Below are 57,239 nucleotides of genomic sequence, written 5' to 3' on the forward strand. Positions count from 1 at the left end.
GGCTGTAGCGCACACGATTGCCGGCGGCTGCGGCGAGGCGGTTTTCCAGCTCGGCGGCCAGGGTCTCGGGGGTCCAGAGGTCGTTGAAGCGGATGTTGAAGGTCGCCCGCGCCTCGGCCGGGATCACGTTGGTCGCCGGGTTGCCGACATCCATCGTGGTGAATTCGAGGTTCGAGGCGTCGAAATGAAGCGTTCCGGCGTCGAGCGGCTCGGCGAGCAGCCCCTGCGCCAGGCGCAGCAGGCCGGGGATCGGGTTCTCGGCCCGGTGCGGATAGGCGACGTGGCCCTGGACGCCGTGCACGACGAGGTCGCCGGTGAGCGAGCCGCGCCGGCCGATCTTGATCATCTCGCCGAGGGTATCGGGGTTCGTGGGCTCGCCGAGCAGGCAATGGCTGAACCGTTCGCCCTTCGCCCGGGCCCAGTCGAGGAGCTTGACGGTGCCGTTCACCGCCGGGCCCTCCTCGTCGCCGGTGATCAGGAAGGCGATGGCGCCGCCGAAATCCGGCCCGCGCCGGTCGAGGAAGGCCAGGACCGCCGCCAGCATGCAGGCGATGCCGCCCTTCATGTCGACGGCGCCGCGGCCGAACAGCTCCCCGCCCTCGATCACGGCGCCGAACGGGTCGTGGCGCCAGGCCACGGCATCGCCCGGCGGCACCACGTCGGTATGGCCGGCAAACAGCAGGCACGGCCCCTCGCCGATGCGGGCGTACAGGTTCTCGATGTCCGGCGTGCCGGTGTCCGAGAAGACCGGACGCTCCACCGCGAAGCCGGCCGCCGTCAGAATCCCGGCGAGATAGGCGAGCGCCCCGCCCTCGTGGGGCGTCACGGAGGGACAGCGGATCAGCCCCTGGGCCAGGCTGAGGGGGGAATGGGAATCGGTCACGGGCAGCCGGTGGTTCGAGGGCCTACGCAGTACCGGGAGCCCTAGCGCCGAACGCCGCGGATGAGAACCGCCGCCGTCGAGGGCCTTCCCCGCGCACCGCCGCTCGCTTAAATCGTCCCGGATGAGCGCACTCAGCCCCGACGAGATCGAACGCTACGCCCGCCACATCGTGCTGCGGGAGGTCGGCGGCCCCGGCCAGGTCCGCCTCAAGGCGGCCCGCGTGCTGGTGATCGGCGCCGGCGGTCTCGGGGCGCCGCTGATCCAGTACCTGGCGGCGGCTGGAATCGGCACGATCGGCATCGTCGACGACGACACGGTCTCGCTCTCGAACCTCCAGCGCCAGGTGATCCACGGCACGCCCGACATCGGACGATTGAAGGTCGAGAGCGCGGCGCAAGCCGTCGCCCGGCTCAACCCGCACGTCCGGATCGAGACCCACGCGACCCGGCTGACGCCGGACAACGCCGAAGACCTGATCGGGACTTATGACCTCGTCGCCGACGGCTCGGACAACTTTGCCACCCGCTACGCCGTCTCGGATGCCTGCTACCGCGCCCGCCGGCCGCTGGTGACAGCGGCGCTCGGCCAGTTCGACGGCTCGCTCACCACGATCCGCGCCCACGAGACCGGGGCGGACGGCACGCCGAACCCGACCTATCGCTGCCTGTTTCCGAGCCCGCCGCCGGCCGGCTCGGTCCCGACCTGCGCCGAGGCCGGCGTGCTCGGGGCGCTCGCCGGCCTGATGGGCTCGCTGATGGCGCTGGAGGTGATCCGCGCGATTGCGGCATTCGGCGAGCCGCTGGTCGGCCGCCTGCTGATGGTCGATTCGCGCTCCTTGCGCTTCGAGACCCTGTCCTATGCCTGGGATTCGGGGAACCCGCTGAGCGGGACGGACCGGTAAGGCCCGCCCCGGGACAAGTCAGGCCGCCCGGATCTCGCCCAGGAAGCCGTCGACCTCCCGCTTGACGGTGAGGGATTGCGTCGCCAGGTCGGCGGCGGCCGACAGCACCTGCGCGGCAGCGCCGCCGGTCTCGTCCGCCAGCGAGCGTACGCGGGCGACGCTGGCCGAGACGTCCTGGGTGCCGCGGGCGGCTTGCGTGGCGTTGCGGGAGATCTCCGCCGTCGCGGCGGTCTGCTCCACCACCGTGGCGGCGATGGCGCCGCTGATTTCGTTGAGCGCCGCGATCGTGCCGCCGATCTGCCGGATGGCGGTGCTGGCCCGGTCGGTGGCGGACTGGATCGCCGTGATCTGCCCGCCGATCTCCTCGGTCGCCCGCGCCGTCTGGCCGGCGAGCTCCTTCACCTCGGCGGCCACCACCGCGAAGCCCCGTCCCGCCGCCCCGGCGCGGGCCGCCTCGATCGTGGCGTTGAGCGCGAGCAGGTTGGTCTGGCTGGCGATGGCCGAGATCGTGGTGACGGCGGCCCCGATCTGGGTCGCGGCGGTGCCGAGGCTCGCCATGGCGGCGTTGGTGGCCTCGGCCTCGGTCGCGGCGTGACCGGCGACCTCCCGCGAATGGACCACCTGGCGCTCGATCTCGCGCAAAGAGGCCACCATCTCCTCGGCCGCCGCCGCGACGGTCTGGACGTTGGCCGAGGTCTCCTCCGCGGCGGCGCTGGAGGCGACCGCCTGGGCGTTGGTGCCGTCGGCGACCTGGGTCATCGAGCGGGCGGTGGCGTCGAGTTCGGAAGCGGCCGAGGTGACGATCTCGAGCGAGCCGGCGACCCGCTGCTGGAAGGCGGTGATCAGGGTATCGACCCGGTCGGCGCGGCGCTGGCGGGCGGAAGCCTGCGCGGCCTGATCGGCCTCGAGCGCGATGCGCGCGACCGCGTTCCGGCGGAAGACCTCCACGGCGCGGGCCATCTCCCCCATCTCGTCGGTAGCGTCCCGCGACGGGACCGCGACGTCGGTCTCACCCGCGGCCAGGCGGCTCATCGCCCGGGTCATGCCGGCGATCGGACGGGTGATGCTGCGCCCGATCAGGAAGGCCAGGGCGGCGCTGATCGCCAGGATGAGGGTCAGGAGAACGACCTGCCCCTGCTTCGTCGAGGCCATCGTGGCGCTGCTGCGGCCGGCCATGTCCTGGAGCGCCGCATCGAGCTTGCCGCGCACCTCCGCGCCCGAGGCGGCGAGCCCCTCCGCCTTGGTCTTCAGGCTCTGCTCGTACAGGGCCTCGCTCTCGAGCATCGCCGAGGCGGCCGCCGTGATGTGGCGATTGAGGCGGTGCAGGCCCTCCTCGACGGTGCCGAGGTCCCGCCGCTGCGCCGGCGTGAGGTTCAGCGCCTTCAGCGTCGCGATCGTCGCCTCGGCCCGGGTGAAGTTCGCCGCCGAGAGGGTGCGGGTCTTCGGGTCGGTGGTCGCCAGGAAGCGCCAGTTCATGACCCGGAACAGCAGCAGCGTCCGCTCGATCTCCACCGCCTGGGCCAGGATCGCGTCGTCGTCGCCGCCGGACCGCAGCTGGGTGACGAGTGCGCCGGAGGCCTTGGTCAGGTCGTCGCCCGAGGTGTAGACGCCGGCCTTGTTCTCGCGGATCTCGGTGCCGAGCGCGATCAGCTTCGGCAGGTCCGCGGCGAGACGGTTCGCCTGGTCGCGCAGGCCGGCATAGAGTGCGCGCCGCTCCTCCGACAGGGCCCGCTGCATCAGGCCGTCGGCGAGCTGCATGACGTCCGACAGGCTGGACTGCATCCCGGTCGCCGCCTCCGGCGTCGGCGTCGTCCGGTACTTCAGGCTCTGGGCCAGGAAGCGGTCGGTCATGCCGTTCAACGTGTAGAGCTCGCGGGCGGCCCGCTCGAGCTGGGCCTTGGTCCGGAACGCGTCGTCGAGGCTGTCGGTCTGCCGATAGGCGAACCCGCCCATCACGGCTGCCAGGAGCGCCAGGAGCGTGAAGCCGCCGAACAAGCGTGCACGCAGGGGGAGTCGCATGGATTGGTTGCCCGCCCAGGGAATATTAGAAGCGTACGTTGCGTCATATTGTAAAAAATTCCGTAAATATTTCCGATTTTGTCGCAATAATTGACCTTATTCCCGTCAAAGAACTTACGTCATGATGCGGCGAAACCGACAATATCGCGAACCGACGACGCGTCCGCGCCATGGTAAATTTTCATATCGCATGATTCTTCATCAAACAACTCGAAGCATAATCGCCTCATTTTTCAGCTTTTCGCGCACCGGAGCGGCACACCCGGATACGGGATACGATCGGCGCGCGGCGCCTCGCGCGGTCCCGAAAGTCCGGCACCGCCGCATCGCGGACCCGTGGGACGATTGTCCGGACGATCCGTTCCGACGGCCGCATGAGAGCCCGTCCTGTCGCCGCGCGGCCACAGGACGGCCCGTTTCATTTTCGCCTTCGTATCGTGGCCGTTCGAAAGCTTGACCGGGCTGCCCCCGCCCTGCCCCATGGCGTCACCGCAGGTGCAACAAGAACGCCGCGGGCGTTGTGGGGGAACGACGATGGGCAAGGGTTTCGGGCGCCTGCGCCGGGTGGGATGGGCGGCTGCGTGGCTCGCCGGCACGGCGATCGCGGGCGTGCAGGGCGCCGCGGCACAAGGGGTGGCAGGGTTCGGCATGGCGGGACCCGGCGTGACCGGGCTCACGGTCTTCGGCGACAGCTACGCCGATACCGGCAACATCGTACGCCTCACCGGCCGCCCCCTCCCCGCCCCTTACGTGAACGGCCGCTACTCCAACGGCGCCAACTTCGTCGACGGACTCCAGGCGATCTACGGCCTGCCGAGCGGTGCGGTGACCAACTACGCCGTCGGCGGCGCCCAGACCGGCACCGGCAATGTCAGCTCGCCCCTGCTGCCGGGCCTGACCCAGGAAGTGGCGGCGTTCCTGGCGAGCGGCCAGCGCCTCGGCCCCGGCAACCTCGTCGCCGTCAATATCGGCGGCAATGACGGCATCGCGGCGACGCTTTCGGGGCTCACCCCGGCGCAGGCCCCGTTCCTCGGCCGGGCCTCGGCGGCGAATGCCGTCGGCAGCGTCGGCCAACTCGTCGGCGCCGGCGCGCAGACGATCGTGTTCAACGGCTTCACCACCCTGAACGGCCTGCCGCGGGTGGCCGCCTCCGGCAACGCCGCCGCGGGCGACCTCTTCGCGCGCAGCTACTTCGACGGGTTGCAGGCCGGCCTCGCGCCGTACGCGTCCGCCGGCACCCGGATCTTCCTCCTCGACAACGGCCAGATCTTCCAGCGCATCATCACCGATCCGGGCCGCTACGGCTTCACCAACGCCACGGCTCCCTGCGCCCTCGCCGCCGCCTGCATCACGGCGCCGAAGGCGGTGCAGAACACCTTCCTCTCCCTCGACGGCGTGCACCTGACCGAGGGCGGCTACCTCGTCCTGTCGCGCTACATGGCGAATGCCGTGGCGGCGCCGAACGGCATCGCCGCGCAGGCCGAACTCGGCCAGATCGGCACGACGAGCTTCGCCGGCGCCCTGCTCCAGCGCCTCGACGCCTACCGGCTCTTCGCGCCCGGTCCCGGCGAGGCGACGGGCGCACTCGCTGCCACCGGCGTCGCACCGCTCGGCGCCCCGGAAAGCCCGCTCATCATCTGGGGCCAGGGGGGCTATGCCGGCGGCGGCAGGGCCACCCGGGGCTTCGCCACCGGCTACGATTACGACAGCCCGAGCGGCACGATCGGGATCGAGGCCACGCCGACCCCGGGCGTGCGCTTCGGCTTCGCCTTCAACTACGCCAACCCGCACGCCAATTTGCGCGGCGGCGCCGGCTCGATCGACGTCGACAGCTACGGCTTTGCCGCCTACGGCTCGTTCACGGGTCGGAACCTCTTCGCCGACGCGGTCCTGGCCTATGGCCGCCACGACTATTCCGTGACCCGCCCGGGCGTGATCGACCCGCTGACCGGCGCCACCGGCGGCGACAGCGTCGCGGTGGCGGCGAAGGCCGGCTACCTGTTCGACACCGTCGGCCCGGTCCGCCTCGGCCCGATCGTCGGCCTGACCTACGCCACCACCCGGGTCGGCGCCTATACCGAGCGCGGCGACCCGGTGCTGACGCAATCGGTCGGCACCACCGGCCTCGACTCGCTCGTCGGCCGCGCCGGCCTGCAGGTCCGCGCCGCGCCGTTCAGCCTGGTCGGCCTGCCGGTGCGCGCCTTCGTCAACGTCACCGCCGAGCACGAATTTTTGGACGGCGGCCGCACGCTGGTGACCTCGCTGACCTCGACCCCGCTCCTGCCGATCCTGACCCCGCTCGGCCGTGGGACGCGGAGCACCTACGGTCTCGTCGAGGCGGGCCTCGCCGCCGACGTGACGCCGGGGGTGAGCCTGACCTTGACCGGCGGCACCACCTTCGCCCGGACGGGCGGGGATGGGTATGCGGTGAATGGCGGGTTGACGTTGCGGTTCTGAGCGGGCCGCCCGCGAACCGTGTTTCGGGCCCGAAAAGGGCTGGCCTCGATCTGACTCCGCGCGGCCCGGCCCCGGGCCGCAGGCCAAGGGCGCTGTGGCCGCCGCCCTCCCCTTCCTTGCCTTCTCGGCCCGCATCCCATAGCCGTCGCGGCATCACCCCCCCGCCCCGTGAGCAGGAGCCCCGACGATGATCCCCCGCTACAGCCGGCCCGAGATGACGGCGATCTGGTCGCCGGAGACGCGTTTCCGGATCTGGTTCGAGATCGAGGCCCATGCCACGACCGCGCTCGCCGAACTCGGCGTGGTGCCGAAGGAGGCCGCCGCCACGGTGTGGGAGAAGGGCCGCGACGCGGTGTTCGACGTCGCCCGCATCGACGAGATCGAGCGCGTCACCAAGCACGACGTGATCGCGTTCCTGACCCATCTCGCCGAGATCGTCGGGCCCGAGGCGCGCTTCGTCCACCAGGGCATGACCTCGTCGGACGTGCTCGATACCTGCCTCAACGTGCAGCTCGCCCGCGCCGCGGATCTCCTCATCGCCGATATCGACGGGCTGCTGGCCGCGCTCAAGCGCCGGGCCTTCGAGCACAAGCTGACCCCGACCATCGGCCGCTCGCACGGCATCCATGCCGAGCCGGTGACCTTCGGGCTCAAGCTCGCCCAGGCCTATGCCGAGTTCGAGCGCGCCCGCGCCCGCCTCGTCGCCGCGAAGGCCGAGGTCGCGACCTGCGCCATCTCGGGGGCGGTCGGCACCTTCGCCAATATCGACCCGCGGGTGGAAGAGTACGTCGCCGCGCAGATGGGCCTGACGGTCGAGCCGGTCTCGACCCAGGTCATCCCGCGCGACCGCCATGCGATGTTCTTCGCGGTGCTCGGCGTCGTTGCCTCGTCGATCGAGCGGCTGGCGATCGAGGTGCGCCACCTCCAGCGCACCGAGGTGCTGGAAGCCGAAGAATACTTCTCCGAGGGCCAGAAGGGCTCCTCGGCGATGCCGCACAAGCGCAACCCGGTGCTCACCGAGAACCTGACCGGCCTCGCCCGCATGGTCCGCGCCTATGCTCTCCCGGCGATGGAGAACGTGGCGCTCTGGCACGAGCGCGACATCTCGCATTCCTCGGTCGAGCGGATGATCGGCCCGGACGCCACCGTCACCCTCGATTTCGCGCTCGCCCGCCTCACCGGCGTGGTCGACAAGCTGCTCGTCTATCCCGAGCAGATGCAGCGCAACCTCGACCGGCTCGGCGGCCTCGTCCACTCGCAGCGGGTGCTCCTGGCGCTCACGCAAGCCGGCGTGTCGCGGGAGGACGCCTATCGGCTGGTGCAGCGCAACGCGATGCCGGTCTGGCGCGGCGAGGGCGACTTCCTCACCCTGCTCCAGGCCGACAAGGACGTGACCGCGGCGCTCAAGCCCGAGGCGATCGCCGAGTGCTTCGACCTCGGCTACCACCTCAAGCATGTCGACACGATCTTCCGGCGGGTGTTCGGCGAGGCGTAAGATGAAGGCCGGGCGCCGAGCGGCGGCGCCCGGCCACAGGGCCGACCTGCGAAAGGTGCAGGTCGGGCCGGACGGAAGACGCCGATCCGGCGACCTTGACGCCGCGATGCCGCGAGACAAGCTCTTACACCGAGGGAGCATCGGCGTGTCTCGCGAGGTGGCGGCGTGGTCCTCGATCATCTGCTGGAGACGGCGTTCTGCGTCAGCGGCCTGAGCGGCACCCTGACGGTGGCGACGGCGGGCGGGCGCCGCTTCAGGGCTGGCGACGGCGACGGCCCCGCGGCGGCGATCCGGTTCACGGATGCGGCCGCCGCGCGCGAGTTGCTCCTCGATCCCGAGCTGAAATTCGGCGAGCTCTACACCGACGGGCGCCTGGTGCTCGAATCCGGCAGCCTGCCGGAGCTGATGACGGTGCTGCTCGGGCGCAACCGCGGCGAGCCGGCCCTGCGGCAGGTGCGTGCGCTCGCCGCCCTGCGCCGCCTCGGTCGCCGCATCGCCGGCCGCAACACCTTGTTGCGCGCCCGCCGCAACGTCGAACGCCATTACGACCTCGACGATCGGCTCTACGCCCTCTTCCTCGATGCCGACCGTCTCTATTCCTGCGCCTATTACGCGAGGCCCGGGATGAGCCTGGAGGAGGCGCAAACCGCCAAGATGCGCCACATCGCGGCGAAGCTCCTGACCGGTCCCGGCCAGCGGGTGCTCGATATCGGCTGCGGCTGGGGCGCGCTCGCCCTCTACCTCGCGGGGGTGGCGGGATGCGCGTCGGTGCGCGGCATCACCCTCTCGGCCGAGCAGCACAGGGTGGCGCAGGCCCGGGCCGCGGAGCGGGGCCTGTCCGCCCGCGTGCGCTTCGCCCTCGAGGATTACCGGAGGCTCCACGGCACCTTCGACCGCATCGTCTCGGTCGGCATGTTCGAGCATGTCGGCCCGGCCCACTATGACGCCTTCTTCCGCACCGCGCATGACCGCCTCGCCGAGGACGGGGTGATGCTCCTGCACACGATCGGCCGCACCGGCGTGCCCTGGCCGACCAATCCGTGGATCACCCGCTACATCTTCCCCGGCGGCCACCTGCCGACCCTGTCGGAGATGATGCCGGCGATCGAGCGCGCCGGGCTGATGCTTGCCGACGCCGAAGTGTTGCGGCTGCACTACGCCGAGACCCTGAGCGCCTGGCGGAGTCGCTTCCTCGCCCATCGGGCGGAAGCCGCTGCGCTCTACGACGAGCGATTCTGCCGGATGTGGGAATGGTACCTGGCGAGCGCCGAGGCCGCCTTCCGCTACGAGGACGCGGTCGTGTTCCAGCTCCAGCTCACCCGCCGCAACGACGTGGTGCCGCTGACGCGGGACTACATCGCGGATGCCGAGGCGCGGCTGCGGCGGGCGGAGGAGACGACGGGAGAGACTGCACGGGAGGCAGGATGGGAGGCAAAGCCGACGCGCGCGACGGGGTGAAACGGCCCCGGACAGTCGCTCGCGCGGAGCCGCTCTCCCCCCTATTCCGGCTTGAGCCCCGAGCGCGCCTCGAGTTCCTGCAGGGTCCGGCGGGCCACGGTGGCGCCGGGCAGGCGGCGCTCGCGCTCGAAGCGGGCGATCGCCGCGCGGGTGCTCGGGCCGGCGATGCCGTCGACGGAGAGCGGGCCGTAGCCGAGCTTGACCAGGGCGCGCTGCGCGTAGGCGACCGCCTTGTCGGGCTTCGCCCCGGGGGCCGGTGCGGTGTGGAGCGCCGACGCCTTGACGGCCTCCTCCGCCCGCGCCTCCCGGACCGGCGCAGGAGGACTCTTCCCGGCAGCGACCTTCGTCGCCGTCTCCCTGGCAGGCTTCTCCTTCGCGGGGGCATCCCTGACGGACGCCTCCTTCGCCGGGGCCGGCTTGGCGGCTTTCGCGGATGCCGCCTTCGGACTGACCGAGGCGGTGGCGTGGTCCTCGCTCCGGATCAGTGCGCCGATCCCGTCCGGCTTTCCGGCCCGCGGGGCGGCTTCGCCCGAGGCGCGCGGCCCCGTCTCGTCCGGAGCGCGCGCCGCATCGCTCGCGGCGCGCGGGGCGTCGGCCCGGGCCGTGGCGGTGGGGGAAGCCTTGTCGGCAGGCACGGGGGACGGCGCCTTGGCGAAGAGCGGCGCCGGATGGCGCCCGGTCTGGAAGCTCAGCGCGTTCGCCGCCACCGCCGCCACCGCCCCGAGGGCGAGGAGCCCGCCGACGATGCCGGCCGGGTGGCGCATGAGCCGGTCGGCCCGGACCCGCAGGCGGTCCAGGGGACCGGCGGGGCGCGGGGCGCTGCGGGGCGCACGCGGCGCCCGGGGAGCCGGCCGCGCGCGCGGCGCCGGGCGCGACTCCGCCGTCAGCGCCAGGTCGGGATCGTGTCGCCGGGCTGTCGCCTCGACGGGTTTCCGGGCCGGCGCCTCGGACATCGCCTCTCCTTCCGGCTTCGATTGGTCCGCCTTGATGCCGTCTGCCTTGATACCGTCTGCTCTCGGACCATCCGTTCCGGAACGGTCCGCCTTCGTTCGATCCGCCATCGATCGCCCCCCCTTGGCGCGGACCAGGGAAGGAAGGGCCGGAGGTGAATCGGACACGTCAGCCCGTCAGCCGCAGGGTGGGGGGCATCTCGTCGACGACGCTGCGCACGAGGGCGCCGGTCCGGATCGGCACCGGTGCGCCCGGGACGGCACGGCCGCCGCGGCAATCGAGCGGCAGAGTGACGACGACCCGCGTGCCGCAAGCCGGGCTGCTCTCGACGGCAAGCTCGCCGTGATGCAGGCCGACGAGGCCGCGCACCACCGAGAGCCCCAGGCCCGTGCCCTCGTGCGGGCGGCCATAGGCCGCGCCGGCCCCGAGCCCGGCCTGGAAGAACGGGTCGCCGAGGCGCGGCAGGTCGGCCTCGGCGATGCCGATGCCCGTATCGACCACCGCCATCTCGACCCGGTCGAACACCCGGCGCACCGAGAGCACCACCTCGCCGCCGCGCGGCGTGAACTTCACGGCGTTCGACAGGAGGTTGATCAGCATCTGCCGGCAGGCGCGGGCATCGGCCGTGACCTCCGGCAGGTCGGCGGCGACCTCGCGCCGCAGGCGCACGCCGCCCTGGTCGGCGCGGATCTGCATCAGGTCGCAGACGCCGCGGGCGAGGCCGCCGAGGTCGAACGGCTCGGGCGCGTAGTCGAAGTTGCCGCTCTGGATCCGCGACATGTCGAGGAGTCCGTTCACCACCTCGAGCAGGTGCTGGCCGGAGGAATGGATGATGCCGGCATATTCCCGCCGCCGCTCGGGCCCGAGCGCCAGGGTCGATTCGGCCTCCAGCATCTCCGAGAAGCCGATGATGGCGTTGAGCGGTGTGCGCAGCTCGTGGCTCACGGTGGCGAGGAAGCGGCTCTTGACCTCGTCGGCGCGCTCGGCCGCGGCCCGGGCCTGGTCGAGCTCCTCCGCCCGGCGCCTGTGATCCGAGACGTCGCGGGTCACCGCGACCACGGCGGCCTCGCCGGCGGCCGGCCGCATCGCGCCCGGTACCCGGTGGGCCCGCATCTCGGCCCAGATCACCCGGCCGGCCTCCCCCGCCTCGCCGGCGGCGTGCAGGCGGAACTGCACCGTCACCGGCTGGGCCTGGCCGGCGGCGTCGCTGAGCGCGGTCAGGAAGGCCGGCCGGTCGGAGACGTGGACGCGGTTGAACAGGCCGCGGCCTTCCAGCGCATCCGGCACCGTCCCGGCGAGCGACCGGGCGGCCGGGCTCGCCTGCAGCACGCTGCCGTTGCGGTCGTGCCAGGTCACGAGGTCGTCGATGGCGTCGAGGAGCAGCGCGTCGCGCAGGGAGGCGGCGTTCAGCCGGTCGCTCCAGCGCCCCTCGCGGCGGACATGCTCGACGGAGAGCGCCAGCACGTGGCAGATCGCCGTGATGGCGAAGACCGGCATCGCGAGCGCCGCGGACCAGGCGAAGACGCCGACGCCCGGGGCGGGTTCGATCACCGCCACGGCCAAAGCCCCCAAAGCCGCGAAGACGGCCGCCACCACGGCGGCGCGGTGCGAGCCGGCGAGCAAAGCCTCGACCGGGATCATCACCAGCCAGATCGCAGCCGCGGAGGTCGGCCCGCCGGTGAGGCTCGCCAGGCAGACCACGAGCCCGGTGAGCGCCGCCGAGGACAGGCCGTGGGCGAGCGTGAGGTTGCCGGTGCGCGCCAGCAGCAGGGCTGCGACCACCGGAAGCACCAGGCAGGAAGCCGCCGCCGCCTCGACCAGCGTCGGGACGCCGCGCCAGAGGAGATAGGGCGGCAGCATCGCCATCAGCACGGCGCCGGTGGCGAGCCGGGAGATCAGGAACCGCTCGTGGCGGGCCCGCTCGGCCGGGTCGCCCGCGACCGAGTCGTGGACGAGGCCCGTCAGACGGGCATCGATCAGGGACGCAAAGGCACTGTTGATACGCACACCGCCACGCCAGCGCGGGAGACCTCGCGGCCCCGGCGCCCCTACACTGCGAACTGTCCAAACCCTCGCAGAGCCGGCTTAAACGAACGTTAGAGCGCGCCGATGCCGGGATTCTTGTCCACCGGTGGCGTCGCCCCGGTCGCATCTGCGCGGGTGCGACCTCAGCCCCTACCCGGTCATGGCTTCCGTCTCGTACCCGGCGCGGCCCAACGCCTGGGCCACGTCGAGGGCCTGGGCGTCGGTGACGATCGCGACCCGGCCGGCCTCCAGGTCCACGCTCACCCGCGCCGCCGGGTCGAGGCGCTGGACCGCCTTCGTCACCGCCGCGACGCAGCCCTGGCAGGTCATGCCCTCGACCTTCATCAACAGCTCCATCCGCTCGCCGGACCGATCCGTCATCGTGACTCTCCCTTCCGCTGCGGCGCACCAGGGCCGCGCAAGCCATCTCGGGTAGAGCGGCATTCCGGACAAGGGTCCCGCGAAAACCGTGGGCAGCCCGAGGCGGAGTCTTGCGAGTATTCGGCACCTCGGCGACAACCGGGGCAGGCTGGATTTCGCGGAACCCGGCCTGTCCTCGGCGCGTAAGAGGAATCGCGATGGCCCTCATCACCGGCCGGCGCGCCGGCGGGTCGTCGGTGGGCCGGATTGCCCTCAGCCTCTCCGTCCTCCTGGCGAGCGGGATCTGCCTCGCGGTCGCCTTCCTGTCCGCGCCCCTCCTCGGGGCCGTGGCCGGAGCGGCTTTGGCGGCGGCCGCCCTCGGCGGGATGGCCACCGCGCTGGCCTGGCGCCGCGCCGGCCGCCTCGCCCGCCAGGTCGAGACGCTGTCGGGCGAGATCGACGGATTGTCGCGCCGCCTGCTGACCCTGGAGCAGCGGGAGGCGCCGGCCGCGCCGGTGGCGAACCTGGAGAGCGGCCTGTCCGAGGTCACGGCCGAGATCGGCCTGCTCGGCGGCATCGTGCGCGAACTCGCCATGGCGGTGGCCACCCAGGACGAGGATCTGAGCCTCCTCAAGGCCAGGCCGTCCGCCGGGGCTCCGCCCGCTGCGGCAGCCCCCGTCCAGGCTCCGCTGCCGATGCAGGCGGCCCCGGTTCAGGCCGCCTCGGTTCCGTATCCGTCGGCGCCACCCTATGGGGCGGCGACGATGCCGGCGGCGGCATCACCGCACTCCTATGGCGCGGCCCCCGCCTTCGCGCCCGCGCCGTCGGCCCCCCAACCCGTGCAGGCCGCCCCGTCCCGGCCAACCGAGTCCGCCACCCCGCCGCCGGCTGCCGCCTCGGTGCCTTCGTCAGCGTCTTCGTCGGCCCCCTGGGCCTCCGACCCGATCCTGCCGCGGGAGGCCGTCCCGGCACCGCGCCGGCCCTTCGTGCCCGAGCCCGCGATCGAGGCCCGGCCGGAGGCCGAGATCCTCGCCGCCCTGAACGACGGCCTCGAGATCCACCTGCAGCCGATCGTCAGCCTGCCGCAGCGCAAGGTCGCGTTCTACGAGGCGCTGGCGCGCCTGCGCGTCGGCGATGCCCTCCTGTCCCCGGCGGAATTCGTGCGGGTGCTGGAGCGGCATGGGCGCACCACCGAGCTCGACCGGCTGATGCTCGCCCGCGTGACGGCGATCGGCCAGCACCTCGCCTCCCGCGGCAGCGAGACGCCGGTGGCCTACGCCCTGTCGCCGGGCTCGTTGTTCGAGCCGGGCTTCCTGCGGGCGGTCGGCCGCCTGATCGACCTGCACCCTGAACTGGCCGGCCGGCTGATCCTGGCGCTGCCGCAGCGCAGCTGGCGCAGCCTCGACGCCGAGCAGGCGAGCGCGTTGCGCTCCTTACGCGAGCGGATCGGGCTGGCGGTCGACCGGGTGACGGATCCGCGCCTCGACGCCGCGGCTTTGGCCTCCTGCGGGGCGAGCTACGCCAAGATCGGCGTCGACATGCTGCTGAGCGAGCACGGCGCGGCGATGGCCCTCGGGCTCGCCCGGTCCGGGATCCGGCTGGTGGCGGAGGGCGTCGAGCGCGAGACCGACGTGCCTGACCTGATCGATCTCGACCTGCCGCTGGCGCAGGGCACCGTGTTCTCGCCCCCCCGCATCGTGCGGCCCGAGGTGCTCTCGCCCCCCGCCCCGCCGGCCCCCGAGCCCGAGCCGACCCCGCCGGCCGACGACCCGCAGCCCCCGGTGCGCCGCGCCTTCCGGGACGTGCTGCGAAGAGCGGTGTGACGGCTGACGAAGCGGTAGCGGCGCATCCGCGTTGGGCCTAGCATCGGGGACCCTCGCAGCAGACAAGGCCCCCGATGTCGGACCCCATCGCCCGCCGGATCGCCCAAGGCGCGGGCCGCGAGCCCGCCGATCTGGTGATCCGCGGCGCCCGCCTCCTCGACCTCGTCACCGGCGATCTGGTGGAGACCGACATCGCGGTCTGCGGCGATACGGTGGTAGGGACCTACGGCCGCTACGAGGGCGCGCGGGTGATCGAGGCCAAGGGGCGCATCGCCGTCCCGGGCTTCATCGACACCCATCTCCACATCGAATCCTCGCTCATCACCCCGCATGAATTCGACCGCTGCGTGCTGCCGCACGGGGTCACGACGGCGATCTGGGACCCGCACGAACTCGCCAACGTGCTCGGCAAGGCCGCCTTCGACTATGCGCTCGCGGCCTCGGGCGAGACGATCATGGACATCCGGGTCCAGCTCTCCTCCTGCGTGCCGGCGACCGACCTCGAGACCTCCGGCGCGCGGATCGAGGCCGCCGACCTCGCGGCCTATCGCGACCATCCCCGGTCGCTGGGGCTGGCCGAGTTCATGAACTTCCCCGGCGTGGTCGCGGCCGACCCCGGATGCCTGGCGAAGCTCGCGGCCTTCGCCGGCCGCCATGTCGACGGCCACGCACCGCTCCTGTCGGGCCGTGCGCTCAACGCCTATGCCGCCGCCGGCATCCGCACCGACCACGAGGCGACGACCGCCGAGGAGGCGCTGGAGAAGATCCGCAAGGGCATGACGGTGCTGATCCGCGAGGGCTCGGTCTCGAAGGACCTGCACGCGCTCGGCCCTCTCCTCACCGAGCGGACGGCGCCGTTCCTCGCCTTCTGCACCGACGACCGCAATCCCCTCGACATCGCCGAGGAAGGCCATCTCGACCATCTGATCCGCACCGCGATTCGGCTCGGCGTGCCGCCGCTCGCCGCCTACCGGGCCGCCTCGCTCAGCGCGGCGAGCGCCTTCGGGCTCACCGACCGCGGCATGATCGCGCCGGGCAAGCGGGCCGACATCGTCCTCCTCGACGACCTGGAGGCCTGCGCGGTCTCGGCCGTGATCGCGGCCGGGCGCCTCGTCGACGAGGCCCTGTTTTCCACCCGCACCGTCACGCCGCCGCCCGGCCGCGACAGCGTGCGGGCCGAGCCGGTGGCCGCCGCCGACCTCGCCGTGCCGGTGCCCATGGGCGAGACCTCGGTGATCGGCGTGGTCCCGGGCCGGATCATCACCGAGCACCGGCGCCTGACGCTGTCCGGCGTGCCGGACTTGGAGCAGGACGTGGCGATGGTGGCGGTGGTGGCGCGCCACGGCACGCGCAGCATCGGCCGCGGCCTGGTGCAGGGCTTCGGGCTCGCGCGCGGCGCCATCGCCTCCTCGGTCGGGCATGACAGCCACAATCTCTGCGTCGTCGGCGCCGACGCGGCCGCGATGGCGCGGGCGGTCGATCGGCTGATCGGCCTGCAGGGCGGCTTCGTGGTCGCGGACGAGAGCGGCATCCTGGCCGAATTGGCGCTGCCGATCGCCGGCCTGATGAGCGACTGGACCTTCGAGGCGGTGCGCGACGCGCTGCCGCCCCTGCGCGAGGCGGCCCGGCGGCTCGGCTGCACCCTGCCCGAGCCGTTCCTGCAGGTCGCCTTCCTGCCGCTGCCGGTGATCCCGCACCTGAAGATCACCGATCGCGGCCTCGTCGACGTCGACCGGATGATGATCCTGTGAACGCCGTCCTGTTCGGAAACCATTCCACGGGCAGAGGCTCGAGCAGGGTGTAATCGATTTCACGGAAGACGTTGCGTTCGGGACGCAGCGCCTTTAAGCCCGAACGGACCTCCCGCTGCGATGCAGCAAGGGAGAGGCGGGCAGGGGGCAGGCATGGCCGAGATGATCCGCGCAACGCATCCGGGCGAGGTGGCGATCCTGGACGGGATCGCCGACGTCGCATCCGGCTTCGACCTGATCCTGTGCGACGTCTGGGGCGTGCTGCACGACGGCGTCCATGCCCATCGCGGCGCGAGCGAGGCGCTGACGCGCTTCCGCGCCCTGCCGGGTGCGCGGCCCCGCCGGGTGGTACTGCTCTCGAACGCGCCGCGGCCGGGGCAGTCCGTGCAGGGGATGCTCGACGCGTTCGGCGTGCCGCGCACCGCCTACGACGCCATCGTCACCTCGGGCGACCTCACCCGCCGGCTGATGGCGGAGCGGGCCTCGGCACCGATGCATCATCTCGGGCCCGACCGCGACCTGCCGATCTTCGACGGCCTCGACCTCGCCCGCGGCGGGCCGAACGAGGCCGCCCACGTCGTCGTCACCGGCCTCCTCGACGACGAGGTCGAGACGGCGGCGGATTACCGCGGCGTGCTCGAACCCTGGGCCGCCCGCGGCGTGACCCTGATCTGCGCCAATCCCGACCTCGTGGTCGAGCGCGGCGACCGGCTGATCCCCTGCGCGGGCGCCGTCGCGGCGCTCTACGAGGAGATGGGCGGTGCGGTGGTCTATGCCGGCAAGCCGCACGTCCCGGTCTACGAGGCGGCATTGGCGACGGCGCAAAGCCTCGACGACGGCGCTCCCCTCCCCCGCGACCGGGTGCTTGCCGTCGGCGACGCGATCCGCACCGACATCGCCGGCGCGCGGGCCTTCGGCATCGCCTCGCTGCTGGTGGCGCGCGGCATCCACGCCGAGGAACTCGGCGTCGCGGCGGGCGCGCCGATCGGCGACATCGCCCATTGGCTCGAGGCGCAGGCCGTGCACCCGGACGGCGTGATCGACCTGCTGCGCTGGTAGCGACGGCGAAGGACCGAGGCGCGGCCCAAGCGGATTTCGCAAAAGCGGGCACCGGTTTTGCAAAAAAATCTGCGACAAAACAACGATCCAAGCGGTCGGCGCGTTGGCCTGCCAACGCGCCGACCGCTTGGGCCGCATCCCGGTTTCGCCCGTCCTGAAGGACGGGATGTCAGGAGAACAGGGCGTCGATCGCGTCCTGCGGGGTCGCCGGCCCCTTGAGCTGCGGGCCGTTGAGCAGGAGCTTCTCGGCACGGGCCTTGCGGCGGGCTTCCTCCGGGTCGTGCTCGGCCTCGCCGTCGCGCACGTTCACCACGGTGGAGAATTGCGAGAGGCGCTTCTCGAGTTGCCCCAAGGCCTCCACCACCTTGGAGATGCGCTGGCCGGTAATGTCCTGGAACGTGCAGGCCTCGAAGATGTCGCCGATATGCGCCTCGACCTGGCGGCGGTACTCCGGGAGGGTCTTGGCCTCGATGGCCATCATCGCCTCGGCCGATTCCATGATCCGGTTGGTGGCGCTCGCGGTGGCGGCGACGACGCTGCCGAGCTCGTCATGCGCCATCGGGATGCGGTCGCGGGTCAGTTCCTGGGCCCGCAAAGCAGCGATGCCCCGCTTGAGCTTGGTGATGTAGTCGGCGATCTCGAGCAGCTCGCTCACGGGGATCGCCCTGTCCGCCGGTTCGGCCTTGGTCACGCGAGCCACGGGCTCCTGGCCTCCCAGCAGTCGGTTGAGGGCGGATCGCGGCCCCGCCGTCATCTGCCTGAGCACGTGATCCCTCCCCGCGCGTGGGTTGTTCTCGAATCGGATCTCCCGGGACCGGGCGTTCCGGGTGCGGGTCTTCTGCTGCAGTCCGGGACACGCGGCATCGAGGCCGAAGCCCGGCGATCCGGCGCGGGAGGCGCGGCTGGCCTTATCAGACCTGGCCGCCCGCTTCCCGCGCCCGAAAGGCGCCGCCCCGTCACCGAGCCGGCGAGATCAGGCGCCGCAGACCGCCTCGATCTTGGTCTTCAGCGTCTGGGCGTTGAACGGCTTCACGATGTAGTTGTTCACGCCGGCCTTCTTCGCCGCGATCACGTTCTCGGTCTTCGACTCGGCGGTGACCATGATGAACGGCGTGGTGCGCAGGGCGTCGTCGGCCCGGACATGGCGCAGCAGCTCGTACCCGGTCATCGGCTCCATGTTCCAGTCGGAGATGACGAGACCGTATTTCTTGTTCTTCAGCTTCGCCAGGGCGCCGGTGCCGTCGGAGGCATCGTCGACGTCCTCGAAGCCGAGCTGCTTCAGCAAGTTGCGGATGATGCGGACCATCGTCTGGTAATCATCCACGACGAGGATCGGCATGCCGAGGTCGAGTGCCATGGCTTACGGCTCCGTTCGCGGGCGCGACGCATCCCCGTGCGCGACGAACCCCGCTTGGATCATCAGGGGAAGCACCGGGCGGCGCTTCTGGTCTAGGCTTGTAAATCCACCCCCTTGAGAAGGGGTTAACCCGCCGACGACCGGCTCGACCCATCCCCGCCGCGCAGAAAGCCGCCTCCTTCCCCTCTGTCCTTCTTGCAGGTCGCCGGCTCTCCCGATCTCCCGCGCGCGGGGCTTCGGCCCCGCGGCTTGACCCACGGAGCGGATTTCGACAGGGTCCGGCCGCCTTCGCAAGCCCCCTGCCTCCTTCGCCAGCCGAGGACCGTTGATGCCGCGCGACGAGACTGCCCCGCGCCCCGTCGCGTCGCCCTTCCCGGTCCATCGCGACGGCGAGCCGGTGCCGGCGGGCCTGAACGGGGCCGTCGCGGCTCTGGGCAATTTCGACGGCATCCACCAGGGCCACCGCGCGCTCATCGCGGCGGTGCGCGAGATGGCGGCCGATCTCGGCCGGCCGAGCGCCGTCGTCACCTTCGAGCCTCATCCCCGCGCCTTCTTCTCTCCCGATACGGCGATGTTCCGCCTCACCGGCGAAGGCGAGAAGCTGGCGGTGCTGCGCCGCTTGGGCATCGACGGGGCCTTCGTGCGCCGGTTCGACGCGAGGCTTGCCGGCACCGGGGCCGCCGCCTTCGTGGCCGACACCCTCAAGGGCGAGCTCGGCCTGTCGGGCGTGGTGATCGGGCACGATTTCCATTTCGGCCGCGGCCGCGAGGGCACACCCGCGATGCTGGAGGCGCTGTGCGCCGAGAACGGCCTCGCCTGCCGGATCGTGCCGGCGGTGGCCGCGGGCGGGGGCGAGGCCCCGGTCTCGTCGAGTGCGATCCGGGCGGCCCTGGAGGCGGGCGACATCGCCACCGCCAACCATCTGCTGGGCTACCGCTGGTTCGTCGAGGGCGAGGTGCGTCACGGCGACAAGCGCGGCCGCACCCTCGGCTTCCCGACCGCCAACGTGGCGCTCGATGCCTGCGCGCTCGCCCACGGCATCTACGCGGTGCGGGCCCGCCTCGCGGATGGCCGCGTCTGCGACGGCGTGGCGAGCTACGGCCGCCGCCCGACCTTCGACGACGGCGCGCCGCTCCTCGAGACCTATCTGTTCGACTTCTCCGGCGACCTCTACGGCGAGCGCATCGCGGTCGAATTCGTCGGCTTCCTCCGCGGCGAGGCGCGGTTCGACAGCGCCGAGGCCCTGGTGGTACAGATGCACGCCGACGCCGCCGAGGCTAAGCGGAGGCTGGCCGAGGACCGCACGCCCTCGATGCTGGGGTGACCGGGCCGGGGTGAAACGGGGGTGAGGTCGCGGGCTATTCCGGGATGAACTCGCGGATCGGCGCCTCGGTGTCGATGCCCCGCTCGCGCGGGCGCTTCACCCGCCGCGCCGGGCCCTTCTCCTCGTCGGGGATCAGCAGCGGGTCGATCGGCGTGACGGACCCGGTGGCGTCGATGTCCTCCGGCACCGGCCGCGGCGGCGCGCGCAGCTCGCGGGCGACGGCCGGGGCGGCGAGGAGCGCGGCGAGGGCGAGGGCGGGAAGCAGGATCCGCATGGCAAAGCTCCGGATTCACTGAGCCTGTCCGTCAACCGCGCGACGCCGCGCTCCGTTCCGGCCTTCTCGTTCGCACGGGGTTTACCGGGTGGAGATCGGCACGATGAACGCGGTGCCGGTGATCAAGGGTCGAGCATCCGCGCTTGCGACCCGGACGGCAGCGCGGCGAACGGATCGACTGCCGGCACACCCAGCGGGCTGAAATGCCGGAGATTGCGGGTCAGCACCGACCAACCGTGGCACCGCGCCGTTGCGGCGATGGCGATATCCGCCAGATCGGGCTTGCGGCCCTGCCCCAGCGTCAGGTCGATCAGGCCGCCGATGGGCCGCGCCACGTCGAGGTCGATCGGGACGATCCGTGGGCCGTAGAGATGCAGCAGCGTCGTCAGCCACTCCGCCAGCCGATCGGCCTTGCGACGCGCGCCCTGCCCGCGGCTCTTCGCGATGCCGGCCTCGACCTCGGCGACGGTGATGACCGAGAGATACAGGTCGGCACTGTTGCGATCCATCCAGGCGGCGAGGTCGGATGGGCTCGCCGCCTGGGTTGGAGCACCGGCAGACACGACGTTGGTATCGACGAGGTACGTGCGTCAGAGCTCGACATCCCGCACTCCGCCGTCACGCTCGGGCAGATCCCCCGGTTCTAGGGGCGCGGACATGAGCAGCCGACCGAAGGAAGGAATCTGCGACAGGCGCTGCCATTCCTCATGGCTCAGCAAGACGGCCTCGGGTCGGCCGTGCCGGGTGATCACCGAAGGTTCGCCCTGGCGGGCGCGATCGATGACCGCGGACAACGTCGCCTTCGCATCGCGCAGCTGAATTTCCTGCGTCGTGCACTCCATGACCATTGTGGTCATGATGGCGCTGCCGGAGGCATCGACAAAGGCATTCCGCCCCGCGGCAAGCGAGGTCTCGCGGCCTGCGGACGCCCGGGGCCCCATCACCCCGCTTCCCCCGCCCGCCCGCCGCTGCTAGAAGCGCCGGATGACCGAATCGCACCCGCGCCGCGTCGCCATCCGGCGAATTACGAGCCCGGCTTCCGCCTGAGGGCCGCTCGCGGCCGCGCGGAAGGCCGGGTTGCTGCCGTTTCGCCGCTTGCGATTCCCTCAACGGGCTGCGGGTCCCGCGCCCCAGACGAGCCTTTGACCCCCATGACCGAGCCTAAACCCGCCGCCGGGCGCGACTATTCCGAGACCCTGTTCCTGCCGGTCACCGACTTCCCGATGCGGGCCGGCCTGCCGCAGCGCGAGCCGGAGATCCTGGAGCGCTGGGCGCGCACGAACCTCTATGCCCGCATCCGCGAGGCGGCGGCCGGGCGGCCGAAATTCGTGCTGCACGACGGCCCGCCCTATGCCAACGGCCACATCCATATCGGCACCGCGCTCAACAAGATCCTGAAGGACATCGTCGTCCGCACGCAAGGCGCGCTCGGGCAGGACGCCAACTACGTCCCGGGCTGGGATTGCCACGGCCTGCCGATCGAGTGGAAGATCGAGGAGCAGTACCGCGCCGCCGGCCGCAACAAGGACGACGTGCCGGTGGTCGAGTTCCGGCGCGAGTGCCGGTCCTTCGCCGAGCACTGGCTGTCGGTGCAGCGCGAGGAGTTCAAGCGCCTCGGCGTCACCGGCGACTGGGACCATCCCTACCTGACCATGGCCTATCCGGCCGAGGCCGCGATCGCCCGCGAGCTGATGACCTTCGCCACCACCGGCCAGCTCTATCGCGGCTCGAAGCCGGTGATGTGGTCGGTGGTCGAGAAGACCGCGCTCGCCGAGGCCGAGGTCGAGTACGAGGACCACGTCAGCGACACGATCTGGGCCGCCTTCCCGGTCGTCGAGTCGAAGACGGTACCGGACTTGCTCGGCGCTCGCGTCGTCATCTGGACCACCACCCCCTGGACGATCCCCGCCAACCGGGCCGTCGCCTTCTCCAAAAAAGTCTCCTACGGATTGTATCGTGTCGTTGCTGCGCCTCAAGAGAACTGGTCTCAACCTGGTGTTCGTTACGTTGTTGCTGACAAACTGGCGAGCGACGTCTTCAAGGCAGCGCGGGTCGAATCCTACGAGCGACTGAGCGACGTTTCGGCGGAAGACCTTGCCGGCGTGACGCTGGCCCATCCGCTGGCGGGCTGGAACGACGGCTATGCCCATGCGGTGCCGATGCTGGAGGGCGAGCACGTCACCGACGAGGCCGGCACCGGCTTCGTCCACACCGCACCCAGCCACGGCCGCGAGGACTTCGAGGTCTGGATGGCGAACGGCCGGGCTTTGCGCGAGCGCGGCATCGAGACGGCGATCCCCTATACGGTCGATGCCGACGGCGTGCTGACGCAAGCCGCGCCCGGCCTCACCGGCACCCGCGTGCTCGACGAGAAGGGCCAGAAGGGCAACGCCAACAAGGCGGTGATCGCCGCGCTGACCGCCGCCGGGACGCTCGTCGGCCGCGGCACGCTCAAGCACAGCTATCCCCATTCCTGGCGCTCGAAGAAGCCGGTCATCTTCCGCAACACGCCGCAATGGTTCATCGCCCTCGACAAGCCGGTCGAGACCCTGAACGGCGCGACCTTGCGCGACGTGGCGCTCCGCGAGATCGCCGTCACCCAGTGGGTGCCGCCGCAGGGCCAGAACCGCATCACCGGCATGATCGCCAACCGCCCGGACTGGGTGGTGTCGCGCCAGCGCGCCTGGGGCGTGCCGATCACGGTCTTCGTCCACCGCGAGACCGGCGAGATTCTTCGCGATGAGACGGTCAATGCCCGCATCCACGCCGCCTTCGCGGCGGAGGGGGCGGATGCCTGGTTCACCGACGCCGACGGCGCCCGGTTCCTCGCCCCCGAGCACGACCCGGCCGCCTACGAGAAGGTGACCGACGTCCTCGACGTGTGGTTCGATTCCGGCTCGACCCACGCCTTCACGCTCGACGACCCCGAGCAGTTTCCGGGCCTTGCCGGCATCCGCCGCCGCCGCGACGGGGGCGACGACACGGTGATGTATCTCGAAGGCTCGGACCAGCATCGCGGCTGGTTCCATTCCTCGCTGCTCGAATCCTGCGGCACCCGCGACCGCGCGCCCTACGACGTGGTGCTGACCCACGGCTTCGTCCTCGACCCCAAGGGCGAGAAGATGTCGAAGTCGAAGGGCAACGTCGTCGCGCCGCAGGACGTGATCAAGGGCTCGGGCGCCGACATCCTGCGCCTGTGGGTGGCGGCCTCGGACTATACCGACGACCTGCGCATCGGCCCGGAGATCATCAAGACCTTCTCGGAGACCTACCGCAAGCTGCGCAACTCGCTGCGCTGGATGCTGGGCACGCTCGCCCATCACCGGCCCGAGGACCGCGTCGCCCCGGAAGAGATGCCGGAGCTGGAGCGGTTCATCCTGCACCGGCTGGCCGAGCTGGATACCGAGATCCGCGACGCCTTCCGTACCTTCGATACGAAGCGCGTCGTGGCCTTGCTCAACGGCTTCATGACCGGCGACCTGTCGTCGTTCTACTTCGACGTGCGCAAGGACGCGCTCTACTGCGATCCGATCTCGTCGCAGACCCGGCGGGCCTCGCTCACCGTAGTCGACGAGGTCTTCAAGCGCGTCACGGTCTGGCTCGCCCCGGTCCTCGCCTTCACGGCGGAGGAGGCCTGGCTCGCGCGCACCCCCTCCGAGACCGGTTCGGTCCATACCGAGACCCTGCCGGAGACGCCCGCCGCCTGGCGCGACGAGGCCCTGGCGAAGCGCTGGGCCAAGATCCGCCGGGTGCGCCGGGTGGTGACCGGGGCGCTCGAGATCGAGCGCGCGGGCAAGCGCATCGGCGCGAGCCTGGAGGCGGCGCCCAAGGTCTTCGTCGCCGATTCCGACCTGCTGGCGAGCTTAGAGGGCATCGACTTCGCCGAGGTCTGCATCACCTCGCGGATCGCGGTCGAGGCCGGCGAGGGGCCGGCCGAGGCCTTCCGGCTCGACGAGGTCAAGGGCGTCGCGGTGGTGCCGGCCCTGGCCGAGGGCCGCAAATGCGCCCGCTCGTGGAAGGTGCTGGGCAGCGTCGGCAGCGATCCGGATTATCCGGACGTGACGCCCCGCGACGCGCAGGCCCTGCGCGAGTGGGACGCGCTCCACGCCAAGGCCGCCGAGTAAGGGGCGAGGAACGGGCGAGGAAAACTCATGCGTCCCCTCCCCTTCGGCCTTCTGGTCGCGCTCGTCACCCTGGTCCTCGACCAGGCGACGAAGCTCGGCCTTCTCTTCGTCGCCGATCTTCCCCTGCGCGAGCCCGTGGTGCTCGCGCCCTTCGCGCAGCTGATCGTGGTGTGGAACCGCGGCGTCTCCTACGGGCTGTTCCAGCAGGATTCGGCTGTGGGGCGCTGGGTGCTGGTGGCGCTGTCGCTGGTGGCCTCGGTCGCGCTCTCGGTGTGGATGGCGCGGGCCGGCAGCCGCTGGCTCGCCGGCTCGCTGGGGATGATCGTCGGCGGGGCGATCGGCAACGCCATCGACCGGGCCGCCTACGGGGCGGTGTTCGACTTCGTCCACCTCCATGCCGGGGCCTGGTCCTGGTACGTGTTCAACGTGGCGGATGCCGGCATCGTCTTCGGGGTGGTGGGGCTTCTCTACGACGGGCTGGTGCTGGAGCGCCGCCGCGCCCCGGCAACCGGCGAGAGGACCTGAAACCCCTTGTGTGTCGCGGGTGCAACGCCGGTCGCCGGCGTTGCGCCTCACGATGGCCACGCCATACCTTCGCCCGAAACCGCCACCACCCAAGCTGGTAAATCATGGGGCGGAACAGGCAGGGGCCAGCATGCTCGACAAGCGCACGATACTCGCCGCGGTGACGGTCGCCGTCGGGCTCAGCCTGTCTTCCGGGGCGCAGGCCCAGGAAGGCGTCGCGATGAAGAACGCCCTGTCGTCAATCGGCCTGATCGAGCCCGAGCGGCCGACCATCACCTATCGCGAGCGCGCGCCCCTGGTGCTGCCGCCGCACATGGACAAGGCCGCCCTGCCGCCGCCGGTCGACCGTCGCGCCGTGCGCGAGGCCAACCCGCAATGGCCGACCGATCCCGAGACCGCCGCCCGCGACCGGCGCGCCGCCGAGGACCGCAAGCCGATCACCCGCGGGTATGGCGGCCGGATGAGCGACAACAACGCCACCCTGCCGATCCAGGAGATGCGCGGCGGCCGACGCGAGGGCGCCAGCGTGACCACGGAGCCGACCTACAAGCCCGGCGACAACGTCAAGGAGTCGTTCTGGCTCAACCCGATGCAGTTGCTGGCCGGCAAGAAGGACGAGGATCCCAACCTCCCCGACGTCGAGCCCTCCCGCGATTCGCTGACCGAGCCGCCGACCGGCTACCGCAAGCCGCCGAACGGCAAGCTCGCCCGCACCGACCGCGGCCCGAACGGGATGATCAGCGACCGCGAGCAGGCCGATCCCGGCGTGTATCTGCGCTCGCGCCAGTAACGTTTCCGAGATCGTCGCGAGTTCCTCGACCCCGGGCCGCCCTGCGGCCCGGGGTTTTCGTTGGTCGAGACCCGCTTGGCCCGCAGGGCTGCGGGCCGGATTGCCGCAAGGACCGCCCTGGCAGCGCGAGGGCCAAGCTTCGGATGAATATCCGTTCAGGCTTAATCTGAGCCATAACGGGGCCGATCTGCGTCGAGTGCATTTCTCCGCAGTTCTCGGGTCCCCCCTGCCACAAAATGCTCTAGAACAGGGTCTCTAACGGCCAGCGACCCCGGTGGCCGGCCCGCCGGCCGGCTCGGACGCCCCGCTGGCCCGTGACTCGCATGAGCCGCAAGCCTCTCTTAAGTGAGCCGGTTCACGATCCAACACGGGTGGCCCGTCCGGCCGCCCGGCTAAGGTAGATCAGGATGCCCCCAGTCAGGATGCGCCCCGCCCCCGGCCTCGTCTGCCCCGTCAGCGCCACCCTGCGCACCGACGCGGCGCCCTTCGGCCGAGCGGAGGCGGGCGGTCCCGAAGTGGCGTCCTTCGTGCTCGACAACGGCCTCGACGTGGTGGTGGTGCCCGACCACCGCGCGCCGGTCGTCACCCACATGGTTTGGTACCGCAACGGCTCGGCCGACGATCCGCTCGGCCAGTCCGGCATCGCCCACTTCCTCGAGCACCTGATGTTCAAGGGCACCGAGACCCACCCGGTCGGCGCCTTCTCGAAGGCGGTGTCGAGCTTGGGCGGCCAGGAGAACGCCTTCACGTCCTTCGACTACACGGCGTATTTCCAGCGCGTCGCCCGCGACAACCTCAAGACCATGATGAGCTTCGAGGCGGACCGGATGACCGGCCTGATCCTCGACGACGCCGTGGTGGCGCCCGAGCGCGACGTGGTGCTGGAGGAGCGCCGCATGCGGGTCGAGACCGACCCGGCGGCGCAGCTCTCCGAGGCGATGGCGGCCTCGCTCTTCGTGCATCATCCCTACGGCATCCCGATCATCGGCTGGATGCACGAGATCGAGGATCTGAACCGCACCCACGCCCTCGACTATTACCGCCGCTTCTACACCCCGGAGAACGCCATCCTGGTGGTCGCCGGCGACGTCACCGCCGACGAGGTCCGGCGGCTCGCCGACGACACCTACGGCGTGGTGGCGCCGCGCGGCGCCCGGCCGCAGCGGGTGCGGCCGCGGGAGCCGGAGCCCCGCGCCGCGCGCCGGCTCAGCGTCGCCGACCCGAAGGTCGAGCAGCCGACCCTGCAGCGGCTCTACCTCACCCCCTCCTGCATGACCGCCCGCGACGGCGAGAGCCACGCGCTCGAACTGCTGGCCGAGGTGCTGGGCGGCGGGCCGACCTCCTACCTCTACCGCAGCCTGGTGCTGGAGCAGGGCGTCGCGGTGAATGCCGGCGCCTGGTACATGGGCTCGGCGATCGACGACACCCGCTTCTCGGTCTACGCCGTGCCGGCGGAGGGCGTGAGCCTGGAAAAGCTCGAAGAAGCCCTCGACCGGGCGCTCGCCCGCGCCCCCTCCGAGGCCCTGTCCGCCACCGCGATCGAGCGGGCGAAGACCCGGCTGGTCGCCGAGACGGTCTATTCCTCCGACAGCCAGTCGTCGCTCGCCCGCATCTTCGGCTCCGCGCTCGCCATCGGCGAGAGCATCGAGGAGGTGCGGCGCTGGCCTTCCGAGATCGAGTCGGTCCAGGCCTCGCGCCTCGCGGCGGTGGCCGAGCGCTACCTGGTGCCGGCCCGCTCGGTCACCGGCTACCTGATCAAGGGCCCGGCAGCCGCGGCGGCCGCCTGACCTCATCCGCCAGGACACCGCCCGGGGCCGTCGCATCCCCGGGCGGTTCTTTGATCGCCTTAAGACACAACAAGAGGTCCTCATGACCCCGGCCGACGCCGTCTCCCGCACTGCCGCCGCCTCGTCCTCCTCGCCGACCCTGGCGCGCCCCGTCCTCTCGGCCCGCGGCATCGAGGCCTGGCACGTGCCGTCGCCGGTCGTCCCGCTGATCGCGCTGGCCTTCACCTTCGAGGGCGGCGCCGCGCAGGACCCCGAAGGCAAGGCCGGCACCGCCCAGATGCTGGCCCGCCTCCTCGACGAGGGCGCCGGCCCGCACGATTCCGACGCCTTCCAGGAGCGGCTCGCCGCCCGCGCCATCGAGCTGAGCTTCCATGCCGGGCCGGACGCCATCGGCGGCTCGCTCAAGATGCTGGTCAAGCACGCCGACGAGGCGATCGAGCTGCTCGCCCTGGCGCTCGCCCAGCCCCGCTTCGACCCCGCGGCGATCGAGCGGGTGCGGGCGCAGATGCTGGCGGGACTGCGCTACCAGCAGAACGACCCCGGCGTGATGGCCTCGCGCCGCTTCTTCGCCGAAGCCTATCCGGGGCACCCTTACGGCCGGCCCTCGTCCGGCACGATCGAGAGCGTGTCGTCGATCACCCGCGACGACCTCGTGGCGATGCACCGCCGGCTCCTCGCCCGCGGCCGGGTCAAGGTCGCGGCGGTCGGCGCCATCGGCGAGGAGGTGCTGCTGCACGCACTCGACGCCGCCTTCGGTGCCCTGCCGGAGGGCGGCGAACTGACCGTGGTGCCGACGACCCGGATCACGGGCTTGGGCCGTCGCCTCGTCGTCGATCTCGACGTGCCGCAATCGGTCCTGCGCTTCGGCACCGACGGCGTGCCGTGGCGCGACCCCGACTTCATCCCGGCCTACGTGCTCAACCACATCCTGGGCGGCGGCGCCTTCACCTCGCGGCTGTTTCAGGAAGTGCGCGAGAAGCGCGGCCTCGCCTACTCGGTCGGCACCTCGCTGGTGAGCCACCGCGCCGCCTCGATGACCTGGGGCTACACCGCGACCAAGAACGAGCGCGTCGCCGAGTGCCTGACGGTGATCGCCGACGAGATCGCCCGCCTGACCAGCGACGGCCCCGACGACGACGAGTTGCAGAAGGCCAAGGATTACCTCACCGGCTCCTACGCGCTCGGCTTCGATACCTCGACCAAGATCGCCCACCAGCTGGTGCAGATCGCCTTCGAGGGTCTGGGCATCGACTACATCGCCCGCCGCAACGGCCTGATCGGCGCGGTGACGCAGGCCGACATCCGCCGCGCCGCGGCCCGGACGCTGGGGGATGGGAAGCTGCTGGTGGTGGCGGCGGGGCGGCCGACGGCGATGTGAGAAGGAGCGGTATCTCGACCTTCGCTCCCACCCTCGACCTCATCCTGAGGTGTTGGACGATCGAGGATCGGCTGACCTCGAAGGAGGGCTCCAGAGATCACCCAGACTTCTGGAGCCCGCCTTCGAGGCCTCCGCTGCGTGCGGCACCTCAGGATGAGGTCGAGGGTGGGAGAGGCGCGTGCCGCCGCTCACTCCGCCATCACGTCCGCCTCCGGCGGCCGGAGCGCATCGAGTTCCGGCAGCAGAACCACGCTCTCCTGCTCGTTCGGATCGGTCCGGGCGATCACCGCCGTGCAGGTCTCGGTGCGGCTGGCATTGTAGGGCAGGTGCGGCACTCCGGCCGGGATGTAGACGAAATCGCCGGCCCGGCTCCACAGGTGATGCTCCAGCCGGGGACCGTACCAGGTGCCGGCGACGCCCGAGAGCACGTGCAGAGCGGTCTCGTGCGCCTCGTGCAGGTGCGCCTTCGCCCGCGCGCCCGGCGGCAGGGTGACGAGCTGCATGTGCAGACCCTTCGACCCCACCGATTCGGCCGAGACTGCCGGCGCGTAGGTCAGCGCCTGCTTGCCGACGATTGTCGAGCCCGGGCGCACGACCCGGCAGGCGCCCTCCGACAAGAGGGCATCAGATGACATGATGTCAGGCGACATGGCGCGTCCTCCACGTGAGCGAAGGCGAGTTTAAGCGGATTCGAGACATTCGGCGCGGGGCATCGGCCGGCATCGCCCGATGACCGGCGCCTCGCCTTGGGGGCTTGCCTGACGGGCGGCCGACGCGGTCTAAGCGGGGCGACAGAGGGCCGTCCGCGCCCGCCTCCGGGCCTTCGATGCAGCAATCCCCCCTTCCCGACGCCCTCCGCCGCCAGCGCTCGATCGGGCACGTCGCGCTCAGCGTGGCACGGATGCCGGGCGGCGCCACGCGGACCGCCGACCTCGCCGAATCCGGCCCGTTGCGCCTGCGCCTGCCGCGGCCCGAACATGGACGCGGCAGGATTGGGCCCATGGAAGCGGTGCTGCTCAACAGCGCCGGCGGCATCGCCTGCGGCGACCGGTTCACGGTCGAGGCACGGCTCGGTCCGGGAACGGACCTCGTCCTCACCACCACGGCGGCGGAAAAAATCTACCGCTCGGACGGGCCGGTGACGCGGCTCGACGTGGCGCTCACCCTCGAGGCCGAGGCCGCCCTGGCCTGGCTGCCGCAGGAGACGATCCTGTTCGACGGCGCGCGGCTCGCCCGCAGCTTCTCCGCCGAGATCGCCCCGGATGCCCGCCTCACCCTGTTCGAGGCCCTGGTCTTCGGCCGCGCCGCGAAGGGCGAGGTGATGCGGGACGGCGCCCTCGCCGATTCCTGGCGCCTGCGCCGCGCCGGGCGCCTCGTCTACGCCGACACGTTCCGGCTCGAGGCCGACATCTCCGAGAGGCTTGCGAAGCGCGCGGTGGCCGGCGGCGCTCGCGCCATGGCGACCCTGCTCCACCTTGCCCCGGACGCGGAGAGCCGCCTGGATCAGGCCCGCGACCTGATCGCCGCCTCGGGCTGCGAGGCCCTGTCGGTCGAGGCCGGGGCGAGCGCCTGGAACGGGATGCTGAGCTTACGCCTGCTCGGGCCGGAGATCGGCCCGTTGCGCCTCGTGGCCTCGCGGATCCTCGAAGGGTTTCGCGGCCGGCCGCTGCCGCGGGTGTGGCAGACCTGAGAGACCGGCTCGGTTCTTGCCTCCGTCAGCACGATCTTGCCTCGCGCCCAAGCCTCGGCGATGGAGAGAGGCTACATCGATCCGGAGGATGCGCCCATGCTGCTGACCCCCCGCGAGAAGGACAAGCTCCTCGTCGCCATGGCGGCCATGGTGGCCCGCAATCGCCTGTCCCGGGGCGTGAAGCTCAACCACCCCGAAGCGGTAGCGCTGATCACCGATTTCGTGGTCGAGGGCGCCCGCGACGGCCGCACCGTGGCCCAGCTGATGCAGCTCGGCGCGCAAGTTCTCACCGCCGACCAGGTGATGGAGGGCGTGCCGGAGATGATCCACGACATCCAGGTCGAGGCCACCTTCCCGGACGGCACCAAGCTCGTCACCGTCCACCACCCGATCCGCGGCACCCCCGCCAGCGACGTGCCCGGCGAGGTGACGACGCCCGACGGCGAGATCGTGTTCAACGAGGGTGCGCCCCGCATGGTGATGGAGGTCGCCAATACCGGCGACCGGCCGATCCAGGTCGGCTCGCATTACCACTTCTTCGAGGTCAACCCGGCGCTCCGCTTCGACCGCGACAAGGCCCGCGGCCAGCGCCTCGACATCGCCCCGGGCACCGCCGTGCGCTTCGAGCCCGGTTCGACCCGGGAGGTGGTGCTGATCCCGATGGGCGGCGGGCGCGCGGTGTACGGGTTCCGGGGCGACGTGATGGGGGCTTTGTGAGCGAGCTCGACCCTAGCGCCCGCTCTCTCGCCTGATTACGTTTTCCTGGAAGTACCCATTCGACGCACCGCAGATCGACGGGGGAGCATCATGCAGCATTTCGCGCTCACGCTCACGCCTGACGGGCAGGTGACCCTGCCGTCCAAAGCCTGCGATGCACTCGGCGTGTCGCCGGGTGAGCAACTGTCTCTCATCGTGGACGACGACGGACGTGTGACACTGGCGAAGCAGGATTCTCTGTACAGCCTGCGTGGCATCGCCCGTCGTGCCCGCGCCAATGCCGGTCCCCGTTCGCCCAGCGACGATCCGATCGGTGATTACCTTCTGGCCGAGGATGAGCGCTCGAAGTCGGACCAATGATCGGCATCGATACGAACGTCCTGCTTCGCTACGTGCTCGACGACCACGCAGGCCAATCTCCACGCGCCGCGGCTCTGCTTGAGAATGACGATCGATTGACGGAGCCGGCCTTCGTCAATCCGATTGTTCTGATCGAATTTGTCTGGACGATGCTGCGCCGGGATGAAATCGGAAAAGCCGACGTGATCGTCATGCTTGATGCATTGCTGTCCTCTCGCTCCATCGTCCTTGCCGAAAGGTCGGCTGTCGCTGCGGCTGTCGAGACATGGCGCACCGGCAAGGCGGGTTTTCAGGACTATCTGATCGGCCACCTCAATCGAGAGCATGGCCTGCGCACGACCTTCACCTTCGATGCCGCCGCAGCGAAGGATCCGACCTTCTCGCCGATGCCCGCCTGACCGGACCGCTCTGCCCATGTCCAACACCCCCAAGCCCGCCAGCCTCCCCCGCGCCGCCTACGCGGCGATGTTCGGGCCGACCAAGGGCGACCGCATCCGCCTCGCCGACACCTCCCTCGTCATCGAGGTCGAGCAGGACCACACCCACTACGGCGAGGAGGTGAAGTTCGGCGGTGGCAAGGTGATCCGCGACGGGATGGGGCAGAGCCAGGCGAGCAATGCCGGCGGCGCCGTGGACACCGTCATCACCAACGCGGTGGTGCTGGACCATTGGGGCGTCGTGAAATGCGATGTCGGGCTGAAGGGCGGGCGCATCGCGGCGCTCGGCAAGGCCGGCAACCCGGACATCCAGGATGGCGTCACCATCGTGGTCGGGCCGGGCACCGAGGTCATCGCCGGCGAGGGCAAGATCCTCACCGCCGGCGGGTTCGACAGCCACATCCACTTCATCTGCCCGCAGCAGATCGACGAGGCGCTGAATTCCGGCATCACCACGATGCTCGGCGGCGGCACGGGCCCGGCCCACGGCACCTTCGCCACCACCTGCACGCCCGGTCCCTGGCACATCGCCCGGATGATCGAGGCGGCGGACGCCTTCCCGATGAACCTGGCGTTTGCCGGCAAGGGCAACGCCTCGAAGCCCGACAGTTTGGTCGAGATGATCCGGGCCGGCGCCTGCGCGCTGAAGCTGCACGAGGATTGGGGCACGACGCCGGCTGCGATCGATTGCTGCCTGTCGGTGGCCGATGCCCACGACATCCAGGTGATGATCCACACCGACACGCTCAACGAATCGGGCTTTGTCGAGGACACGATCGCGGCCTTCAAGGGCCGTACCATCCACGCCTTCCATACCGAGGGCGCCGGCGGCGGCCACGCGCCGGACATCATCAAGGTGGCGGGGCTGCCGAACGTGCTGCCCTCCTCCACCAACCCGACGCGGCCGTTCACCCGCAACACCATCGACGAGCATCTCGACATGCTGATGGTGTGCCACCACCTCGACCCGTCGATCCCGGAAGACCTCGCCTTCGCCGAGAGCCGGATCCGCAAGGAGACGATCGCCGCCGAGGACATCCTGCACGACATCGGCGCGCTCTCGATGATGTCGTCGGACAGCCAGGCGATGGGCCGGGTCGGCGAGGTGATCATCCGCACCTGGCAGACCGCCGACAAGATGAAGCGCCAGCGCGGCGCGCTGCCGGGCGACTCTTCCGGCAACGACAATGCCCGCGCGAAGCGCTACGTCGCCAAGTACACGATCAACCCGGCCATCGCCCACGGCATCTCGCGCCATGTCGGCTCGGTGGAGGTCGGCAAGCTCGCCGATCTCGTGCTGTGGTCGCCGGTCTTCTTCGGGGTGAAGCCGGACCTGATCCTCAAGGGCGGCGCCATCGCGGCGGCCCCCATGGGCGATCCCAACGCCTCGATCCCGACGCCCCAGCCGGTGCTTTACCGCCCGATGTTCGGCGCCTTCGGCCGGGTGCCGGCCTCGACCGCGCTCACCTTCGTGTCGAGGGCCGCGATCGAGGCGGGGCTTCGCGACACGCTCGGGGTGATGAAGGAGATGGTCGCGGTCGAGAACGTGCGCGGCGGCATCTCGAAGAAGAGCATGATCCACAACGACGCCACCCCGGTGATCGAGGTCGACCCCGAGACCTACGACGTGCGCGCCGACGGCGAATTGCTGGTCTGCGAGCCCGCCGAGGTGCTGCCGATGGCGCAGCGCTACTTCCTGTTCTGAGCGACCTGAAAGGCGTTTGCGTCCCCCATGATCCGTGCCACCCGCGTCATCCGCCGCGACGCCCTCGGCCCCGGCGAAATCGTCGACCGCATCGTGCTCGATTCCGGCGACCGCCACCGCCGCCGCATGGCGATGCGGGGAATCGGCGGCCTCGCCTTCCTGCTCGACCTGCCCGAGCCGGCCGTGCTCGACGACGGCGACGCGCTGCGGCTCGAGGATGGGCGCCTGGTCTGGGTCGAGGCGGCGCCCGAGCGCCTGCTGGAGATCCGGGCGCCCACCGATCACGCCCTCAAGCGGCTGATCTGGCATATCGGCAACCGGCACATCCCGGCCGAGATCGGCCCGGACGCACTCTGGATCGCCCACGACCACGTGCTCGCCGCGATGGTCGAGGGGTTGGGGGGCACAGCGACCCCGGTGGAAAGGCCGTTCCGTCCCGAGGGCGGGGCCTATGCGGGCGGGCACCCCCATGATCACACCCATGACCATGGGCACGACCACGGCCACGGGCATCACCATCATCACGACCATTCCCATGGCTGAGCGGGTTCCGGACGCACTGATGCTGCTCGCCTGGCTCTCGCCTGGCTATCCGGTGGGGGCCTACGCCTATTCGCACGGCCTCGAATGGGCCGTGGAGGCCGGCGACGTGCGCGACGAGGCGAGCTTGCGGGACTGGCTCGCCGGCGTCCTGGAGCACGGCGCCGGCCGCAGCGACGCGATCCTGGCCGCCCACGCCCACCGGGCCGCGGCGGCGGGGGATGCCGAGGCTCTGGTCGCCGTCAACGACCTCGCCCTGGCGTTCAGCCCCTCGCGAGAGCTGCATCTCGAGACCAGCCAGCAGGGCCGTTCGTTCCTCGACGCGACCCGCGCCGCCTGGGACGTACCGCGCCTCGCAGGCCTCGCCCCGCATCTCGACGGTCCTGTGGCCTACCCGGTGGCCGTCGGCACCGCCGCAGGCGCCCACGGGCTCGACCGCCTTACGGTGCTGGCGGCCTATCTCGCGGCCTTCCTGCAGAACCTCGTCTCGGCGTCGTTACGCCTCGCCCCCGTCGGCCAGACCGCCGGAACGCGGGTGGTCGCCGCCTTGATGCCGCTGGTCGCCTCCCTGGCGCGGGCGGTGCAGGAACTGCCCCTCGACGAAGCGGGAACGGCGACGGTACGGCTCGATCTCGGCTCGTTCCGGCACGAGACGCAGTATACACGGATCTTCCGGTCTTAGTTTCAAATTCTGCCGCGCAGCAGAATTTTCTACAGCACACCGATCAAAATAACGATTAATTAAAAACAATCATATTTTCGATTTTCGAGAATTACTCAGCGTGTGTAACCCTCCCTCTTTGCCAATAGCCTTGATGGATTCGCTTCGCACCAGTCCTCGCAGCCGGAATCGACTGGGTGTCACCCCTGCCTCCCGAAGGGGCAAAGTCGAAATCGCTATCCAAAGCGGCAGCGAATCAAATCCGTATAGGCCGTAGCCCCTCTGCGCAGGGCTTTCCGGGGAAAGAAGCGGCGCTGATTTTCTCCCTCTCCCCGACAGATCCCGGGCTTGCCCGGGATCTGCAAGCGCCAGACGAAGTCGGGCTTGCCCGACTTCGTTGCGGGGAGAGGCCTGAGCTCCGAAGGGGCTCAGGAAGCCCGGCAGCGAACCATAGGCTCGCCGCGAGGGTGAGGGGGTGTCGACGAGTGAGGCTTCTCCGGAAACACCCCCTCACCCTCGCTCCGGCTTTCGCCGCCGCTCCTTTCGTCCCCGACAAGGGGGACGAAAGCCTCTCCCCGCCCGCGGGGAGAGGGGAGGGTTGATCGCCAGCGATCCGGTGGCCGACCATCTCTCGCACGCGATGCCGCACCCGGGCCCCAGCCGGGACCTGTCCAGTCCCCGAAACGTTTGGTGAGCGATCGCGTCGCGGCCCAACGGCCGAGCCGATGCAGGCGCCCTCGCGCCGTCACCTCGTCGTTCGGCCGGGAGGCACCATGGACAAATCCGATTCCGCGCCGCGCCTGACGCGCCGGAGCGTACTGGAGAGCGGCGTCGCCGCGGCGGCCGTGCTGGGCTTTTCCGGCCGCGTCCAGGCCGCGCCCTCGCCGGCCCCGTCGACGCCCCCGTCCCCCGCCGCCGAGCCGGCGACACCGCGCATGCCGGTGACCCTCCAGGTCAACGGCCAGGCCCGGCCCCTCGACCTCGATCCGCGCACCACGCTCCTCGATGCGCTCCGCGAGCGCATCGGCCTCACCGGCTCGAAGAAGGGCTGCGACCATGGCCAGTGCGGCGCCTGTACGGTGCTGGTGAACGGGCGCCGGATCAATTCCTGCCTGACGCTCGCCGTGATGCACGAGGGCGACGAGATCCGCACCATCGAGGGGCTCGCGGAGGGCGACCAGTTGCACCCGCTCCAGGCCGCCTTCGTCAAGCATGACGGCTTCCAGTGCGGCTACTGCACCCCGGGCCAGATCTGCTCCGCCGCCGGAATGCTCGCCGAGGCCAAGGCCGGCTGGCCCAGCACCGTGACGCAGGACCTCACGGCGAAGGTCGCCCTGACCGACGCGGAAATCCGCGAGCGGATGAGCGGCAATATCTGCCGCTGCTCGGCCTATCCGAACATCGTCGCGGCGATCCGGGATGCCGGCGGCGCGGCGACCCGGCTCTGAGGGGGCGACCGATGAAGGCTTTCACCTACGAGCGCCCCGCCACCGTGGCCGAGGCTGCCAAGGCCGCCGCCGGGCAGCCGAATGCCCGCTTCATCGCCGGGGGCACCAACCTCCTCGACCTGATGAAGCTGCAGATCGAGACGCCGGCCCACCTCGTCGACGTCAACCGCCTGCCGCTCGACCGGATCGAGGCAACCTCCGATGGCGGGATTCGCGTCGGCGCGATGGTGCGCAACGCGGATCTCGCCGCCGACGAGCGGGTGCGGCGCGACTACGGCGTGCTCTCCCGTGCGCTGCTCGCCGGCGCCTCGGGCCAGTTGCGCAACAAGGCGACCACCGCCGGCAACCTCCTGCAGCGCACCCGCTGCCCGTATTTCTACGACACCGCGATGCCGTGCAACAAACGCCGGCCCGGCTCCGGCTGCGCGGCGCTTCAGGGCTTCAACCGCATCCTGGCGGTCCTCGGCACCTCCGACCAGTGCATCGCCACCCACCCCTCCGACATGGCGGTGGCGATGCGGGCCCTCGACGCCACGATCGAGACCGTGACCCCGGAGGGGACCGAGCGAAAGATCCCGATCGCCGACCTACACCGCCTGCCCGGCGACACGCCGCAGATCGAGACCACCTTGACCCCCGGCGAGATCATCACCGCCGTGACCCTGCCGGCGCCCGTGCGCGGGCGGCACGTCTACCGCAAGGTGCGCGACCGCGCGTCCTACGCCTTCGCCCTGGTCTCGGTGGCGGCCGTCATCGAGGCCGACGGAAGCAAGGTGCGCTCGGCCCGCATCGCCTTCGGCGGCCTCGCCCCCAAGCCCTGGCGGGTGGCCGACGCCGAAGAGGCTCTCGTGCGCGAGGGCGTCGGCGCCGCCGGCGAAGCGGCCTTGCGGGGCGCGCGCGGCTACGGCGCCAACGACTTCAAGATCCCGCTCGCCAAGCGCACCCTCGCGGCCGCCGTCGCGGAAGCGATGCGCGCCTGATCGCCGACATCGGAGAACAGCCATGGACATGAGCCAGCCGATCGGCGTCACGCCCCTCGACACGCACACCGACGGCCCGGTGGGCCAGCCGATCGACCGCGTCGACGGCCCGCTCAAGGTCACGGGCCGCGCTCCTTATGCGTATGAAAGCCGGGAGATGGCGAATCCCGCCTACGGCTTCGTCGTCACCGCGACCATCGCCAAGGGCCGCATCCGCGACATCGACACGGCCGCCGCCGAACGGATGCCGGGCGTCGTCCACGTCCTCACCCACCGCAACGTGCCGTCCCAGGGCGAGAAGAAGGAGCAGGTCGGCCCGCTGCTGACCGGGACCGAGATCGAGCATTGGGGCCAGCCGGTCGCGCTGGTGGTGGCCGAGAGCTTCGAGGAGGCCCGCGCCGCGGCGGCTGCCGTGCGTGTCGCCTACGACGAGCAGAAGGGCGCCTATATCCTCGCCGACGCGCTCGGGGCGGCGAAGAAGCCCGAGAAGGCGAAGACGCCGCCGGATTCGTCCCTCGGCGATGTCGAGGCGGGCTTGGCGTCGGCCCCGGTCAAGATCGACGCGCGCTACACCACCCCGGTGCAGAGCCACGCGATGATGGAGCCGCACGCCACGATCGCGGCCTGGGAGGGCGATCACGTCACGCTGATCACCGCCAACCAGATGCCGAATCGCGGCCAGGACGCGCTGGCCTCGGTGCTCAAGCTGCCCAAGGACAACGTTCGCCTGATCAGCCGCTTCGTCGGCGGCGGTTTCGGCGGCAAGCTGCAGCCGCAGGCCGATGCGATCCTGGCGGCGCTCGCCTCGAAGAACCTGAACGGCCGGCCGGTCAAGGTCGCGCTCACCCGCCAGCAGGTCTTCACCTCGACGACGCGGCGCTCGGGTACGGTGCAGCGGGTCCGCCTCGGCGCCGACCGGGACGGCACGCTGATCGCCATCGCCCACGAATCCTGGTCCGACACCGCGCCCGGCGACAACTTCTTCGAGACCTCGGCCAATGTCACCCGCTCGCTCTACGCGGCGCCCAACCGCCTGACGGCGCATCGGCTGGCGAACCTCAACCTGCCGCTCGCCTCCTCGATGCGGGCGCCGGGCGAGGCGGTCGGCATGCTGGCCTTCGAATGCGCCATGGACGAACTGGCCGAGGCGCTGGCCCTCGACCCGATCGCACTGCGCATCCGCAACGAGCCGGCGCAGGACCCGGAGAAGCACGTCCCGTTCTCGACCCGCCAGCTCGTGCCCTGCCTGACGGAGGGCGCGCGCCGCTTCGGCTGGGACAAGCGCAACCCGAAGCCCGCTTCGGTGCGGGACGGGCAGTGGATGGTCGGCACCGGCGTCGCGGCGGCGGCCCGCCTCAACCCGCTCCAGCCGGCGAAGGCGCGGGTGCGCCTCGACCCCGACGGGACGCTCACCGCCCGGATGGCGATGACCGATATCGGCACCGGCACCTACACGATCCTGAGCCAGATCGCCGCCGAGATGCTGGGCGTGAAGGTCTCGGAGGTGCGGATGATCCTCGGCGACACCGCCGATCCGATGTCGTCGGGGTCCGGCGGCTCGTTCGGCGCCGCGTCGTCGGGCTCGGCGCTCTACATGGCCTGCGAGGCCCTGCGCGGGCAGCTCCTGGCGAAGACCGACTTGGAGCCTGCGAACGCGGTCTTCGCGGATAACCGGATCACCTCGGGCAACCGGTCGGCGGCCTTGCGCGACCTGATCGGCCCCGGGCTGGAGGCCGAAGGCGAGATCAAGCCGGGCGAGAACGAGAAGAAGTTCTCGCAGTATTCCTACGGCGCGCATTTCGCCGAGGTCGGGGTCGATGCGGATACCGGCGAGATCCGGCTGCGGCGGATGCTCGGCGTGTTCACCGGCGGACGCATCCTCAACCCCAAGACCGCCCGCTCGCAGGCGATCGGCGGCATGGTGTTCGGCGTCGGCGCGGCCTTGATGGAAGCGGTCGAGGTCGACCCGCGCTACGGCACCTTCGTCAACCACGACCTCGCCGAGTACCACGTGCCGGTCCATGCCGACCTGCCGGAGATCGATGCGGTGTTCCTGCCCGAACTCGACGACAAGGCGAACCCGCTGAAGAGCAAGGGCTTGGGCGAACTCGGCATCTGCGGCGCCGGGGCGGCGGTGGCGAACGCGGTCTACAACGCGACCGGGATCCGGATCCGGGATTACCCGCTGACCCTGGACAAGATCCTGGAGGGTTTCGGCGCGAAGGAGACCGGGCCGCGGCGGGCGTGATGCACGACGGCATCGAGTGTTGCCGGGGCCTGGTTGAGCCGTTTTTGGCAAGAAACATTCGAGACCTTACGGCATCTCTCTCACCTCATCCAGAGCACCTGTTTGAGCGAATTGATCTCCCCAAAAAAGAGCGCAAGCAAAAGAGATCCTATCGTCTCACCTCATCCTGAGGTGCTGCGAAGCAGCCTCGAAGGAGGGCTCCAGGGTTCACAGCGACATCTGGAGCCCTCCTTCGAGGTCAGCCGATCTTCGATCGGCTAACACCTCAGGATGAGGTGGGTGATCGGGATTTCTTCTCAGGCAACAACATCATTTTGGAAAAAATATTTGACGACGTGTTGTAAAATATTTTTTTGCTAATTAATCAAATTTTTAGACATGTTATTGCATCACTAATTTTATATTATTATATTATGCTGGATTGAACGATAATATTAATCCATCCAACCCGGAATACTCACCCCACCCGCAACAACCCGGCCAACGCCGCCACATCCCCCGGATTGTCCGACAACAGCGCGTCGATCTCGCCGTTCGCCAGCGCCCGGACGTGCCGGCAATCGGGCCGGAACCGTGCACCGGCGCAGGTGCAGCGCAGGCGCGGGCCGTCGCGGGTGTCCACCAGCCGCACGTCGTAGGGCGTGCCGGTGCTGCCGCGGACGACGAAATGCAGCAGCGGCGCGCGGCTGCGGCTCGGCGCCACCCCGCGCAGGGCCCGGGCGACGATTCCCTCGGACGACCGCGCACCCTCCCCGGCCCGCTCGCGGGTGAGATTCATGCGGCGGGCCAGACTCGCGATGTCCGGCGCGCCGGCCTCCCGCATGACGGCAAGGGCAATCTCCGCGCAGGCATAGGCGTCCTCGCCGGCATCGTGGTGGCGGAACGTCACGCCGACCCGGGCGGCGAGCGCCGAGAGCCGGTAGGTCCCCTGTCCCTGGCCGCCCTCCCCCGGCCAGTGCCGGCGGGCGAGTTGCACCGTGCAGAGCGAGGTATAGGCCGGCTGCGGCAGTCCATAGGCCTGGAGCGTCGCGGCGAGCACCCCCACATCGAAGCTGGCATTGTGGGCCAGCACCAGGCTGCCGGCGATCTCCGGCAGGAACGGCGCCATCGCCTCCGGAAACGACGGCGCCCGTTCCACGTCCCGCGGCCGGATGCCGTGGACCCGGATGTTGCCGGGCGAGAAGCGCATCTCCGCCGGACGGATCAGCGTTGATTCCCGCCGCACCACCCGGCCGCCCTCGACCCAGGCGAGGCCAACGGCGCAGGGGCTGTCGCGGCGCTCGTTGGCGGTCTCGAAGTCGATCGCGAGGGTGCGGGGGAATGTCATGCCGGCGCTCTCCCCCGCGAAGGCGCCGAATTTCAGGCGCTCGCCACCATCGCCAGCCACTCGTCCTCGGAGACGACCTTGACCCCGTGCTTCTCGGCATCCTTGAGCTTGCTGCCCGCCCCCGGCCCGGCCACCACGAGATCCGTCTTGGCCGAGACCGAGCCCGAGACCTTGGCGCCCAGGCGCTCGGCCGTGGCCTTGGCCTCGCTGCGGGTCATCTTTTCGAGCGTGCCGGTGAACACCACGGTCTTGCCGCTGAACGCCGCCGCTTGCGCAATCGGCGCCGCCCGCTCGGTCTCGACCTCGGCGAGCAACGCCTGTACCGCCGCGACGTTGTGCTCTTCCGAGAAGAACTGGATCAAAGAGGCGGTGGTGACCGCGCCGATCTCGCCGTCATCGGCGAGCGCCCGGTAGGCATCGCCCGGGACCTGCTGCGCCGCGCGCTCCACCGCCGCCCGCACGCCGGCCGAATCGCCGTAGGCCCCGACCAGGGACTCGCGCTGCGGCGCCGACAGGCGGGCCACGGCGCCGCCGGCCAGGAGATCGATCTCCGGGTCCCTGGCGGCGTCGAGCAGCCGGTCGCGGGTGGTGGCGCCGACGCGGTCGAGGCTGGCGAGCGCGATCCAGTCCGGTCCCGGCTGACACTCGGCCGCCGCCGCGACGCCCGCCATCAGGGCCGGCATATCCGAAAAGTGCTTGGCGAGCGCCTTGGCGGTGGCCTCGCCGACCTGCTCGATGCCGAGCGCGAAGATGAACCGGTTGAGCGGGATTTTTCTCCGCGCCTCGACCCCGGCGAGCAGGTTCTTGATCGCCTTGTCCTCGTCGTCCTTCTTCTTGGCGGCCTTCCTGATCTCCTTGCCGGCGGCGAGCGCCCGCTCCGCCGACAAGGCCTGGCGCCGGGCGACCACCGCCGCCTTCAGGGGCTCGAAATCGAGGCGGAACAGGTCGGCGGGCTGGCGCACCAGGCCGGCCTCGAACAGGGTCTCGATATAGGTCTCGCCGAAGCCCTCGATGTCGAAGGCGTTGCGCGAGACGAAGTGCTTCAGCCGCTCCTGGCCTTGCGCCGGGCAGATCAGCCCGCCGGTGCAGCGGCGTACCGCGTCGAGCTTGCCCGTGCGCGGGTTGAGGCCGCGGACCGCATGGCTGCCGCAGGCCGGGCAGGTCTCGGGGAAGCGATAGGGCACGGCCTCCGCGGGGCGATGCTCCAGGACCACGTCGGCGACCTTCGGGATCACGTCGCCGGCGCGCAGCACCACCACGGTGTCGCCGACGCGCACGTCCGACCCTTGCGCCAGATCGACGTCGTCCCGCAGGGTCTGGCCCTTCCAAATCGCGACGCCGCTGCGGATCGGATTGCCGTCGGCATCGACGCCGTGGACGTAATCCTCGTTGTGGAGCGTCGCGTTCGACACCACCACGCCGCCGACCGTGACCGGCTTCAGGCGCGCCAGCGGGTTGAGCGAGCCGGTGCGCCCGACATTGATGTCGATCGCCTCGACCACCGTGGTGGCGCGCTGGGCCGGGAACTTGTGGGCTGTCGCCCAGCGCGGCGCGCGGGCGACGAAGCCGAGGCGGCGCTGGAGCGCGAACGAATCGACCTTGTAGACGACGCCGTCGATGTCGTAGCCGAGATCGGCGCGACGCGCCTCGATCATCCGGTAATGCGCCAGCATCGCCGCCGCGTCCTGGCACAGGACCGTCAGCGGGTTCACCGGCAGGCCCCAGTCGCGAAACGCCTCGATCATCTCGAACTGCGAATCGGCCGGCTGGTCCGACATCTCGCCGGCCGCGTAGGCGAAGAAGCGCAAGGGGCGCGAGGCGGTGATGCTCGAATCGAGCTGGCGCAGCGAGCCGGCGGCGGCGTTGCGCGGATTGGCGAAGAGCGGCTTGCCGGCCGCCTCCTGGCGCGCGTTGATGCCGGCGAAATCGGCGTGCGACAGGTAGACCTCGCCGCGGATCTCGCACACCTCCGGCCAGCCCTCGCCGGCCAGCTCGTCCGGAATCTCCTTGATCGTCCGGACGTTGGCGGTCACGTCCTCGCCGACCTCGCCGTCGCCCCGGGTCGCCGCGGTGACGAGGCGCCCCTGCTCGTAGCGGAGCGACAGGGACAGCCCGTCGATCTTCGGCTCGGCCGTGAAGGCGACCGGCTCATCGCCCGAGAGGCCGAGGAAGCGGCGCACCCGCTCGACGAAATCGCCGATCTCCTCGTCCGAGAAGGCGTTGCCGAGCGACAGCATCGGCACCGCGTGCCGCACCTTGGCGAACTTGTCCGACGCCTTGGCACCGACGCTGGCCGAGGCCTCGCCGGTCCCGGCGAGATCGGGGAAGCGCGCCTCGATCGTCTCCAGCCGGCGCCGCAGGGCGTCGTACTCGGCATCCGAGATCGTCGGCGCATCCTCGCCATGATAGCGCCGGTCGTGCTCCGCGATCTCCGCCGAGAGGGCGGCGTGGAGGCTCTGCGCGCTCTTCGGGTCGAGGTCGTCGGGGGCGGTGTCGCGGGTGGGGGGCATGGACGCTCTTGAACGCGAAGAATCTGGCCGGGCTTGGTAGGCGGCGCGAATCGGGGCCTGTCCTGGCTCAAGGATGGCTTGGATTTCGTTAACCAGGCCACCCCGCGCGGAGAAGACCGCTTCAGGGCCTGTTTGATTGAATCGGCGGCTCTCTCCCACCTTCCACCTCGTCCTGAGGTGCCGGCCGATCGAAGATCGGTTGGCCTCGAAGGAGGACTCCAGGGATTGCAGAGACTTCTGGAGCCCTCCTTCGAGGCTCCCTGGCGGTCGCACCTCAGGATGAGGGTGCGGGTGGGGCATCGCAGGCCAATTTCCAGCCTTTGAAAGGATTGGGCGGTCAAACAGGCACTTCAGATCAGCTTCAACCCGCGGAAGCTCGCATGGCCGTCCCGGCCGACGATGATGTGGTCGTGCACCACGATCCCGAGGGGCCCGGCCACCGCGATGATGTCGCGGGTCATCTTGATGTCGGCCTGAGACGGGGTCGGATCGCCGGACGGGTGGTTGTGGACCAGGATGAGCGCCGTGGCGGAGAGTTCGAGCGCCCGGCGCACCACCTCGCGGGGATAGACCGGGGTGTGATCGACGGTGCCGCGGCCCTGCACCTCGTCGGCGATCAGGCGGTTGCGCTTGTCGAGGAAAAGCAGCCGGAACTCTTCCCGCTGCGCGAAGGCCATGGCGGCGCGGCAATAGTCGATCACCGCGGCCCAGGACGAGAGCAGCGTCCGCTCTGCCACCGCGCCGCGGGCGAGCCGCCGCCCGGCCGCCTCCATGATCTTGAGGTCGGTGACCACCGACGGCCCGATCCCGTCGATCTCGAGCAAGCGCTCGGCGGGAGCGCTGATCACCTCGGCGAAGCTGCCGAAGCGGGCGATCAGCGCCTTGGCGATCGGCTTGACGTCCCGGCGCGGGATGGCCCGGAACAGCACCAGTTCCAGGAACTCGTAATCCGGCAGCGTGTCGCCCTGCGCGAAACGGGCGCGCAGCCGGTCGCGGTGGCCGTGGTAATGCGGCTCTTCGGCCTTTTCGTGGACCTTGCCGTCCTGCGCCTTGAGGCCGGGTTCCGGCCCGCCGGCCTCCGCGAAACCGGGGGTGGTGCGGCGGGCCATGGCCGTCAGGCGGCGACGGTGTCGCGCGGCTTGTCCAGCCCCTTGGGCGAGAGGGTGAAGATCTCGACGCCGGTCTCGGTCACCGCCACCGTGTGCTCGAACTGGGCTGAGAGCGAACGGTCGCGGGTCACGGCGGTCCAGCCGTCGGCCAGCACCTTCACGGCCGGGCGGCCGAGATTGATCATCGGTTCGACGGTGAAGAACTGCCCGGGCTTCAGGGCGACGCTGTAGCTCGGCTCGACGTAGTGCAGGATGGTCGGCGCGTCGTGATAGGTGCGGCCGAGGCCGTGGCCGCAGAAATCGCGCACCACCGAGCAGCGCTCGGCTTCGGCAAAAGCCTGGATCGCCGCGCCGATGTCGTTGGTGGTGCCGCCCGGCTTGATCGCCGCGATGCCGCGCATCATCGCCTCGTGGGTGATCTCGCACAGGCGCGCGGCCTTGCGCGGCACCTCGCCGACATAGGCCATGCGGCTCGAATCGCCGTGCCAGCCATCGACGATCAGGCAGATGTCGAGGTTGACGATGTCGCCCTCGCGCAGGGGCTTGTCGTTCGGGATGCCGTGGCAGACGACGTGATTGATCGAGGTGCAGATCGATTTCGGATAGCCGCGGTAATGCAGCGAGGCGGGATAAGCGCCGTGATCCATCGCGAAGGTGTAGGCGAGGCGGTCGAGCGCCTCGGTGGTGACGCCCGGCGCCACCGCCTCCATCAGCAGGTCCAGGGCCTCGGCGGTCAGCCGTCCGGCCTTGCGCATCGCCGCGAAGGCCTCGGGGCCGTGGATCGGCGGCTCCTGCCGGCGGCTGTCCTTGACCGCACTCTGCTCGTCACGACTCATCGGGGGCCCGGGATAGGATGCTGGCAGCGCTCTGGATGGCTTTCGATGTAGGCGCTTCCGGCCCCGAAGCCAAGGAGGCACGATTGGGGGAAGGGGCGTCTCAGCGCGGATCGACCCAGGCGCGCGGCCGGGCCGGCGCCGCGGCGGGCGCCCGTTGCGCGACCCGCACCGGCCGCGCCGCGGCCTGGCGCACCGCGTGGTGGCGCCGCACCCGGCGGCCGGCCCGGCGGTGGCCCCTCGCCGATTCGCCCCAGGCGGCGCCGACGACCCCGCCCACCACCGCGCCGATCGGCCCGGCGACGAGGGCGCCCGCCACCGCACCGGCCCCGGCGCCGACCACGGTGCGGCTCTGGGCCTGGGCCGCGGTGGCGCCGAGCGTGGTCGCGCCGCTGAGGGCGAGGAGGAGGGCGAGCCTCGGCAGGAAGCGGGTCACGGGCGATCCTCTCGTGGTCATGAAACCGGTCGGGCGCCCCGATGTCGCAAGACCATGACGAAACCGCGGCGCGTGCGCCGCGCCGGCCCGAACCCCTAGGCGCGGCGGCCCCGAGGGGCTAGGAGAACACGATCTTCCGAGGGCATCTTGCCCCGCAAAGCCAGGAACTCTGAGGCGATGGCAGACAAGGCGGTCCCGCACTTCCACAACCAGGACGGCGTTCCGGTCATCCAGGTCGGCTCGAAGGAGTTCATGTGCATCGGCGCGCTGCCGCCGTTCGACCATCCCCACGTCTTCCTCGACATGGGCGCCGACGACGAGATCATCTGCCAGTATTGCTCGACGCTGTACCGCTACAACCCGGCCCTGAAGGCCGGCACGGCGGAGCCGGCCGCGAGCGTCTGGGACGACCGCGCCCGCCTCGCCGCCGAGTAGACCTTGGCATCGAGCTATCTGCCGGGGAACCGACCGGTCCCGGACCGGCCGGGCCTGCGCATCGCGATCGTCGGGGCCGGCATCGGCGGGCTCACGGCGGCCCTCGCCTTGAGCGCCCGCGGGCACGACGTCACCTTGGTCGAGCGCCGCACCGCCTTCAGCGAGGTCGGGGCGGGCCTGCAGCTCTCGCCCAATGCCAGCCGGATCCTGACCGAGCTCGGCCTCGGGCTGCCCCTGCGCCGCGTTGCCGGCGAGCCGGCCCGGGTGCGGATCCGGAGCCTGACGCATGCCCGCGCGATCGGCGAGATCGCACTCGGCGAGGCCATGCGCGAGCGCTTCGGCGCGCCCTACTGGGTGGTGCATCGGGCCGACCTCCAGACCATCCTGCTCGAGGCCGCCCGCGGCCGGCCGGGCATCCGGCTCCTGATCGGCCGCGCCGTCACCGGGGTGCAGGAAGCTGCGTCGGGCACCACCCTGACGCTCGCCAGCGACGGCGGCCGCACCGAGACCCTCGACTCCGACCTCGTGGTGGCGGCCGACGGGGTGCGCTCGTCCCTGCGGGCCCGGCTCGACCGGCGCCCGTTGCGCCCCCGCGGCGAATCCGCTTGGCGCGCCACCCTCCCCCGCGAGGCGGTACCGCCCGAGTTCCTGGCCGACGAGACCGGCCTGTGGCTCGGCCCCGGCCGGCACGTGGTGCATTACCCGATCAATGGCGGGCGCCGGCTCAACCTCGTGGCGGTCGTGCCGGACAAGGAGCGCAGCGAGGATTGGGGCGCCCGCGGCGAGCCCTCCCGCCTGCGCGCCGCCTTCGCCGACGCCGCCCCGCCGCTCTCCGGCCTGCTCGCCCGGCCCGAATCCTGGCTGGTCTGGTCCCTGGTCGACCGCCCGGCGGCCCGCCCGATGGCCCGCGGCCGGATCGCGCTGCTCGGCGACGCCGCCCATCCGGTGCTGCCGTTCCTGGCGCAAGGCGCGGCCCTGGCGATCGAGGATGCCGCGGTGCTCGCCGCCTGCCTCGACCCCGGCGATTCCGTGCCGGCGGCGCTGTCCCGCTACGCCAAGGCCCGGGCCGAGCGGGTCGCCACCATCCAGGCGCACGCTCGCCGCAACGGCCGGATCTACCACGCCGGCACCCTGGTCTCGGCCGCCCGCGACGTGGTGATGGGGCGCTTGGGTGCGGAGCAGATGACCGAGCGCTATGCGTGGCTCTACGGCTGGCGGCCGCTCGGGCCGGCGTGAACAAAGCTGCCCGGGAAATAGACCTCCACAACCAAATGCGGAATCCCTCTCCCACACGGGCGACTGCGTTCAACCATCTTGATCCGACACGTCTCCCCGCTTGAAAGTCGCGCGCCTCCCCTCCCCCTTGTGGGGAGGGGTATGGGGGTGGGGGTGGTGCCGGATAGAGCGAGGCGGTGCCTCCTGCACCACCCCCACCCCTAACCCCTCCCCACAAGGGGGAGGGGAAAGCGCCATTCTTTTAACCGGACAGCCTTGCGGCTCAGAGCCCTTGATCTGCGCCCCGCACCCCGCTAACCCGGACGGGCTGGGCTAAGCACCCGCGCGGACGTGGCGGAATCGGTAGACGCACGAGACTTAAAATCTTGCGACCTCTGGTCGTGCGGGTTCGAGTCCCGCCGTCCGCACCAAGTGCTCGTTTCAACACTACGAAATGCGGCATAGAATCGAACAAAGCCACGGATAAATCTGGACCCCGCTGCGGACGGCTCCTCTGGAAAAAAGCAGCTAACTAATATTAATATTTTGGCGCATATTAGAAGCAATAAAGAAAATAAATTTTAATAAAATTAGACTTTATTTTATAAATTGCGATGTATGATTTATTTTGAGGTATGATTGTTTGCATTCATATCGATGCGACATATTTCCCCAAGATCGCTCCAATAACAGTGAAGGCGTTGTTTGTTATATTTTATACGAGCGCTGCAATGTCAAGAAATACTTAATGACTCGGAACCAGAGCCTCCGACCCAGATCGTAAAGGCGATAGAATTTCGAAAGGTGATAAAAGTTATGAGCGTCCCTGAAGAAAGAATACCGATAGGAAAAACATTCAGTCGGCGGGAAGCAGTAGAAGCTCAAATTAACGCGGCAATTTTTCTATTCTTCAGCGGGAATTACCCCGCCGCTGTAAATTTGGCCTTAGCCGCAGAGGATGCTATGCCAGAATCGGAAGAGCCATACATATTTCTTGTTATCCAGAAACACAGCAACGAAATGTCAAAGGAGATAAATGGGTTAAAAAATTGGCTAAAACATAAGAAAGACGAGGAATATATCAACATCAGAGAGTTTGAGGTTGTCCTAGCAATTGATAGATCAGTTAGTAAATTCATTGCGGTTTATAAAAACACCACAAAAAATCATGGATATATATTTTCAGTGGCGGAAAATCCATGGATACTAATTTTGTTCAAATAACATTTACATTTAGAGCGCCTATATAAACCGCCTTCGCTCCTGCTATTTCAACCACTTAGCGGGTGCCGGGGCGGGTTAAGTTAGGGGCTCTTATATATGTCAGCGTTTTTTATTGAGTGTGCGACCTATTAAATAATACATTATAATTTTATTCTGCAAACGTCGCATTCGCGCCTCAATCGATCGCGACATCAATTATTTTATCAACTTTAGCCAATTGATCTTCATTAAATCTAGAAAGCTTTGTATATATTTTAGAAAGTATGCGCGCCCTTTCTCCGTTTGCAGACACAATTGGCCCTTCGCCGAAGAAGGCACTCTCAGGAAAATTCAATATTTCTGCGAGCCTTTCGATAGTGGAAAATGACGGAGAGGCTACTCCACGCTCGATCTTACTGATCATCTCCATAGAAAGTGCCGTTTTCTCCGCGAGATCAGCTTGCGTCAAGCGTCGCGATTTACGGCAATTTCGTAAGTTTGTTCCGAAAATGACTGCAAGGGACACGCGCTACCTCCGCGCAGCGACCCTCTGCGGGGGAGGCCAATGGCTGAAGGGAATGGTGTTGCGATCAGCGTGATATAAGTAATATAATTACTAAAATTGCGATGTACGCATAAGGATTACGGGTCATGCCCGATTGGGTCTGGAGCCCCCTCCGATGGGCGTTGGTTGCCGTAGCTGTCTCCCCCATCGCGCTCGCCCTCGGCTGGGCGCTGATCGAAGGGCTCCTCCTCCCCCGCCTGATCCCGCGCGAGGCCATCGACGCGCTCGCCGAAACGACGATGCGGGAGCATCCCGAAGATCCGGAGGGCTGGGCGTTCCGGGAGGAGCACGCGGCCTGGGTCCGCAGCCGGGCGGTCGAGCAGGGACGATGGCGTCGGGTGCGGCGGCGGATCAGGGCGAGGATGCGGGAGGAAGAGGCGTCGCGCGCGGCGTGGAATCGAGGCGGCGTGTGAGGCGGAGCAGGTCTCCGCCTTCCCTTGGGGCAGGGCTATCCGGGGGAAGGTGTGCCGCACCTCCCCTCTCCAGGCGATGCCGGGCAAGCCCGGCATCGCCTGGAGAGGGGGTCCCGCGCTTGATGTTAAAGAAAAGTTTTCCCGGACATCCCTGCCGCAGAGGGTGGAGGGTTCGGGCGCGGCGGCCGTCGCTCCCGCATCGCGCCGATCACCCGGACCACCGCCTTCCGCACCTCCTCGAGGACCAGCACGAGGCTGGCGACGGCGGTGCAGAACAGCCAGTCGCCGGCGCTCAGGGGCACGGTCGAAAAGCCCCGCTGGAGCACGGGAAGGGAGACGACGGCGACCTGGAGCAGGAGCGAGACGCCGATCGCGGCCCAGAGCCAGCGGTTCCGGAACAGGCCGGCAAAGGCGCTCGCCTGCGCCGAGCGGGCGTTGAGGGTGTTGAAGAGCTGGCACAGGACGAGGGTCGTGAAGGTCATCGTCTGCGCGTAGGCCAGGCTGCCCTGACCCGCGACGAGCCCGCCGGGCAGGCAGGCATCGAGCACGAACAGGCTGCACCCCGCGGTCACGAGGCCGACGAAGCCGAGGCTCCAGGCCATCGCGCCGGTCAGCACGCCCTCGGCCCGGGGGCGCGGCGGTTGCATCATCGCGTCCGGATCCGCCGGGTCGAGCGCGAGGGCCAGGGCCGGGGCGCCGTCGGTGACGAAGTTGATCCACAGGATCTGCGTCGCCAGGAGCGGCAGCACCAGTGCGCCGGACGCGGCGGGCAGGCCGAGGACGGGGGCCAGCACCACGCCGAGGGCCATCGTCGCCACCTCGCCGAGATTCGACGACAGCAGGTAGCGCAGCACCTTGCGGATGTTGGCAAAGATCGCCCGCCCCTCCTCGATCGCCGCCACGATGGTGGCGAAGTTGTCGTCGGCGAGCACGATGTCGGCGGCCTCGCGGGAGACGTCGGTGCCGGTCACCCCCATGGCGATGCCGATCTCCGCCGCCTTCAGGGCGGGGGCGTCGTTCACGCCGTCGCCGGTCATGGCGACGACGAGGCCGTTGCGCTGGAGCGCCCGGACGATTCCCAGCTTGTGCGCGGGCGCGACGCGGGCATAGACCGAGACATGGCGCACCGCCGCGGCGAGGGCCTCCGGCGACAGCGCGTCGAGCTGCGCCCCGGTGAGGACGGTGCCGTCGCCCGGGAGGCCGATCTCGGCCGCGACCGCGGCGGCGGTGCGCGGATCGTCCCCCGTCAGCATGATCGGCCGGATACCGGCGGCGAGCGCCCGGGCCACCGCTGCGCGCGCCTCCGGGCGGGGCGGATCGCTCATGCCGATCAGGCCGAGGAAGACGAGATCCCGCTCGATCGATTCGTCCGGCGCCGCGTCGTCGCCCGCCGGCAGGGAGCGGTCGGCGACGCCCAAGGTCCGCAGGCCGCGTCCGGCGAGCCCTGCGCCGGCAGCCAGGATCGCCTCGCGCCGCTCCGGCGTGAGCGGCCGGTCCCGCCCGTCGGCGCGCTCGTGGGTGCAGCGCGCCAGCACCGTGTCGGGGGCGCCCTTCACGGCGACGAGCCGGCGCCCGTCGTCGCGGTGGAGCGTGCTCATCCGCCGGCGCTCGGACGAGAACGGAATCTCGGCGAGGCGGGCGAAGCGGCGCGCGAGGGCGTCGGGATCGAGCCCGGCCGCCTGCGCGGCGAGGAGCAGGGCCCCTTCGGTCGGATCGCCCTGGATGGTCCAGGCGCCGTCGCGCCGTTGCAGCACGGCGTCGTTGGCGAGCGCGCCCGCGCGCAAGGCCCGCTCCACCTCGCGGCGGCGCGCCTCGTCGCGGTCGAGGCCGGCCGGGGCGGGATCGAACGCGGTGGGTCCGCTCGCGGTCAGAACCGTGCGGACCGCCATCCGGTTGCGGGTGAGCGTGCCGGTCTTGTCGGAGGCAATCACCTCGGCCGAGCCCAGGGTCTCCACCGCCGCGAGCCGGCGCACGATCGCCCGCCGCCGCGCCATGCGCAGCACGCCGAGGGAGAGGGACGCGGTCACGACCGCCGGCAGGCCCTCCGGGACCGCCGCCACCGCGAGTGCCACCGCCAGGATCAGCGTATCGAGCAGGGCCGGAAGCGTCCGGACCCGGTCCGCCAGGATGATGGTCGCCGCCAGGGCGGCGGCGATGGCGAGGACCGCCAGCCCGAGCCGCCGGCCGAGCCGGGCGAGCGCCGCCTGGAGCGGGGTGGCCTCCTCCGGCGTCTCGTCGAGCAGGCCGGCGATGCGCCCGAGCTCGGTCCGCATCCCGGTCGCCGTCACCACGCCCACGCCCCGCCCGGCCGCGACCGTGGTGCCGCTGAACACCAGGGTGCGACGCTCCGCCAGGCTCGCGTCACCGGCGAGCGGCGCGGTGTCCTTTGGCACCGGCAGGCTCTCGCCGGTCAGGGCGGCCTCGTTCGTGCGCAAGGCGCTCGCCGCGATCAGGCGAGCATCGGCGGGGATCGCGTCGCCTTCCTCGATCCGGACGATGTCGCCGGGCACCAGCCCGGTCGCCGGGATCTCCTCCCGCCTCCCCTCGCGGACGACCCGGGCCCGGGCCGCCGATAGCCGCCGCAGGGCCGCGATGGCCTGCATCGCCCGCGCCTCCTGGACGTAGCCCATCGCACCGTTGAGGAGCACGATGCCCAGGATGGCGAGAGCCTCGAAGGGCAGGCTCGCTCTCCCTGTCCCCGCCCGCACCGAGTCCTGGAGCCAGACGCCCGCCGAGACGAGGGCGGCGGCCACGAGCAGCAGCACCAGCGGATCGGTGAATTGCGCCATCAGCCGGCGCCAGGCCGGAACCGGCGGCCGGGCGCGGAGCGCATTCGGGCCGAAGCGCTCCGCCCGGGCGCGCACCGCGTCGCGGCTCAGGCCGGAGGCGGGATCGACACCGAGGGCAGCCAGGACCGCGTCCGTGGACAGGCCTTCGGGCGCACCCGGGCCGGCATGGGGACGGGCCGTCGTCGTCTGCTCGCTCACCCGATCCCTCCCTCGGCCGATCTCCAGGCGGCGCCCGCCCACACTCGATGCGTGACGGGGCTGGGTGTCGTTGATCCAGGGCAACAGGGGCGGATGGCCCGTCGGCGTGAGCCCGGCTCGCAGGACGCCGAGTCCTTGGGGCGCGTGCCGCCCCGGCAGAACGAGCGCCTCCCGCCCCGCTTGACCAACCGGCCGGTCGGTCAATAATGGGAGCATAACGAAGGGAGGACGCCATGCGGCTGGAGAGCTACGTCCAGGGACGCTGGATCGCGCCGGGGGGAGACTGGACCGGCATCCGCAGCGCCGTGACCGGCGCGGTGGTGGCGGAGGTCGGCGGCGGCGGTCTCGATATGGCCGAGGTGCTGGACCATGCCCGCCGGGTCGGCGGTCCGGCCTTGCGCCGCCTCACCTTCCACCAGCGCGCCGAGATGCTGAAGCGGCTCGCCACCTATCTCAACGAGCGCCGGGACGGGCTCTACGCCCTGTCGCACCAGACCGGGGCGACCCGCGCCGACAACCTGATCGACATCGACGGCGGAATCGGCACTCTCTTCGTCTACGCCTCGAAGGGGCGGCGCGAATTGCCGAACGCCACATTCCTGATCGACGGAGCGGTGGAGCCGCTGTCGCGGGGCGGCAGCTTCGTCGGGCGCCACGTGATGACGGCGCGGAGAGGCTGCGCCGTCCACATCAACGCCTTCAACTTCCCGTGCTGGGGCCTGCTCGAGAAGCTCGCGCCCGCGATCCTCGCCGGCGTGCCGGTGGTGACGAAGCCTGCAACCATCACGTCTTACGTCGCCCACGCGCTGGTGCGGCTGATCGCCGAATCCGGCATCCTGCCCGAGGGCGCGCTGCAATGCGTGGTCGGCCCGACCGGCGACCTGTTCGATCACCTGACCGGCCAGGACGTGGTGTCGTTCACCGGCTCGGCCGAGACCGCGCAGACTCTCCAGCGCCATCCGGTCATCGCCCGCGAGGCGGTGCATTTCGTCGCCGAGCGCGACTCGCTCAACGCGGCGATCCTCGGCCCCGATGCCGGGCCCGGCACGCCGGAATTCGACCTCTACGTCAAGGAGGTCGCCAAGGAGATGACCGTCAAGGCCGGGCAGAAATGCACGGCGATCCGCCGGGCGCTGGCGCCGCGCCAGCATGTGCCGGCGGTGATCGAGGCGCTCAAGCAGCGCCTCGCCGGGGTCACGATCGGCGATCCCGCCCGCGAGGACGTGCGGATGGGCCCTGTGGTCGGCCTGTCGCAGCGCCGCGACGTGCTCGCCCGGGTCGAGGCCTTGCGGGGGGAGGCCGAGCTGGTCTTCGGCGATCCGGCGCGCCTCGCGGTGGCGGGGGCGGATCCTGAGACCGGCGCCTTCCTGCCGCCGATGCTGCTCCACTGCGCCGACCCGCTCCGGGCCCGGCAGGTGCATGAGCTGGAGGCCTTCGGCCCGGTCTGCACCGTGATGGGCTATGACGGGCTGGAGGCGGCGGCGGCGCTCGCCAATCGCGGCGGAGGGAGCCTCGTCGCCTCGCTCTACACCCACGACCCGGCGGCGGCGGCGGAACTGGTCTTCGGCGTCAGTCCCTATCACGGTCGCCTCGTCGTCCTCGACCGCGACTGCGCCAAGGAGCAGACCGGCCACGGCTCGCCGATGCCGCACATGATGCATGGCGGCCCCGGCCGGGCCGGCGGCGGCGAGGAGCTGGGCGGCGTGCGGGCCTTGTCCCACTACATGCAGCGCACGGCGCTGCAGGGCTCGCCCGCGATGCTGACCCGGATCACCCAGAGCTGGATCAAGGGCGCGCCGGAAACAATCCTGCCCGAGCACCCGTTCCGCTGCCACTTCGAGGACCTGGAGATCGGCCGCAGCTTCCACTCGGCCGAGCGGGTGATCACGCTTCAGGACATCGAGCATTTCGCTCGATTCACCGGCGACACCTTCTACGCCCATATGAGCGAGGAGGCGACGAAGGGGCACCCGTTCTTCCCCGGCCGGGTGGCGCACGGCTACCTGCTCCTGTCCTTCGCCGCCGGCCTGTTCGTCGATCCCGATCCGGGCCCGGTTCTCGCCAATTACGGGCTCGACTCGTTGCGCTTCCTCAAGCCGATCCAGCCCGGCGAGGCGATCCGGGTGCGGCTCACCGCCAAGGAGAAGTCGCCGCGCAACGCGCAATACGGCGAGGTGCGGTGGGACGTGGAGATCCGGACGGCCGCCGACGAAACGGCGGCGACCTACGAATTGCTGACGATGAACGCGATGCGGGGAGCGTGAGCGCGCAGTTCGTCCTCAATCCGGCACCGTGATCCCGCGCAAATCCGCCTTCGGCTCGGGAAATCGCGGGTCCATCGCTTCCAGCGTGCCGGCGATCAGCCGGGCCACCGCGAGGTTGCGGAACCACTTGCGGTTGGCCGGCACCACGTGCCAGGGCGCGAGCCGCGTGCCGCAGAGCGTCAGCGCGTCCTGGAACGCCGCCTGGTAGGAATCCCAGGCCTCGCGCTCGACGAGGTCGGCGGGGTCGAACTTCCAGTTCTTGGTCGGGTCGGCGAGGCGGCTCTCGAGCCGCTCCTTCTGCTCCGCCTTCGAGATGTGCAGGAAGATCTTGAGCACCGTGGTGCCCGAGAGGGTGAGCAGGCGCTCGAAATCGTTGATGAGGTCGTAGCGCGGCCGCCACAGCGCCTCGGGCACCAGCTGCTTGACCCGGACGATCAGCACGTCCTCGTAATGGCTGCGGTTGAACACCCCGATCATGCCGCGGGCCGGCACCTCGCGGTGGTAGCGCCAGAGGAAATCGTGGTCGAGCTCTTCGGCGCTCGGCGTCTTGAACGACGACACCCGGCACCCTTGCGGGTTCACGCCCTCGAAGACGTGGCGGATCGTCCCGTCCTTGCCGCCGGTATCGATCGCCTGGAGCACCACCAGCAGGCTGCGCTTGCGCTCGGCATAGAGCCGTTCCTGCAGCGCCTGGATGCGGGCGCGCACCTCGACCAGCTCGGCTTCCGCCGCCGCCTTGCCGTCGGAGGAACCCGGCGCGTCCGGGTCGATCTCGGCGAGCCGGCACGGCGCCTCGGGCCGGAACTGGACGATTCCCGGCGGCGGGACCGGGATCGTCGCGCCGTGCTCGGCGAGGAAGCCCGGGCTCGCCTCCGCCAGCGATCCGGCCTCGCTCGCCCAGGCGGCGGAGGACGGGCGCGGATGGCCGGGGAGCGAAACCGGCTTGTCTTTCGGGTTCTTCTTCGACATCGGGAAGCGGGGACTCCGGCAGGGACGGCTTCGTGCGACGGATGACAGCAAGATCAACGGCGGCCAAGCGGGGCCGTTCCGCGAGGTGCGACCGGTGACGCGCGCGCCGCTCTACTTCGTGCGCCACGGCGAGACCGACTGGAACGCCGAAGGCCGCCTCCAGGGACAGCGCGACACGGCCCTCAACCGCAAGGGCCACGCCCAGGCCGCGGAGGCCGGCGAACGTCTGGCGGCCCTGCTGGGCACCGGCATCGGCGACCTGCCCTATGTCGCCAGCCCGATGGAGCGCACCCGGCACACCATGGAGGGCCTGCGCACTGCGCTCGGCCTCGATCCCGCCGGCTACACGATCGATCCGCGCCTGCGCGAGATCGGCTTCGGCGCCTGGGAGGGCCTGACCTGGAAGGAGGTCCGGCGCTCGGACCCGGCCCGGTCCCAGGCCCGCGACCGCGACCGCTGGGCCTTTTGCCCGCCGGGCGAGGGCGCCGAGAGCTACGCCATGGTGGCCGAGCGGGTGCGCCCGCTCCTCGACTCCCTCGACCGCCCGACCATCGTCGTGGCGCATGGCGGCGTCGCCCGGGCGGTCATGGTGGCGTTGGGGACGGCCTCGACCGAGGAGGCGCCCCACCTGGAGATCCTCCAGGGCCGAGTCCTGGTCTTCGAGGCCGGCACCCGGCGCTGGGCCTGAGGACCCGGATTTCTGCCCGGGCGTGCCTTGAACCGGCCCCGGTTCTCGTCCACCTCCCGCCTGCCCGAGATCGGGACGCATGCGGCACGAGAGCCCGGTTCCGGCCCTGTGCCTTGATGTCAACGGCCCGCCCGGGCCAGCGGAGTCGCTTGATGAACCACACCGCCGGGACCGTCCGCACGCCCACCGGGACGAGCCAGCCGGTCGTCCCGCCCGCAGGCGCGGCGGTGCTCCGCGGCCCCGTACGGCCGGACCTGATCCGCGACGAGGTGCTGGCCGAGGTCTTTCGCGACACCGCCCGGGCGCGGCCCGACCACGCCGCGCTCATCGACGCGGCGAGCGGCACCGATCAGGCCTCGCGCGCCCGCCTGTCCTATGCCGAGGTCGACCGGCGCTCGGACGCGATCGCCTCGGGCCTCGCTTCACGCGGCATCAAGCCCGGCGACGTGGTCGGCCTGTGGATGGCGCGCTCGCCCGACCTGCTGGTGGCGCAGATCGGCATCACCAAGGCCGGCGCCGCCTGGCTGCCCTTCGACGCCGAGGCGCCCTCGGACCGGGTCGCTATCTGCCTGAAGGATGCCGAGGCGAAAGCCCTGGTGACGTCCGCGGCGCTCAAGGACAAGGCGCCGACCGAGGCCTGCCCGGCCCTGACCCCGGACGAGATCGCCGCCCAGGCGAGCGGCCCGGCGCCGGACCTGCGGGCCGCCGGCCTCACCCCCGAGCACCCGGCCTACCTGATCTACACCTCGGGCTCGACC

The 57,239-nt window shown here is 70.4% G+C and carries 49 protein-coding genes and 1 tRNA gene (2 of these 50 only partly in view); 31 read left to right on the top strand and 19 right to left on the bottom strand.

Annotation, left to right across the window (positions count from 1 at the left end; genetic code table 11):
• On the bottom strand, positions 1–883 hold the 5' portion of the coding sequence (gene dapE, locus AC3AOF_RS16730) for a succinyl-diaminopimelate desuccinylase (protein ID WP_488345939.1). The gene continues 305 nt to the left of window position 1, outside the view; 883 of the gene's 1,188 nt are visible here — the first part of the coding sequence; the start codon lies at positions 881–883; the stop codon falls past the left edge of the window.
• Positions 884–1,004: 121 nt separating this feature from the next.
• Here dapE and AC3AOF_RS16735 point away from each other — a divergent pair, with 121 nt between their 5' ends.
• Positions 1,005–1,784: a HesA/MoeB/ThiF family protein gene (locus AC3AOF_RS16735; RefSeq protein ID WP_488345940.1), complete on the top strand. Its 780-nt coding sequence runs from the start codon at positions 1,005–1,007 to the stop codon at positions 1,782–1,784.
• A gap of 18 nt (positions 1,785–1,802) precedes the next feature.
• Here AC3AOF_RS16735 and AC3AOF_RS16740 read toward each other — a convergent pair whose 3' ends face one another.
• On the bottom strand, positions 1,803–3,803 hold the full coding sequence (locus AC3AOF_RS16740) for a methyl-accepting chemotaxis protein (RefSeq protein ID WP_488345941.1): 2,001 nt from the start codon (positions 3,801–3,803) through the stop codon (positions 1,803–1,805).
• 534 nt (positions 3,804–4,337) lie between these two features.
• Between AC3AOF_RS16740 and AC3AOF_RS16745 the strand changes: the two genes are divergently transcribed.
• The 3 genes from AC3AOF_RS16745 (at position 4,338) to AC3AOF_RS16755 (ending at position 9,213) form a co-directional block, all read left to right on the top strand.
• Positions 4,338–6,260: an autotransporter domain-containing protein gene (locus AC3AOF_RS16745; protein WP_488345942.1), complete on the top strand. Its 1,923-nt coding sequence runs from the start codon at positions 4,338–4,340 to the stop codon at positions 6,258–6,260.
• A gap of 187 nt (positions 6,261–6,447) precedes the next feature.
• Positions 6,448–7,755 (top strand): adenylosuccinate lyase, encoded by a 1,308-nt coding sequence (gene purB, locus AC3AOF_RS16750; RefSeq protein ID WP_236989776.1) that lies wholly within the window; start codon positions 6,448–6,450, stop codon positions 7,753–7,755.
• A 165-nt stretch (positions 7,756–7,920) separates the two neighbouring features.
• Entirely contained in the window at positions 7,921–9,213 is a 1,293-nt protein-coding gene (locus AC3AOF_RS16755; RefSeq protein WP_236989775.1) for an SAM-dependent methyltransferase, read from the top strand.
• A gap of 41 nt (positions 9,214–9,254) precedes the next feature.
• Here AC3AOF_RS16755 and AC3AOF_RS16760 read toward each other — a convergent pair whose 3' ends face one another.
• From AC3AOF_RS16760 to AC3AOF_RS16770, 3 genes are all read right to left on the bottom strand, one after another.
• Complete coding sequence (locus AC3AOF_RS16760) at positions 9,255–10,166, bottom strand: peptidoglycan-binding domain-containing protein (protein WP_488345943.1); 912 nt, start codon at positions 10,164–10,166, stop codon at positions 9,255–9,257.
• 166 nt (positions 10,167–10,332) lie between these two features.
• Positions 10,333–12,171, bottom strand: a complete 1,839-nt coding sequence (locus AC3AOF_RS16765) for a sensor histidine kinase (RefSeq protein ID WP_488345944.1) — start codon at positions 12,169–12,171, stop codon at positions 10,333–10,335.
• A 168-nt stretch (positions 12,172–12,339) separates the two neighbouring features.
• On the bottom strand, positions 12,340–12,570 hold the full coding sequence (locus AC3AOF_RS16770) for a heavy-metal-associated domain-containing protein (protein ID WP_236989772.1): 231 nt from the start codon (positions 12,568–12,570) through the stop codon (positions 12,340–12,342).
• Positions 12,571–12,767: 197 nt separating this feature from the next.
• Here AC3AOF_RS16770 and AC3AOF_RS16775 point away from each other — a divergent pair, with 197 nt between their 5' ends.
• The 3 genes from AC3AOF_RS16775 (at position 12,768) to AC3AOF_RS16785 (ending at position 17,182) form a co-directional block, all read left to right on the top strand.
• Positions 12,768–14,372: an EAL domain-containing protein gene (locus tag AC3AOF_RS16775; protein ID WP_488345945.1), complete on the top strand. Its 1,605-nt coding sequence runs from the start codon at positions 12,768–12,770 to the stop codon at positions 14,370–14,372.
• Positions 14,373–14,446: 74 nt separating this feature from the next.
• Entirely contained in the window at positions 14,447–16,123 is a 1,677-nt protein-coding gene (gene ade, locus AC3AOF_RS16780) for an adenine deaminase (protein WP_488345946.1), read from the top strand.
• Positions 16,124–16,276: 153 nt separating this feature from the next.
• Complete coding sequence (locus AC3AOF_RS16785) at positions 16,277–17,182, top strand: TIGR01459 family HAD-type hydrolase (RefSeq protein WP_236989769.1); 906 nt, start codon at positions 16,277–16,279, stop codon at positions 17,180–17,182.
• Between the two features lie 169 nt (positions 17,183–17,351).
• Here AC3AOF_RS16785 and AC3AOF_RS16790 read toward each other — a convergent pair whose 3' ends face one another.
• Together AC3AOF_RS16790 and AC3AOF_RS16795 are read right to left on the bottom strand one after the other, a co-directional pair.
• On the bottom strand, positions 17,352–17,873 hold the full coding sequence (locus AC3AOF_RS16790) for a protein phosphatase CheZ (RefSeq protein WP_236989768.1): 522 nt from the start codon (positions 17,871–17,873) through the stop codon (positions 17,352–17,354).
• A 282-nt stretch (positions 17,874–18,155) separates the two neighbouring features.
• Positions 18,156–18,539: a response regulator gene (locus AC3AOF_RS16795; RefSeq protein ID WP_203155475.1), complete on the bottom strand. Its 384-nt coding sequence runs from the start codon at positions 18,537–18,539 to the stop codon at positions 18,156–18,158.
• A gap of 328 nt (positions 18,540–18,867) precedes the next feature.
• On the opposite strand from AC3AOF_RS16795, the gene AC3AOF_RS16800 reads away from it, so the two are divergent.
• Positions 18,868–19,863: a bifunctional riboflavin kinase/FAD synthetase gene (locus AC3AOF_RS16800; protein ID WP_236989767.1), complete on the top strand. Its 996-nt coding sequence runs from the start codon at positions 18,868–18,870 to the stop codon at positions 19,861–19,863.
• Between the two features lie 34 nt (positions 19,864–19,897).
• Here the strand turns inward: AC3AOF_RS16800 and AC3AOF_RS16805 are convergent, their stop codons facing one another.
• From AC3AOF_RS16805 to AC3AOF_RS16815, 3 genes are all read right to left on the bottom strand, one after another.
• Positions 19,898–20,137, bottom strand: coding sequence for a hypothetical protein (locus AC3AOF_RS16805; protein ID WP_488345947.1), 240 nt, complete (start codon positions 20,135–20,137; stop codon positions 19,898–19,900).
• Between the two features lie 122 nt (positions 20,138–20,259).
• Positions 20,260–20,700: a PIN domain-containing protein gene (locus tag AC3AOF_RS16810; RefSeq protein WP_488345948.1), complete on the bottom strand. Its 441-nt coding sequence runs from the start codon at positions 20,698–20,700 to the stop codon at positions 20,260–20,262.
• Between the two features lie 27 nt (positions 20,701–20,727).
• The gene (locus tag AC3AOF_RS16815; protein ID WP_488349004.1) at positions 20,728–20,994 is read right to left on the bottom strand and encodes a type II toxin-antitoxin system Phd/YefM family antitoxin; all 267 of its coding nucleotides are present in this window, start codon (positions 20,992–20,994) and stop codon (positions 20,728–20,730) included.
• 294 nt (positions 20,995–21,288) lie between these two features.
• On the opposite strand from AC3AOF_RS16815, the gene ileS reads away from it, so the two are divergent.
• The 5 genes from ileS to AC3AOF_RS16840 all read left to right on the top strand — a co-directional run bounded on the left by ileS (position 21,289) and on the right by AC3AOF_RS16840 (position 28,741).
• On the top strand, positions 21,289–24,261 hold the full coding sequence (ileS, locus tag AC3AOF_RS16820; protein ID WP_488345949.1) for an isoleucine--tRNA ligase: 2,973 nt from the start codon (positions 21,289–21,291) through the stop codon (positions 24,259–24,261).
• 27 nt (positions 24,262–24,288) lie between these two features.
• Positions 24,289–24,786, top strand: a complete 498-nt coding sequence (lspA, locus tag AC3AOF_RS16825) for a signal peptidase II (protein WP_488345950.1) — start codon at positions 24,289–24,291, stop codon at positions 24,784–24,786.
• A gap of 130 nt (positions 24,787–24,916) precedes the next feature.
• Positions 24,917–25,576, top strand: a complete 660-nt coding sequence (locus AC3AOF_RS16830; protein ID WP_488345951.1) for a hypothetical protein — start codon at positions 24,917–24,919, stop codon at positions 25,574–25,576.
• Between the two features lie 422 nt (positions 25,577–25,998).
• Positions 25,999–27,363, top strand: coding sequence for a M16 family metallopeptidase (locus tag AC3AOF_RS16835; RefSeq protein WP_488345952.1), 1,365 nt, complete (start codon positions 25,999–26,001; stop codon positions 27,361–27,363).
• A gap of 82 nt (positions 27,364–27,445) precedes the next feature.
• The gene (locus tag AC3AOF_RS16840) at positions 27,446–28,741 is read left to right on the top strand and encodes a M16 family metallopeptidase (RefSeq protein ID WP_236989760.1); all 1,296 of its coding nucleotides are present in this window, start codon (positions 27,446–27,448) and stop codon (positions 28,739–28,741) included.
• Positions 28,742–28,929: 188 nt separating this feature from the next.
• Here AC3AOF_RS16840 and AC3AOF_RS16845 read toward each other — a convergent pair whose 3' ends face one another.
• Positions 28,930–29,391 carry a cupin domain-containing protein gene (locus AC3AOF_RS16845; protein ID WP_236989759.1) on the bottom strand — a complete coding sequence of 154 codons (462 nt, stop codon included), beginning with the start codon at positions 29,389–29,391 and terminating at the stop codon, positions 28,930–28,932.
• A gap of 176 nt (positions 29,392–29,567) precedes the next feature.
• Between AC3AOF_RS16845 and AC3AOF_RS16850 the strand changes: the two genes are divergently transcribed.
• The 10 genes from AC3AOF_RS16850 to AC3AOF_RS16895 all read left to right on the top strand — a co-directional run bounded on the left by AC3AOF_RS16850 (position 29,568) and on the right by AC3AOF_RS16895 (position 39,527).
• Positions 29,568–30,431 (top strand): urease accessory protein UreD, encoded by an 864-nt coding sequence (locus tag AC3AOF_RS16850; RefSeq protein ID WP_236989758.1) that lies wholly within the window; start codon positions 29,568–29,570, stop codon positions 30,429–30,431.
• 96 nt (positions 30,432–30,527) lie between these two features.
• The gene (locus tag AC3AOF_RS16855; RefSeq protein WP_236989757.1) at positions 30,528–31,148 is read left to right on the top strand and encodes an urease subunit gamma; all 621 of its coding nucleotides are present in this window, start codon (positions 30,528–30,530) and stop codon (positions 31,146–31,148) included.
• Positions 31,149–31,238: 90 nt separating this feature from the next.
• A complete protein-coding gene (locus AC3AOF_RS16860; protein WP_488345953.1) occupies positions 31,239–31,508 on the top strand; it encodes an AbrB/MazE/SpoVT family DNA-binding domain-containing protein in 270 nt (89 codons plus the stop codon).
• On the top strand, positions 31,505–31,906 hold the full coding sequence (locus AC3AOF_RS16865; RefSeq protein WP_488345954.1) for a type II toxin-antitoxin system VapC family toxin: 402 nt from the start codon (positions 31,505–31,507) through the stop codon (positions 31,904–31,906). The genes AC3AOF_RS16860 and AC3AOF_RS16865 overlap by 4 nt, the downstream gene beginning before the upstream one ends.
• A 16-nt stretch (positions 31,907–31,922) precedes the next feature.
• Complete coding sequence (gene ureC / locus AC3AOF_RS16870) at positions 31,923–33,650, top strand: urease subunit alpha (protein WP_488345955.1); 1,728 nt, start codon at positions 31,923–31,925, stop codon at positions 33,648–33,650.
• Between the two features lie 27 nt (positions 33,651–33,677).
• Complete coding sequence (locus AC3AOF_RS16875; RefSeq protein WP_488345956.1) at positions 33,678–34,193, top strand: urease accessory protein UreE; 516 nt, start codon at positions 33,678–33,680, stop codon at positions 34,191–34,193.
• Positions 34,138–34,872 (top strand): urease accessory protein UreF, encoded by a 735-nt coding sequence (locus AC3AOF_RS16880; protein ID WP_488349005.1) that lies wholly within the window; start codon positions 34,138–34,140, stop codon positions 34,870–34,872. The genes AC3AOF_RS16875 and AC3AOF_RS16880 overlap by 56 nt, the downstream gene beginning before the upstream one ends.
• Before the next feature lie 752 nt (positions 34,873–35,624).
• Positions 35,625–36,299: an aldehyde dehydrogenase iron-sulfur subunit PaoA gene (gene paoA, locus AC3AOF_RS16885; RefSeq protein ID WP_488345957.1), complete on the top strand. Its 675-nt coding sequence runs from the start codon at positions 35,625–35,627 to the stop codon at positions 36,297–36,299.
• 11 nt (positions 36,300–36,310) lie between these two features.
• Complete coding sequence (locus AC3AOF_RS16890; RefSeq protein WP_488345958.1) at positions 36,311–37,279, top strand: FAD binding domain-containing protein; 969 nt, start codon at positions 36,311–36,313, stop codon at positions 37,277–37,279.
• Between the two features lie 22 nt (positions 37,280–37,301).
• A complete protein-coding gene (locus AC3AOF_RS16895) occupies positions 37,302–39,527 on the top strand; it encodes a molybdopterin cofactor-binding domain-containing protein (protein ID WP_488345959.1) in 2,226 nt (741 codons plus the stop codon).
• 457 nt (positions 39,528–39,984) lie between these two features.
• On the opposite strand, the gene AC3AOF_RS16900 is transcribed toward AC3AOF_RS16895, so the two are convergent.
• From AC3AOF_RS16900 to AC3AOF_RS16920, 5 genes are all read right to left on the bottom strand, one after another.
• Positions 39,985–40,854, bottom strand: a complete 870-nt coding sequence (locus AC3AOF_RS16900) for a 3'-5' exonuclease (RefSeq protein ID WP_488345960.1) — start codon at positions 40,852–40,854, stop codon at positions 39,985–39,987.
• A gap of 32 nt (positions 40,855–40,886) precedes the next feature.
• Positions 40,887–43,364 carry an NAD-dependent DNA ligase LigA gene (ligA, locus tag AC3AOF_RS16905; RefSeq protein WP_488345961.1) on the bottom strand — a complete coding sequence of 826 codons (2,478 nt, stop codon included), beginning with the start codon at positions 43,362–43,364 and terminating at the stop codon, positions 40,887–40,889.
• A gap of 350 nt (positions 43,365–43,714) precedes the next feature.
• Positions 43,715–44,473 carry a RadC family protein gene (gene radC, locus AC3AOF_RS16910; RefSeq protein ID WP_236989747.1) on the bottom strand — a complete coding sequence of 253 codons (759 nt, stop codon included), beginning with the start codon at positions 44,471–44,473 and terminating at the stop codon, positions 43,715–43,717.
• Positions 44,474–44,478: 5 nt separating this feature from the next.
• On the bottom strand, positions 44,479–45,309 hold the full coding sequence (map, locus tag AC3AOF_RS16915) for a type I methionyl aminopeptidase (protein ID WP_236989746.1): 831 nt from the start codon (positions 45,307–45,309) through the stop codon (positions 44,479–44,481).
• A gap of 100 nt (positions 45,310–45,409) precedes the next feature.
• Complete coding sequence (locus tag AC3AOF_RS16920) at positions 45,410–45,742, bottom strand: DUF456 family protein (protein WP_236989745.1); 333 nt, start codon at positions 45,740–45,742, stop codon at positions 45,410–45,412.
• 177 nt (positions 45,743–45,919) lie between these two features.
• On the opposite strand from AC3AOF_RS16920, the gene AC3AOF_RS16925 reads away from it, so the two are divergent.
• The 4 genes from AC3AOF_RS16925 (at position 45,920) to AC3AOF_RS16940 (ending at position 48,616) form a co-directional block, all read left to right on the top strand.
• Complete coding sequence (locus AC3AOF_RS16925) at positions 45,920–46,177, top strand: zinc-finger domain-containing protein (RefSeq protein ID WP_236989744.1); 258 nt, start codon at positions 45,920–45,922, stop codon at positions 46,175–46,177.
• A gap of 18 nt (positions 46,178–46,195) precedes the next feature.
• Complete coding sequence (locus tag AC3AOF_RS16930) at positions 46,196–47,413, top strand: FAD-dependent oxidoreductase (RefSeq protein WP_488349006.1); 1,218 nt, start codon at positions 46,196–46,198, stop codon at positions 47,411–47,413.
• A 324-nt stretch (positions 47,414–47,737) separates the two neighbouring features.
• Positions 47,738–47,823, top strand: a tRNA-Leu gene (locus tag AC3AOF_RS16935).
• A 385-nt stretch (positions 47,824–48,208) separates the two neighbouring features.
• Positions 48,209–48,616 (top strand): hypothetical protein, encoded by a 408-nt coding sequence (locus tag AC3AOF_RS16940; RefSeq protein ID WP_488345962.1) that lies wholly within the window; start codon positions 48,209–48,211, stop codon positions 48,614–48,616.
• Positions 48,617–48,791: 175 nt separating this feature from the next.
• On the opposite strand, the gene AC3AOF_RS16945 is transcribed toward AC3AOF_RS16940, so the two are convergent.
• On the bottom strand, positions 48,792–49,121 hold the full coding sequence (locus tag AC3AOF_RS16945; RefSeq protein ID WP_488345963.1) for a helix-turn-helix domain-containing protein: 330 nt from the start codon (positions 49,119–49,121) through the stop codon (positions 48,792–48,794).
• 125 nt (positions 49,122–49,246) lie between these two features.
• Between AC3AOF_RS16945 and AC3AOF_RS16950 the strand changes: the two genes are divergently transcribed.
• Entirely contained in the window at positions 49,247–49,573 is a 327-nt protein-coding gene (locus AC3AOF_RS16950) for a hypothetical protein (RefSeq protein WP_488345964.1), read from the top strand.
• Positions 49,574–49,698: 125 nt separating this feature from the next.
• Here AC3AOF_RS16950 and AC3AOF_RS16955 read toward each other — a convergent pair whose 3' ends face one another.
• The gene (locus tag AC3AOF_RS16955) at positions 49,699–52,560 is read right to left on the bottom strand and encodes a cation-translocating P-type ATPase (protein WP_488345965.1); all 2,862 of its coding nucleotides are present in this window, start codon (positions 52,558–52,560) and stop codon (positions 49,699–49,701) included.
• A gap of 233 nt (positions 52,561–52,793) precedes the next feature.
• Between AC3AOF_RS16955 and paaZ the strand changes: the two genes are divergently transcribed.
• Positions 52,794–54,824 (top strand): phenylacetic acid degradation bifunctional protein PaaZ, encoded by a 2,031-nt coding sequence (gene paaZ / locus AC3AOF_RS16960; RefSeq protein ID WP_488345966.1) that lies wholly within the window; start codon positions 52,794–52,796, stop codon positions 54,822–54,824.
• A 15-nt stretch (positions 54,825–54,839) separates the two neighbouring features.
• Here paaZ and AC3AOF_RS16965 read toward each other — a convergent pair whose 3' ends face one another.
• Positions 54,840–55,793: a polyphosphate kinase 2 family protein gene (locus AC3AOF_RS16965; RefSeq protein WP_236989738.1), complete on the bottom strand. Its 954-nt coding sequence runs from the start codon at positions 55,791–55,793 to the stop codon at positions 54,840–54,842.
• Between the two features lie 94 nt (positions 55,794–55,887).
• Here AC3AOF_RS16965 and AC3AOF_RS16970 point away from each other — a divergent pair, with 94 nt between their 5' ends.
• Both AC3AOF_RS16970 and AC3AOF_RS16975 read left to right on the top strand, forming a co-directional pair.
• Complete coding sequence (locus tag AC3AOF_RS16970; protein WP_236989737.1) at positions 55,888–56,481, top strand: histidine phosphatase family protein; 594 nt, start codon at positions 55,888–55,890, stop codon at positions 56,479–56,481.
• Positions 56,482–56,633: 152 nt separating this feature from the next.
• Positions 56,634–57,239, top strand: partial view of a Pls/PosA family non-ribosomal peptide synthetase gene (locus tag AC3AOF_RS16975; protein ID WP_236989736.1) — the 5' end (the start) only. 3,474 nt of this gene lie beyond the right edge of the window; 606 of the gene's 4,080 nt are visible here — the first part of the coding sequence; the start codon lies at positions 56,634–56,636; its stop codon lies off the right edge, out of view.

This window comes from Methylobacterium sp. 142-1Y (genome assembly GCF_057747795.1).

Coding starts and splice junctions, on each gene's coding strand:
- AC3AOF_RS16735 (WP_488345940.1), top strand. CDS start 1,005: ATGAGCGCACTCAGCCCCGACGAGATCGAACGCTACGCCCGCCACATC.
- AC3AOF_RS16740 (WP_488345941.1), bottom strand. CDS start 3,803: ATGCGACTCCCCCTGCGTGCACGCTTGTTCGGCGGCTTCACGCTCCTG.
- AC3AOF_RS16745 (WP_488345942.1), top strand. CDS start 4,338: ATGGGCAAGGGTTTCGGGCGCCTGCGCCGGGTGGGATGGGCGGCTGCG.
- purB (WP_236989776.1), top strand. CDS start 6,448: ATGATCCCCCGCTACAGCCGGCCCGAGATGACGGCGATCTGGTCGCCG.
- AC3AOF_RS16760 (WP_488345943.1), bottom strand. CDS start 10,166: ATGTCCGAGGCGCCGGCCCGGAAACCCGTCGAGGCGACAGCCCGGCGA.
- AC3AOF_RS16770 (WP_236989772.1), bottom strand. CDS start 12,570: ATGACGGATCGGTCCGGCGAGCGGATGGAGCTGTTGATGAAGGTCGAG.
- AC3AOF_RS16775 (WP_488345945.1), top strand. CDS start 12,768: ATGGCCCTCATCACCGGCCGGCGCGCCGGCGGGTCGTCGGTGGGCCGG.
- ade (WP_488345946.1), top strand. CDS start 14,447: ATGTCGGACCCCATCGCCCGCCGGATCGCCCAAGGCGCGGGCCGCGAG.
- AC3AOF_RS16785 (WP_236989769.1), top strand. CDS start 16,277: ATGGCCGAGATGATCCGCGCAACGCATCCGGGCGAGGTGGCGATCCTG.
- AC3AOF_RS16795 (WP_203155475.1), bottom strand. CDS start 18,539: ATGGCACTCGACCTCGGCATGCCGATCCTCGTCGTGGATGATTACCAG.
- AC3AOF_RS16800 (WP_236989767.1), top strand. CDS start 18,868: ATGCCGCGCGACGAGACTGCCCCGCGCCCCGTCGCGTCGCCCTTCCCG.
- AC3AOF_RS16805 (WP_488345947.1), bottom strand. CDS start 20,137: ATGCGGATCCTGCTTCCCGCCCTCGCCCTCGCCGCGCTCCTCGCCGCC.
- AC3AOF_RS16815 (WP_488349004.1), bottom strand. CDS start 20,994: ATGACCACAATGGTCATGGAGTGCACGACGCAGGAAATTCAGCTGCGC.
- ileS (WP_488345949.1), top strand. CDS start 21,289: ATGACCGAGCCTAAACCCGCCGCCGGGCGCGACTATTCCGAGACCCTG.
- lspA (WP_488345950.1), top strand. CDS start 24,289: ATGCGTCCCCTCCCCTTCGGCCTTCTGGTCGCGCTCGTCACCCTGGTC.
- AC3AOF_RS16830 (WP_488345951.1), top strand. CDS start 24,917: ATGCTCGACAAGCGCACGATACTCGCCGCGGTGACGGTCGCCGTCGGG.
- AC3AOF_RS16835 (WP_488345952.1), top strand. CDS start 25,999: ATGCGCCCCGCCCCCGGCCTCGTCTGCCCCGTCAGCGCCACCCTGCGC.
- AC3AOF_RS16840 (WP_236989760.1), top strand. CDS start 27,446: ATGACCCCGGCCGACGCCGTCTCCCGCACTGCCGCCGCCTCGTCCTCC.
- AC3AOF_RS16845 (WP_236989759.1), bottom strand. CDS start 29,391: ATGTCGCCTGACATCATGTCATCTGATGCCCTCTTGTCGGAGGGCGCC.
- AC3AOF_RS16850 (WP_236989758.1), top strand. CDS start 29,568: ATGCAGCAATCCCCCCTTCCCGACGCCCTCCGCCGCCAGCGCTCGATC.
- AC3AOF_RS16855 (WP_236989757.1), top strand. CDS start 30,528: ATGCTGCTGACCCCCCGCGAGAAGGACAAGCTCCTCGTCGCCATGGCG.
- AC3AOF_RS16860 (WP_488345953.1), top strand. CDS start 31,239: ATGCAGCATTTCGCGCTCACGCTCACGCCTGACGGGCAGGTGACCCTG.
- AC3AOF_RS16865 (WP_488345954.1), top strand. CDS start 31,505: ATGATCGGCATCGATACGAACGTCCTGCTTCGCTACGTGCTCGACGAC.
- ureC (WP_488345955.1), top strand. CDS start 31,923: ATGTCCAACACCCCCAAGCCCGCCAGCCTCCCCCGCGCCGCCTACGCG.
- AC3AOF_RS16875 (WP_488345956.1), top strand. CDS start 33,678: ATGATCCGTGCCACCCGCGTCATCCGCCGCGACGCCCTCGGCCCCGGC.
- AC3AOF_RS16880 (WP_488349005.1), top strand. CDS start 34,138: ATGGGCACGACCACGGCCACGGGCATCACCATCATCACGACCATTCCC.
- paoA (WP_488345957.1), top strand. CDS start 35,625: ATGGACAAATCCGATTCCGCGCCGCGCCTGACGCGCCGGAGCGTACTG.
- AC3AOF_RS16890 (WP_488345958.1), top strand. CDS start 36,311: ATGAAGGCTTTCACCTACGAGCGCCCCGCCACCGTGGCCGAGGCTGCC.
- AC3AOF_RS16895 (WP_488345959.1), top strand. CDS start 37,302: ATGGACATGAGCCAGCCGATCGGCGTCACGCCCCTCGACACGCACACC.
- AC3AOF_RS16900 (WP_488345960.1), bottom strand. CDS start 40,854: ATGACATTCCCCCGCACCCTCGCGATCGACTTCGAGACCGCCAACGAG.
- ligA (WP_488345961.1), bottom strand. CDS start 43,364: ATGCCCCCCACCCGCGACACCGCCCCCGACGACCTCGACCCGAAGAGC.
- radC (WP_236989747.1), bottom strand. CDS start 44,473: ATGGCCCGCCGCACCACCCCCGGTTTCGCGGAGGCCGGCGGGCCGGAA.
- map (WP_236989746.1), bottom strand. CDS start 45,309: ATGAGTCGTGACGAGCAGAGTGCGGTCAAGGACAGCCGCCGGCAGGAG.
- AC3AOF_RS16925 (WP_236989744.1), top strand. CDS start 45,920: ATGGCAGACAAGGCGGTCCCGCACTTCCACAACCAGGACGGCGTTCCG.
- AC3AOF_RS16940 (WP_488345962.1), top strand. CDS start 48,209: ATGAGCGTCCCTGAAGAAAGAATACCGATAGGAAAAACATTCAGTCGG.
- AC3AOF_RS16950 (WP_488345964.1), top strand. CDS start 49,247: ATGCCCGATTGGGTCTGGAGCCCCCTCCGATGGGCGTTGGTTGCCGTA.
- paaZ (WP_488345966.1), top strand. CDS start 52,794: ATGCGGCTGGAGAGCTACGTCCAGGGACGCTGGATCGCGCCGGGGGGA.
- AC3AOF_RS16965 (WP_236989738.1), bottom strand. CDS start 55,793: ATGTCGAAGAAGAACCCGAAAGACAAGCCGGTTTCGCTCCCCGGCCAT.